The 57,671-nt window shown below is 42.0% G+C and carries 53 protein-coding genes and 4 tRNA genes (1 of these 57 running past the window's edge); 33 read left to right on the top strand and 24 right to left on the bottom strand.

Translation table 11 applies throughout. The features are described from left to right. The first annotated feature begins 280 nt into the window (after nucleotides 1-280). The 3 genes from menA to CDG76_RS08925 are packed head-to-tail and all read left to right on the top strand — an operon-like array spanning nucleotide 281 to nucleotide 3,538. Complete coding sequence (gene menA, locus CDG76_RS08935; RefSeq protein WP_094348664.1) at nucleotides 281-1,177, top strand: 2-carboxy-1,4-naphthoquinone phytyltransferase; 897 nt, start codon at nucleotides 281-283, stop codon at nucleotides 1,175-1,177. 13 nt (nucleotides 1,178-1,190) lie between these two features. Then, nucleotides 1,191-2,168: an o-succinylbenzoate synthase gene (locus CDG76_RS08930; protein ID WP_094348663.1), complete on the top strand. Its 978-nt coding sequence runs from the start codon at nucleotides 1,191-1,193 to the stop codon at nucleotides 2,166-2,168. Continuing rightward, nucleotides 2,153-3,538 carry a 2-succinylbenzoate--CoA ligase gene (locus CDG76_RS08925; protein ID WP_094348662.1) on the top strand — a complete coding sequence of 462 codons (1,386 nt, stop codon included), beginning with the start codon at nucleotides 2,153-2,155 and terminating at the stop codon, nucleotides 3,536-3,538. Before CDG76_RS08930 ends, CDG76_RS08925 begins: the two co-directional genes overlap by 16 nt. On the opposite strand, the gene CDG76_RS08920 is transcribed toward CDG76_RS08925, so the two are convergent. From CDG76_RS08920 to CDG76_RS08910, 3 genes are all read right to left on the bottom strand, one after another. Continuing rightward, the gene (locus CDG76_RS08920) at nucleotides 3,531-3,977 is read right to left on the bottom strand and encodes an acyl-CoA thioesterase (RefSeq protein WP_094348661.1); all 447 of its coding nucleotides are present in this window, start codon (nucleotides 3,975-3,977) and stop codon (nucleotides 3,531-3,533) included. The genes CDG76_RS08925 and CDG76_RS08920 overlap by 8 nt on opposite strands. Nucleotides 3,978-4,156: 179 nt before the next feature. Beyond that, nucleotides 4,157-4,615, bottom strand: a complete 459-nt coding sequence (locus CDG76_RS08915; protein ID WP_094348660.1) for a type II toxin-antitoxin system VapC family toxin — start codon at nucleotides 4,613-4,615, stop codon at nucleotides 4,157-4,159. Further along, a complete protein-coding gene (locus tag CDG76_RS08910; protein ID WP_094348659.1) occupies nucleotides 4,612-4,878 on the bottom strand; it encodes a FitA-like ribbon-helix-helix domain-containing protein in 267 nt (88 codons plus the stop codon). The genes CDG76_RS08915 and CDG76_RS08910 overlap by 4 nt, the downstream gene beginning before the upstream one ends. Before the next feature lie 180 nt (nucleotides 4,879-5,058). Here CDG76_RS08910 and CDG76_RS37180 point away from each other — a divergent pair, with 180 nt between their 5' ends. The 3 genes from CDG76_RS37180 to CDG76_RS08895 are packed head-to-tail and all read left to right on the top strand — an operon-like array spanning nucleotide 5,059 to nucleotide 7,331. After that, entirely contained in the window at nucleotides 5,059-6,195 is a 1,137-nt protein-coding gene (locus CDG76_RS37180) for a hypothetical protein (protein WP_190240797.1), read from the top strand. A gap of 4 nt (nucleotides 6,196-6,199) precedes the next feature. Beyond that, a complete protein-coding gene (locus CDG76_RS08900; protein WP_094348658.1) occupies nucleotides 6,200-6,565 on the top strand; it encodes a hypothetical protein in 366 nt (121 codons plus the stop codon). Nucleotides 6,566-6,572: 7 nt separating this feature from the next. Continuing rightward, nucleotides 6,573-7,331, top strand: a complete 759-nt coding sequence (locus CDG76_RS08895; protein ID WP_094348657.1) for a hypothetical protein — start codon at nucleotides 6,573-6,575, stop codon at nucleotides 7,329-7,331. A gap of 78 nt (nucleotides 7,332-7,409) precedes the next feature. Here the strand turns inward: CDG76_RS08895 and CDG76_RS08890 are convergent. Continuing rightward, nucleotides 7,410-7,494 (bottom strand) — tRNA-Ser (locus CDG76_RS08890). 131 nt (nucleotides 7,495-7,625) lie between these two features. Beyond that, nucleotides 7,626-8,546 (bottom strand): TIGR04168 family protein, encoded by a 921-nt coding sequence (locus tag CDG76_RS08885; protein ID WP_094348656.1) that lies wholly within the window; start codon nucleotides 8,544-8,546, stop codon nucleotides 7,626-7,628. Nucleotides 8,547-8,695: 149 nt separating this feature from the next. On the opposite strand from CDG76_RS08885, the gene nadA reads away from it, so the two are divergent. From nadA to CDG76_RS08870, 3 genes are all read left to right on the top strand, one after another. Further along, entirely contained in the window at nucleotides 8,696-9,670 is a 975-nt protein-coding gene (gene nadA / locus CDG76_RS08880) for a quinolinate synthase NadA (protein WP_094348655.1), read from the top strand. Nucleotides 9,671-9,794: 124 nt separating this feature from the next. Beyond that, a tRNA-Tyr gene (locus tag CDG76_RS08875) sits at nucleotides 9,795-9,880 on the top strand. Nucleotides 9,881-9,967: 87 nt separating this feature from the next. Then, nucleotides 9,968-10,039: transfer RNA gene (locus tag CDG76_RS08870), tRNA-Thr, on the top strand. A gap of 363 nt (nucleotides 10,040-10,402) precedes the next feature. Here CDG76_RS08870 and CDG76_RS08865 read toward each other — a convergent pair. Further along, nucleotides 10,403-11,047 carry a DCL family protein gene (locus CDG76_RS08865; RefSeq protein WP_094348654.1) on the bottom strand — a complete coding sequence of 215 codons (645 nt, stop codon included), beginning with the start codon at nucleotides 11,045-11,047 and terminating at the stop codon, nucleotides 10,403-10,405. Nucleotides 11,048-11,279: 232 nt separating this feature from the next. Here CDG76_RS08865 and CDG76_RS08860 point away from each other — a divergent pair, with 232 nt between their 5' ends. Then, nucleotides 11,280-11,504: a hypothetical protein gene (locus tag CDG76_RS08860; RefSeq protein WP_094348653.1), complete on the top strand. Its 225-nt coding sequence runs from the start codon at nucleotides 11,280-11,282 to the stop codon at nucleotides 11,502-11,504. 305 nt (nucleotides 11,505-11,809) lie between these two features. Beyond that, the gene (locus CDG76_RS08855) at nucleotides 11,810-12,739 is read left to right on the top strand and encodes a hypothetical protein (RefSeq protein ID WP_094348652.1); all 930 of its coding nucleotides are present in this window, start codon (nucleotides 11,810-11,812) and stop codon (nucleotides 12,737-12,739) included. Here CDG76_RS08855 and CDG76_RS08850 read toward each other — a convergent pair. The 4 genes from CDG76_RS08850 to CDG76_RS08830 all read right to left on the bottom strand — a co-directional run bounded on the left by CDG76_RS08850 (nucleotide 12,729) and on the right by CDG76_RS08830 (nucleotide 15,637). Further along, on the bottom strand, nucleotides 12,729-13,841 hold the full coding sequence (locus CDG76_RS08850; protein WP_094348651.1) for a site-specific integrase: 1,113 nt from the start codon (nucleotides 13,839-13,841) through the stop codon (nucleotides 12,729-12,731). The two genes, CDG76_RS08855 and CDG76_RS08850, sit on opposite strands and share 11 nt — an antisense overlap. Before the next feature lie 361 nt (nucleotides 13,842-14,202). Further along, nucleotides 14,203-14,781: a hypothetical protein gene (locus CDG76_RS08840; protein ID WP_094348650.1), complete on the bottom strand. Its 579-nt coding sequence runs from the start codon at nucleotides 14,779-14,781 to the stop codon at nucleotides 14,203-14,205. A 33-nt stretch (nucleotides 14,782-14,814) separates the two neighbouring features. After that, a complete protein-coding gene (locus tag CDG76_RS08835) occupies nucleotides 14,815-15,522 on the bottom strand; it encodes a group I intron-associated PD-(D/E)XK endonuclease (protein ID WP_094348649.1) in 708 nt (235 codons plus the stop codon). 42 nt (nucleotides 15,523-15,564) lie between these two features. After that, nucleotides 15,565-15,637 (bottom strand) — tRNA-Arg (locus CDG76_RS08830). Nucleotides 15,638-15,995: 358 nt separating this feature from the next. Here CDG76_RS08830 and CDG76_RS08825 point away from each other — a divergent pair. The 4 genes from CDG76_RS08825 (at nucleotide 15,996) to cutA (ending at nucleotide 19,013) form a co-directional block, all read left to right on the top strand. Next, the gene (locus tag CDG76_RS08825) at nucleotides 15,996-16,655 is read left to right on the top strand and encodes an Npun_F0813 family protein (protein ID WP_094348648.1); all 660 of its coding nucleotides are present in this window, start codon (nucleotides 15,996-15,998) and stop codon (nucleotides 16,653-16,655) included. Between the two features lie 142 nt (nucleotides 16,656-16,797). Further along, on the top strand, nucleotides 16,798-17,649 hold the full coding sequence (locus tag CDG76_RS08820) for a hypothetical protein (RefSeq protein WP_094348647.1): 852 nt from the start codon (nucleotides 16,798-16,800) through the stop codon (nucleotides 17,647-17,649). A gap of 21 nt (nucleotides 17,650-17,670) precedes the next feature. Next, nucleotides 17,671-18,675 carry a transposase gene (locus tag CDG76_RS37175; protein WP_094348646.1) on the top strand — a complete coding sequence of 335 codons (1,005 nt, stop codon included), beginning with the start codon at nucleotides 17,671-17,673 and terminating at the stop codon, nucleotides 18,673-18,675. A gap of 5 nt (nucleotides 18,676-18,680) precedes the next feature. Continuing rightward, on the top strand, nucleotides 18,681-19,013 hold the full coding sequence (gene cutA, locus CDG76_RS08810; RefSeq protein WP_094348645.1) for a divalent-cation tolerance protein CutA: 333 nt from the start codon (nucleotides 18,681-18,683) through the stop codon (nucleotides 19,011-19,013). 133 nt (nucleotides 19,014-19,146) lie between these two features. Here the strand turns inward: cutA and CDG76_RS08805 are convergent, their stop codons facing one another. Continuing rightward, the gene (locus CDG76_RS08805; RefSeq protein WP_094348644.1) at nucleotides 19,147-20,088 is read right to left on the bottom strand and encodes an ADP-ribosylglycohydrolase family protein; all 942 of its coding nucleotides are present in this window, start codon (nucleotides 20,086-20,088) and stop codon (nucleotides 19,147-19,149) included. An 87-nt stretch (nucleotides 20,089-20,175) separates the two neighbouring features. Then, the gene (locus tag CDG76_RS08800; protein ID WP_094348643.1) at nucleotides 20,176-21,117 is read right to left on the bottom strand and encodes an ADP-ribosylglycohydrolase family protein; all 942 of its coding nucleotides are present in this window, start codon (nucleotides 21,115-21,117) and stop codon (nucleotides 20,176-20,178) included. Between the two features lie 394 nt (nucleotides 21,118-21,511). On the opposite strand from CDG76_RS08800, the gene CDG76_RS08795 reads away from it, so the two are divergent. From CDG76_RS08795 to CDG76_RS08775, 7 genes are all read left to right on the top strand, one after another. Then, nucleotides 21,512-22,051 carry a porin family protein gene (locus tag CDG76_RS08795; protein WP_094348642.1) on the top strand — a complete coding sequence of 180 codons (540 nt, stop codon included), beginning with the start codon at nucleotides 21,512-21,514 and terminating at the stop codon, nucleotides 22,049-22,051. A 238-nt stretch (nucleotides 22,052-22,289) separates the two neighbouring features. Further along, entirely contained in the window at nucleotides 22,290-24,206 is a 1,917-nt protein-coding gene (sir, locus tag CDG76_RS08790; RefSeq protein ID WP_094348641.1) for a sulfite reductase, ferredoxin dependent, read from the top strand. Nucleotides 24,207-24,294: 88 nt separating this feature from the next. Beyond that, nucleotides 24,295-25,002, top strand: coding sequence for a 16S rRNA (uracil(1498)-N(3))-methyltransferase (locus CDG76_RS08785; RefSeq protein WP_094348767.1), 708 nt, complete (start codon nucleotides 24,295-24,297; stop codon nucleotides 25,000-25,002). 68 nt (nucleotides 25,003-25,070) lie between these two features. Then, the gene (locus tag CDG76_RS08780; RefSeq protein ID WP_094348640.1) at nucleotides 25,071-26,135 is read left to right on the top strand and encodes a tetratricopeptide repeat protein; all 1,065 of its coding nucleotides are present in this window, start codon (nucleotides 25,071-25,073) and stop codon (nucleotides 26,133-26,135) included. 127 nt (nucleotides 26,136-26,262) lie between these two features. Further along, the gene (locus CDG76_RS39375) at nucleotides 26,263-26,673 is read left to right on the top strand and encodes a VIT domain-containing protein (RefSeq protein ID WP_317616123.1); all 411 of its coding nucleotides are present in this window, start codon (nucleotides 26,263-26,265) and stop codon (nucleotides 26,671-26,673) included. Between the two features lie 35 nt (nucleotides 26,674-26,708). Further along, nucleotides 26,709-26,903 carry a hypothetical protein gene (locus tag CDG76_RS39370; RefSeq protein WP_317616122.1) on the top strand — a complete coding sequence of 65 codons (195 nt, stop codon included), beginning with the start codon at nucleotides 26,709-26,711 and terminating at the stop codon, nucleotides 26,901-26,903. 23 nt (nucleotides 26,904-26,926) lie between these two features. Next, on the top strand, nucleotides 26,927-28,597 hold the full coding sequence (locus CDG76_RS08775) for an after-VIT domain-containing protein (RefSeq protein ID WP_317616121.1): 1,671 nt from the start codon (nucleotides 26,927-26,929) through the stop codon (nucleotides 28,595-28,597). A 1-nt stretch (nucleotide 28,598) separates the two neighbouring features. Here the strand turns inward: CDG76_RS08775 and CDG76_RS08770 are convergent, their stop codons facing one another. After that, nucleotides 28,599-29,177: a hypothetical protein gene (locus CDG76_RS08770; protein ID WP_094348639.1), complete on the bottom strand. Its 579-nt coding sequence runs from the start codon at nucleotides 29,175-29,177 to the stop codon at nucleotides 28,599-28,601. Between the two features lie 511 nt (nucleotides 29,178-29,688). Here CDG76_RS08770 and CDG76_RS08765 point away from each other — a divergent pair. Beyond that, a complete protein-coding gene (locus CDG76_RS08765; protein ID WP_094348638.1) occupies nucleotides 29,689-30,324 on the top strand; it encodes an esterase/lipase family protein in 636 nt (211 codons plus the stop codon). Between the two features lie 66 nt (nucleotides 30,325-30,390). Here CDG76_RS08765 and CDG76_RS08760 read toward each other — a convergent pair whose 3' ends face one another. After that, nucleotides 30,391-30,822: a VOC family protein gene (locus tag CDG76_RS08760; protein ID WP_094348637.1), complete on the bottom strand. Its 432-nt coding sequence runs from the start codon at nucleotides 30,820-30,822 to the stop codon at nucleotides 30,391-30,393. 619 nt (nucleotides 30,823-31,441) lie between these two features. Between CDG76_RS08760 and CDG76_RS08755 the strand changes: the two genes are divergently transcribed. From CDG76_RS08755 to CDG76_RS08745, 3 genes are all read left to right on the top strand, one after another. Further along, nucleotides 31,442-32,263 (top strand): DUF92 domain-containing protein, encoded by an 822-nt coding sequence (locus tag CDG76_RS08755; RefSeq protein WP_094348636.1) that lies wholly within the window; start codon nucleotides 31,442-31,444, stop codon nucleotides 32,261-32,263. A 384-nt stretch (nucleotides 32,264-32,647) separates the two neighbouring features. Further along, complete coding sequence (locus CDG76_RS08750; RefSeq protein ID WP_094348635.1) at nucleotides 32,648-33,430, top strand: peptidylprolyl isomerase; 783 nt, start codon at nucleotides 32,648-32,650, stop codon at nucleotides 33,428-33,430. Next, complete coding sequence (locus CDG76_RS08745; protein WP_094348634.1) at nucleotides 33,379-36,081, top strand: type I secretion system permease/ATPase; 2,703 nt, start codon at nucleotides 33,379-33,381, stop codon at nucleotides 36,079-36,081. Before CDG76_RS08750 ends, CDG76_RS08745 begins: the two co-directional genes overlap by 52 nt. 27 nt (nucleotides 36,082-36,108) lie before the next feature. On the opposite strand, the gene CDG76_RS08740 is transcribed toward CDG76_RS08745, so the two are convergent. Beyond that, entirely contained in the window at nucleotides 36,109-36,297 is a 189-nt protein-coding gene (locus CDG76_RS08740) for a hypothetical protein (RefSeq protein WP_143854047.1), read from the bottom strand. A gap of 245 nt (nucleotides 36,298-36,542) precedes the next feature. On the opposite strand from CDG76_RS08740, the gene CDG76_RS08735 reads away from it, so the two are divergent. Continuing rightward, nucleotides 36,543-38,363, top strand: a complete 1,821-nt coding sequence (locus CDG76_RS08735) for a S8 family peptidase (RefSeq protein WP_094348632.1) — start codon at nucleotides 36,543-36,545, stop codon at nucleotides 38,361-38,363. A gap of 332 nt (nucleotides 38,364-38,695) precedes the next feature. Here CDG76_RS08735 and CDG76_RS08730 read toward each other — a convergent pair whose 3' ends face one another. The 5 genes from CDG76_RS08730 to CDG76_RS08710 all read right to left on the bottom strand — a co-directional run bounded on the left by CDG76_RS08730 (nucleotide 38,696) and on the right by CDG76_RS08710 (nucleotide 45,597). Next, entirely contained in the window at nucleotides 38,696-40,192 is a 1,497-nt protein-coding gene (locus tag CDG76_RS08730) for an HlyD family efflux transporter periplasmic adaptor subunit (RefSeq protein ID WP_094348631.1), read from the bottom strand. Nucleotides 40,193-40,286: 94 nt separating this feature from the next. Next, entirely contained in the window at nucleotides 40,287-41,162 is an 876-nt protein-coding gene (locus CDG76_RS08725) for an SDR family oxidoreductase (RefSeq protein ID WP_094348630.1), read from the bottom strand. A gap of 962 nt (nucleotides 41,163-42,124) precedes the next feature. Then, the gene (locus CDG76_RS08720; protein ID WP_094348629.1) at nucleotides 42,125-43,213 is read right to left on the bottom strand and encodes a fatty acid desaturase family protein; all 1,089 of its coding nucleotides are present in this window, start codon (nucleotides 43,211-43,213) and stop codon (nucleotides 42,125-42,127) included. Nucleotides 43,214-43,825: 612 nt separating this feature from the next. Continuing rightward, nucleotides 43,826-44,728 carry a S1 RNA-binding domain-containing protein gene (locus CDG76_RS08715; protein ID WP_094348628.1) on the bottom strand — a complete coding sequence of 301 codons (903 nt, stop codon included), beginning with the start codon at nucleotides 44,726-44,728 and terminating at the stop codon, nucleotides 43,826-43,828. 128 nt (nucleotides 44,729-44,856) lie between these two features. Then, nucleotides 44,857-45,597, bottom strand: coding sequence for a dienelactone hydrolase family protein (locus CDG76_RS08710; RefSeq protein ID WP_094348627.1), 741 nt, complete (start codon nucleotides 45,595-45,597; stop codon nucleotides 44,857-44,859). Between the two features lie 286 nt (nucleotides 45,598-45,883). Here CDG76_RS08710 and CDG76_RS08705 point away from each other — a divergent pair, with 286 nt between their 5' ends. Both CDG76_RS08705 and CDG76_RS08700 read left to right on the top strand, forming a co-directional pair. Next, a complete protein-coding gene (locus CDG76_RS08705; protein WP_094348626.1) occupies nucleotides 45,884-46,867 on the top strand; it encodes a GntR family transcriptional regulator in 984 nt (327 codons plus the stop codon). Between the two features lie 133 nt (nucleotides 46,868-47,000). Continuing rightward, complete coding sequence (locus CDG76_RS08700) at nucleotides 47,001-47,594, top strand: Uma2 family endonuclease (RefSeq protein ID WP_094348625.1); 594 nt, start codon at nucleotides 47,001-47,003, stop codon at nucleotides 47,592-47,594. Here CDG76_RS08700 and CDG76_RS08695 read toward each other — a convergent pair. The 4 genes from CDG76_RS08695 to tig form a co-directional block, all read right to left on the bottom strand. After that, nucleotides 47,591-48,511: an alpha/beta fold hydrolase gene (locus CDG76_RS08695; protein WP_094348624.1), complete on the bottom strand. Its 921-nt coding sequence runs from the start codon at nucleotides 48,509-48,511 to the stop codon at nucleotides 47,591-47,593. The genes CDG76_RS08700 and CDG76_RS08695 overlap by 4 nt on opposite strands. An 83-nt stretch (nucleotides 48,512-48,594) precedes the next feature. Continuing rightward, complete coding sequence (clpX, locus tag CDG76_RS08690; protein WP_094348623.1) at nucleotides 48,595-49,935, bottom strand: ATP-dependent protease ATP-binding subunit ClpX; 1,341 nt, start codon at nucleotides 49,933-49,935, stop codon at nucleotides 48,595-48,597. Between the two features lie 9 nt (nucleotides 49,936-49,944). Then, nucleotides 49,945-50,643: an ATP-dependent Clp endopeptidase proteolytic subunit ClpP gene (gene clpP, locus CDG76_RS08685; protein WP_069071412.1), complete on the bottom strand. Its 699-nt coding sequence runs from the start codon at nucleotides 50,641-50,643 to the stop codon at nucleotides 49,945-49,947. Between the two features lie 339 nt (nucleotides 50,644-50,982). After that, entirely contained in the window at nucleotides 50,983-52,422 is a 1,440-nt protein-coding gene (tig, locus tag CDG76_RS08680) for a trigger factor (RefSeq protein ID WP_094348622.1), read from the bottom strand. Between the two features lie 898 nt (nucleotides 52,423-53,320). Between tig and CDG76_RS08675 the strand changes: the two genes are divergently transcribed. The 4 genes from CDG76_RS08675 to CDG76_RS08660 all read left to right on the top strand — a co-directional run. Beyond that, a complete protein-coding gene (locus CDG76_RS08675; protein ID WP_094348621.1) occupies nucleotides 53,321-54,358 on the top strand; it encodes an aspartate-semialdehyde dehydrogenase in 1,038 nt (345 codons plus the stop codon). 225 nt (nucleotides 54,359-54,583) lie between these two features. After that, nucleotides 54,584-55,468, top strand: coding sequence for a 4-hydroxy-tetrahydrodipicolinate synthase (gene dapA, locus CDG76_RS08670; protein WP_094348620.1), 885 nt, complete (start codon nucleotides 54,584-54,586; stop codon nucleotides 55,466-55,468). Between the two features lie 281 nt (nucleotides 55,469-55,749). Further along, entirely contained in the window at nucleotides 55,750-57,522 is a 1,773-nt protein-coding gene (locus CDG76_RS08665) for a ribonuclease J (protein WP_094348619.1), read from the top strand. 144 nt (nucleotides 57,523-57,666) lie between these two features. Continuing rightward, nucleotides 57,667-57,671, top strand: partial view of a Uma2 family endonuclease gene (locus CDG76_RS08660; RefSeq protein WP_094348618.1) — the 5' end (the start) only. The gene runs 556 nt beyond the window's last position; the window shows 5 of its 561 coding nt (coding positions 1-5); its start codon is at nucleotides 57,667-57,669; its stop codon lies beyond the right edge, outside the window.

Raw genomic sequence — 57,671 nt, 5'->3', positions numbered from 1 at the left:
ACTTCCTAAAGTGTAATTAATCGTGGTCGTATTTTTACAGGTAACATATTAAGTTGCTATTTCACCAGCGTAGGGTTTGCCTTATTTGTGGTGTTCTCAGACTATGATAAGACAGTTTCAGCCTGAGACTGCAACGTGAGGGTGAGTGTTAACAACACAAGGTTAACAAGCCATCGTAAAAGTGACAGTTGTTTATATATCACCCATATCTAATCGTCTCTTTAAATCATAAAATCTAAAGTGTGAGTAAATATTCTGGTAATTTAATTAATCACAGCTGATGACTACCAAGCAAATTTTATATCCCAACACTAAGTTATGGATGGCAGCGATTAAACCGCCAATGTATAGCGTTGCCATTATGCCCATTTGGGTAGGAACAGCAGTGGCATTTGCCGAAACTAAAATTTTCAATAGTGTAGTATTTTCTACTTTTGTAGCTGCGGCAATCTTAATTCTTGCCTGGGAAAATATCAGTAATGATGTGTTTGATTCCGAAACAGGTATTGACCAAAATAAGCATCATTCTCTGGTGAACTTAACAGGCAATAAGCCATTGATATTTTGGATAGGAAATTTGTGTTTAGGTTTGGGGTTGCTGGGCATACTAGCGATCGCCTTTTGGCAACATGACCTAACTGTGATCGGCATCATTCTACTATGCTGCGGTTTAGGCTATACGTACCAAGGGCCTCCCTTTCGTTTAGGATATCAGGGTTTAGGCGAGATTATTTGCTTTTTTGCCTTTGGCCCTTTAGCAGTGGAGGCAGCCTACTACAGCCAAACCCAAACTTGGTCAATGACAAGTTTAGCAGCCTCAGTGATTGTCGGGATTGCCACAACCTTAATTTTGTTTTGCTCACACTTTCACCAAGTTAAGGATGACATAGCCGCAGGTAAGCGATCGCCTATCGTCCGTCTCGGAACCCAAAAAGGGGCCCAAATCCTAGTTTGGTTTACTGGTAGCATTTATCCTCTCACCTTGCTATTTGTACTATTGGGGATTTCTCCAGCTTGGACGTTATTAAGTTGGGTAAGTTTACCATTTGCCTTCAAATTATGCCGCCACGTTCAAGAAAATCACAACCAACCGGACAAAGTTAGTAACTGTAAATTCATCGCCGTAGCCGTGCATTTCTGGGCTTGCTTGCTGTTCGGGCTGGGATTTATGCTTTAGCAATTACTAATTGATGCGTTATCAATTTAAATTTCGTCCATATCAGCGAAGATTTTTGCGATCGCTTACCACCAATCATGGTAAGTGGGATATTCGTGAAGGTATTATTCTCCGTCTCACCGACGAATCAGGTAGAGTTGGCTGGGGAGAAATCGCCCCCATCAGTTGGTTTGGTTCCGAAACCTTAAAACAAGCGTTAGATTTTTGTCGCCAACTTCCACGAGAAATCACAGACGAGATAATTTTCTCGATTCCAGATGAGTTACCTGCTTGTCAATTTGGCTTTGAGTCAGCATGGGAGATGGGGAGTGGGGGAGATAATTTTATAACTCCTAACTCTTCAGTCTTCTACAGTGGCTTATTACCAGCAGGGGAAGCGGCTTTAAATCAATGGGAAACCTTATGGCAGAAGGGATATCGCACATTTAAGTGGAAAATTGGTGTGTATGCGATCGCTGATGAACTAAAAATTTTTGAGTCACTGATACACACCTTACCAGCCTTTAGCAAACTGCGATTAGATGCCAACGGTGGACTCAGCTATGAAGAAGCTAACTTATGGCTGTGGACTTGTGACAATCTCAAGGCAAATGCAGAACTACCCATAGAAATTGAATTTATTGAACAACCGCTACCCGTTGAGCAATTTCAGCAGATGTTGGAATTGAGTATGAGTTATGAAACTGCGATCGCTTTAGATGAATCTGTCGCCACGCTTGGGCAACTTGCTGCTTGTTATCAACAAGGTTGGCGAGGGATTTTTGTGATCAAGCCTGGGATAATCGGATCACCATCTCGTCTGAGAAAGTTTTGCCACCAGCATCAAATTGATACTGTATTTTCATCAGTATTTGAGACTGCGATCGCTAGACTTGCAGCACTCCAACTAGCAGCCGAATTATCCCGAAACAACAGGGCAATTGGTTTTGGTATTGACCATTTTTTTGAACAAGAAGAAACCTGGCTTCAAAGTTTATGGAACGACCTTTAGACTATCTTAATAACCTAGCTCAAAATGATTGGCTTATCGGTTACAGCAGCCATCAATTTAATCAAATGGCTCAACAATTATATTTAGAACTAACACAATTATCAGCGTGTGGAACACCACCAAAAATTATCTTAGCCGAACGCGAACCATTACGATTTTTAGCAAGTTTTATTGCCGCTTGCGCAGGTAATTGTCCAGTTTTTCTTTGTAACCCCGACTGGGGAACACAAGAATGGCAACAAGTCTTTGATTTAGTACAGCCAGATATTATTTTGGGAATGGGGAATGGGGCATGGGGCATGGGACATGGAAATAATAATATCCAATGCCCAATTCCCAATAGCATCATGATTCCTACGGGTGGTTCATCAGGAGAAATTAAATTTGCCATTCACACTTGGGAAACTCTCATCTCATCGGTACAAGGATTTACAGAATACTTTCAAATCAAACAAGTCAATTCATTTTGCGTGTTACCGCTATATCACGTTAGCGGTTTAATGCAATTTATGCGCTCTTTTAGCACCGGAGGTAAGCTGGCTATTCTACCATTCAAAGCACTACAAGAAGGTCAAATATTAAATATTAAACAATCAGAATTTTTCATATCTTTAGTACCAACACAGTTACAACGCCTCCTGCAAAATCCAGAATTAACTGAATGGCTATCCCAATTTAATACTGTACTTCTGGGAGGTGCGCCAGCATGGAACGAACTACTAGAAAAAGCCAGATTTCATCGCATTCGGTTAGCACCTACCTATGGCATGACAGAAACCGCCTCTCAAATTGCCACCCTCAAACCGGATGATTTTCTCGGCGGTAAAATTAGCAGTGGTCAAATTCTTCCCCATGCAGAAGTCACTATTCGCAATCAGCAAGGCGAGATTTTAAATTCCAATCAAATCGGAAATATTACCATTTATGCTAAATCTTTAGCCCTTGGTTACTATCCTAAAACTAGAGAAAATCAAACTGATTTCCAAGTAGATGATTTAGGCTTTTTAGACAATCAAGGTCATTTAAATATTGTCGGACGTAACAGCGACAAAATTATTACAGGTGGCGAAAATATTTACCCGATAGAGATTGAATCAGCTATAGAAGCCACTCAAATGGTTAGTGATATCTGTGTCATTGGCATTCCAGATAAACACTGGGGACAAGCTTTAACAGCGATTTACATTCCCAAAAAATCAGATATCTCTGCCTTAAAAATCCAAACTCTACTTAAAGACAAACTCAGCAAATTTAAAATCCCTAAATATTGGATTCCCCAGCAAAACTTACCCCGCAACTCCCAAGGTAAAATTAACCGCCAACAGTTACAGCAAATAGCCACAGAATTCCTTCAAAATTCCATCACATAATCTCTCTCGACCTTCTTCTCTCTGCGCCCTCTGCGTCTCTGCGGTTCGTTTCCAACCACTGAACTATCTCATCAGGTAATTCCTGTTTACTTCTACTACTTGCATCAATACAAACATGGCGAGTAATAGCCTTAGCAACTATCACCTCACCCACAGTAATTTCATAAGTAATTTCAAACTTATCAACACCTATTTTTTGGGGAATTAAGCTAATTAGCAACTTGTCCCCTACAAACATAGGGCGTAAAAAATCCACACTAGTATGAACAATAGGAAACCCCACAGACGGATTAGTAAAAAAATCTTTGAGATTAACACTTGATGCTTCTAGAGATTCTTCATAAGCTTCATGGCAAATACCCAAAATACTAGCAAAATAAACTACCCCAGCAGCATCAGTATCTTTAAAGCGAACCGTGCGGTTATAAGTAAAAGGCATTTTTGACAATTGAATATTAAAAAACAGCAGGTTTATCCCCTGCTTTACAAACTAATTTTATTGCAACTAAGTAAGTCGGTGAGAAAAATTCAATTTCCCCAATTCTGAGTTTGTATCGATTTGTTTTGCCTCATTCAATGCTTTGGGGTTAAATATATGGTGAGGAAAGGCGATCGCTTCTACATTAACTCCAACGGCGGAACCTCGAAGTCATTAAACGAGCAAACATCGTAAGACGAAGCGGCTAAAGCCTTCACCAGCTTACCATCGAGAGTCAGCAAAGTAACACCTACCTGTTGTGAAAGTGCGACATAAGAGCCATCGTAGGCGGAGATTCCATAATTTAATGCGATCGTAACTGCATCCGCCATTAAGTCAGATGTTGAAACAACACGTAATGGAAAAGCTTTGAGGGTGGCTAAATCTGTCTGAACCTCAGCAGCAGTGTACATTCTTGCACGGACGTACTTCAATAAGGCGTTAGCACACTCAATATAAAAGAGGTCTGGAACAAATATTTCCGTCTGTGGATTGGCAAAATGGTCGAAAAGCTGATTAACTTTGGCAGTTAGTGGATCAGCAATAAAATACTTGATACACACACTGGTATCTAACACGCATCTTAGAGGGATGGTCATCTGTCGCGGTCTTCTCGAATCAGTTGAGTACTATCAGGTAATCCGAAGTCTGCTGGATTCACACGACGACGCTGGCGACTTTCTTCTAGGACTTTAAGTACATTCTGGCGTTTCTGGTCTTCTATTTGCTGCGTTTCAGTTTTTAAAGCTTGTTCTAACAGAGTTATAACTTGGGCGTTAATTGAACGGTGTTCAGATGCCGCTAACTCTTGCAGCTTTGCATACAAATCATCGGGTAAATTTCTTACATAAAGGGTAGCCATCGCTTTACCTCAAAGTAGGATTTATCTTTATGCTAGCACGATGCAAGCAATGGGAGAGAGGAGCGATTGCTTTTGAAGCAAATATCAAAACTAAATACTTAAAGTAGACGCTATCTTAGTATGCTCTGAGTGCTAATATCACTTCCACTTAGTAAAATTTACCTCCTCACAAAAAATTCTATGAGCATTAACGCTTTTGTGGATTATGGCTTCCCTTCTGGCAAAGATTTTTGCGTACAATTTTTGTCTAGTTCGGAGTTTAAGGCTGCAACCCTCAGAGAAATTGCTCCGTCAGCTACAAGTAAAGAAAAGAAAGAAAAAATAGCTTTACACATAGCTGATTCTCTTGAAAAGGGTGAACTTACTACAGACAAAGTTCTACTAGCGTATGTCAAGCAGCCAAGGATGTGGTTGAGCATCAAGCAAGGACAGAGTGCCCATACACCTAGTTTAAAGTCGCCCGGTTTGCTATTAAGAGAATTTGGTGAAGAGGGCTGGTATGGCCCTATTCAAGAGACTACGGGATTAAAGAAATGGTATATTCGCACCTATAAGATTCCTGATTACATCCGCAGGAGGACTGGTGAAACTAGTCAATTTGAGGAATGCAATATTCGGTGGTCTGTCATTGCTGAGGTTGGTCATAATTATGTTGCTTTATCATGGGAAGGCTTCTCATTTACTCCACGCAGTGATGAACACACAGAGAAATCAACGCAGTTGCCTTTCTGGTTGTATATTCCGGCATTCTTCGATCAATTAGCTGATTATCTGCAAGGTCAATGGGTTCACCCCAATCTTCCTCGTTTAGTTTTGCATGAGATGTGGAACAAATATCTCAACAAATCTATCAATGATTTTCCCTATAAATGGCAGCATTTGCGGATAAGAGCAGAATCTGCCGGGGTAGCTTTGAATGCTCATAGTTCTGGAGTGCGCGAAATTGATGCGAGTGGGTTACAGGCACTCTCTCGACAATTAGCTGAATCTGCACTAGAGACACTTGGCTTTACAGATGATATAGAAAAAATCAGTAATGTTGAAAATGCCCTTTTGCGTACTCTGCTCAAAGAATGGGGTACTAAATCTTATGAATTCAGTCTAGACAGAGAAGTCAATTTGAGGGAAGCTGACACTGAAGGTTCAAAAACCAAAGCCCAATTAGAAAAGCTTTTCAAAGCACATTGTTACTTTGGACTCAAACCCGGTTCTAAAACCCAAGATTCTCTTCAGCACCTAAAATGCCATTCAGGATATTATGGAGGGAGTACTGGTGTACTAAAGTTTCTTCTAAAGGAACTTGGACTTCGAGGCTAAGGCAATGGTCAGCTTGATTTGTAAAGGACGTTTAGATTTCCTATCTGGTGAGCAAAGGGCTGAACTGAGTAGGCACTTTCAGAAACCATCAAAAACGGCTATGCCACACCAGCTTGCCGTCAGATTGGGATTGGAATACTTTCAAGCGCTTGCAGTCATAGCTGTTCTCGAAGCTGAGGGACTCTGTGAAAATCAGCTTCTCATTTATCATAACTGTGAGCCAGATGTGCCAGCAGGGGCAATTCCCTATGGTCAAGGCTTTCCCAACTTGCCTTGGGTTTGTCCATTTTGCGATAAGAGTGTTGAAGACTACAATGAATTATCATTTGATATTATGGCGAAGTCTATGCATTCAATCGAATTTCTCTAATTAAGGTATGCTCAGTCAAGAAGAGTTAGTTCAATCAGCTCTCAATACTCTGGCACTTCTTAATAGAGACGACCCAGCATCAGATAAGTTAGCACCTTTTTTGTACACCGTAAAAGACCCAAGACTTTCAAAATATCTAGAACAACTCAAAGACTTTACACAACTGAAAAATCCTACACTTCCACAAAGTAAACAGGCTGGTGAGTTGCTTGAGCAAATTGTCTGTCTTGTCTTTCGTGGACTTCAAGGAGCTACAAGCTTCAAGAGCTTTCAGTCAGCCGGGCCTCAATACGACTTTCTAGTTAGTGGAGATCAACCAGCTTGGTTATATGTTTGTAATCAGCTCTATCTTAAAGAGAATCAAAGAGGCATAGTTGTTGAAGCAAAGGCAACCAAAGATCGCTTGCCTGACAAACAGTTTGCGCGACTATGCAGCATCTTAGACTTAAATCTCTCAAGCACAGTCGGACTAGGAATATTTTTTACACTGAACGGAGCAGCAGGCTTTCCTCAATCAGGTGATACTAGACAGAGGGCAATCAGTGACTGTAGATTACGTCAAGTAATTTTTCATGCTAAGACCCAAAAAAGAATAGTTGTCTTAGACAAAAATGACATTTTTGAGTTAGGTAAAAACGGTTCTCTAATTCAGATACTTGTTAGAAAAATCCGAGATTTAGACGAACTGAGCGGTCTTCCAACTCCATCAGTTGAGCAAACAGAGGAAATAGATTTGCCCGATCATTTAAACCAACTATGGGTGTGATACAAAATTTTGTATCAGCTTCCTGCTGAACTACTAAGCAATAGCTATTAACCAATATCTAATCTCCAAACTATTCAACGGAGAGGGGGAGATTCGAACTCCCGGAGGTTTTAGCCTCATCCGATTTCAAGTCGGACGCAATCGACCACTCTGCCACCTCTCCAATAAATCTGTCAAACTTGTGCTGATCCTAGTTTCAGACGCTATTCAGGCGCTTTTGTTGGTTAGCACTAAACTTGACAGATCATACTATACCCTATTATCTACGCAGATTGCACTACTGGATGGGAATGTCTACGACACAATACGCGAGCGCTCATACAAGATTTCCTCCTCCGCCACCTGAAACTCATTCCCCACCCAAACAAGGGAAACTTGCGAAACCACACCCGCCTCTAGGGTGACAATGGAGAAATTACGCAACTTCTCGCTGTCATTTTCCACAATCCTGGGGACACTAGCCGCATTTAAGTAAATTGTCCCCTCTGGACTTCTAAAGATGGGTTTGCGCTGCACCTTCTTGGTATGGCGTAAATCTCGGTGCATGTGACCAAATGTCACCAGAGGAATGGTTTTACCAGCAGTCAAGGCATGAGAAATCGCCTCGCCAAAGTCTGGATCGCCAAAGTCGCCGCCAATTGGGTGCCAGTCTTTGCCGCAGGGGTCTTCGGGGCGATCGCCTAACCCACTAGGCCCATTGTGACCCAAAAATATAATCGTCTCGTAAGCGGCGCTTTTAACTGCTTTGAAGATGCGATCGGCGGATTCTTCCAAACTCGTCACACCGTAACGTTCTTGACAGATTTCCGCGAATTTCCACTCTGGGCCACCCCAGGTAAAGGGACGACCCCCCACTACAGTTAAATTCCAGGCGGGAAAATCCAACTTACCGTAACCGACATGGGACGGGCCTAATAAATCGAGTTGTTCCTGTACCCAGTCTTCCTTAGAGCGGTCATAAGGAGCCTTTTTACGTCCCCATTCGGTGGCGGTGTACCAGGCATCGTGGTTGCCCATCACGGCTGCTTTGGGAATATCGAGAGAAGCGATCGCTCTGACCACTTCCACCGATTCATTGCCAAAATCCCCGACAAACAGCACTAAGTCAACACCCAAATGCTTGAGTGCAACGCCATCTTCCACTTCCCATTGGTCGTGAATATCTCCAACTACAGCAATTTTGAGGTTTATCGATTGAGTTTTCTGACTGGTCATGCCACTTTCCTTGCCGTCTATCTCCAGGATATGAAACTCAGCCCGATTTGGACACAACCCCAAAATATCAACCGTCCACTATTTTTGGTAAAAACTACTATAATTGAATCCACAGGACATACATTTGCAACATAAAGCACCCCTAAACTGTGTTTACCACTGCACTAGCTCAACAAAAAAACACCCAACTGGGTGAATTACCACTAGATTTGTTTGCCGCGATTCAGAGTCTCAAAAAAGAACTCAACGCCGTTATCCTGGCGCATTATTATCAAGAGCCAGATATTCAGGATATTGCCGACTTTATTGGGGATTCATTACAACTGGCGAAAGCCGCCGAAAAAACCAATGCGGATGTGATTGTCTTTGCTGGTGTTCACTTCATGGCAGAAACAGCAAAGATACTTAATCCCGATAAATTAGTACTTTTACCAGATTTGGATGCTGGTTGTTCTTTAGCAGACAGTTGTCCAGCAGACGAATTTGCAGCTTTTAAAGCAGCGCATCCGAATCATTTGGTGGTGTCTTACATCAACTGTTCTGCTGATATCAAGGCGATGAGCGATATTATTTGTACTAGCTCCAACGCTGTGAAAATTGTGCAGCAGATACCGAAGGAACAGCCGATTATTTTTGCCCCAGATCGGAATTTGGGGCGGTATGTCATGGAACAAACGGGACGAGATTTGGTGCTATGGCAAGGTAGCTGTGTTGTCCATGAAACCTTCTCGGAAAAGAAAATTGTCCAGTTAAAAATTGCCCATCCCGAAGCAGAGGCGATCGCACATCCAGAATGTGAAAGTAGTGTATTGCGCCACGCCAGCTTTATTGGCTCTACAGCAGCTTTACTCAAGTATTGTCAAAGCAGCCCCACCAAAGAATTTATCGTTGCTACTGAGCCGGGAATTATTCACCAAATGCAAAAATTAGCTCCTGACAAGCACTTCATCCCTGCACCACCGATGAATAACTGTGCTTGTAACGAATGTCCCTTTATGCGGTTAAACACCCTAGAAAAGCTCTACTGGGCAATGAAAAATCGCACTCCCGAAATTACTATGTCAGAGGATATCCGCCTTGCGGCACTGCGACCAATGCAACGAATGCTGGAGATGAGCGTGTAACTAGTATTTTTTATCCATAAGGTAGAGACGCAGTTTTGTTGCGATCTCTACCCACAAGTTATTTTTTCTAACCACTTGCTATTTATAAAAGGTGGTGCTAAGATTTTAAATCGTGAGACAAATCGGGTCGGTGTCCGAGTGGTTAATGGAGACGGACTGTAAATCCGTTGGCTTGCGCCTACGCTGGTTCAAATCCAGCCCGGCCCACCACTTACGAAGTTATAGGTTATAATCGCTGGGTAAGCATCAAAACTCCCAGCATTGTAACTTCTAGCTGAAAAATCAAAGTTGTATTTCGCCCGTGTGGCTCAGTGGTAGAGCACACCCTTGGTAAGGGTGAGGTCACGAGTTCAATCCTCGTCACGGGCTTTTTATGATAACCGATGTAGCCTTAGAACACCCTAGACTGTCCTAAATATGTCCTAAGCTTAGGACACTTTGCAGTGTTTTGGCTAGAGTACATCCAGATACCAAGTAATAATCCAAGATAACAACCCAGGTTGTAATAATCTAACAGGCGATCGCTAATGGCTTCTACTGGTTCACCACAGCACAGACGGTCTTGAGTAGGTTTAGGGATGCCTTAGAATCTGCTGTAATCTCTACAAACTCCATATCAAAGGCAACCACTCAAGACGGCGATCGCGGCTCAGGATTCTAACTAAATAAATACCAGACTATATCGAGTGTTCTTTAGTGCTGTCCCATATTCTGCCACGGTCAGCCTAGAGTTTATTTACGTTTACGTCTTAGATTATGATTCTTACACAGTAATCTTAATACCCCCTGCTGTTTATGATACATCTGCCAAGCACATCGGTATCCCTCATCACATTCACGGAATCGTTTACTATATAGAGTTCCTTCGGCCTCTTCAAACTCGACGGGAATATCAGATTTACTCCCCTCAAAATCCCCTACAAGATCGAGAAAAGGGGGCTGAAAATGATCTACTTGTATAGACTCTTGAGTACCACAGATATCACAATATTGATTAGATTTTCTCTGTACATATTTATAATCAGTAATCTGCTTTTGGATTGCTTCTCTATAAGCAGATTCTCTCCGGTTTTCTATTAGTCTATCTCGGCTATACTTGCATTTGTGATAACTGAAATCTTCTATAGATGAGTCCTCCCTGACTACCCAAAAGCAATAATGGGGGCCTTGGCGCGACCTTTTAACTTCTATCTGCTTAATCCCAGTACCGATTTTCGCATCAGCATCAGAATGTAATAACAGTAAATCATGTATTACAGCTAGCTCTTGACCCTCTAGAACTCTTTCACCCCCTTCTAGTACTTTCCTAATATATTCGTCTAGTTCTTTTTGGGTTTTGAAGTAAATCCCACCTAGCTCAAAAGGTTTCCCCATCATGATCAATCTGGTAAAGTTTAATACCCGCCATCATAGCTGATTCGGAGTATCGGGTGCTACATAAAATATCCATTCACACATAAACCAAAAGACCACTAGAAAAAGAACTTAGTGGTCTTTGAGTCGTTTAGTTTGAATAGTAACTAGTCAGGGTCAACGGCTTGCCACCCTTAATCTTTGAGGGATTTAGTCAACTTTGAGTTGACTTTATTTAGTAAAGCAGGGATTACTTATGGCTAAACTAAAACAGGCGGGTATCAGGTTTGATCTGGAAACGTATAAATGGTTAGAGGTTGAGGCTGAGAAGACAGGTACGCCGATTAGCGCCCTGGTTAGGGCGGGTGTAGTTCTTCTGATGGCTGAGAAAGCGCTAATGGGTCAAATGAGGTCACAGATAGAAGCCCAAGGTGTTACTTATCCGTCCATGAAGCGACCAAAGCAGCTAGTAAATAAATAGTGGGTAAGTGAGTAGCACCCATGTCACACTGGAACTTCCCAGATTATTTATGAGATTTTAGTATCACACACACTTCGGTATACCTATTTTCATAGCAAGAACTTTGATAGTATACTTGACTTAGAAGTATACCGGATAGCCATGATACCAGTTAACTTTGTGGTTAGGGAGTTTCCCCAAGGGGTTTTTCTATTCTGGACTAATGAGGCAGCCAATAGGCAGTTCATTCAGATAACACACACAAACAGTATACCCGTATAACCAGTAGGTGTTATAGAGGTTTACTACACAATAAAGGTATACCAATGTCACAGAAAGTTTTATCAGTTAAGGTTGATCCTGAAGATTGGGAGTGGTTCAAAGAAGTGTCCAGGGCGTACAGGACTCAGGCTGAGGCATTTAAGGCACTAAAACAGGTATACCAGACTACGGTAGAAAAACCAGTCAAAGTCTTTACAGGTAATGAGGTATACCAAAGTATGTGTGTGTTTACGTTAGGGGACAAGCTACCGCCTCAGTGGGAACTAAAATCAGCCATAGAGGAAACCATCAAAAATAGGAAGTGGTATGTATTCCCTGACGATCGGGTAGTTGCTATTATCCAGAAGTCCGCTAATGGATCTAAGCGGTGGCTAGAGGTGGCGGCTGAGTATCCCGATGAAATCTGGCATGACGCTAATACGGATAATAGGTTTAAATATCAGCCCGTTACTACCCTTAATGGAGCTTTAGCCGAGTATCAGGATAGGTTAGCTAAAATGCAGCAGCCAGCGATCGCCCTGGCACTGGCTAATGGCTGGCAAACAACCAAATGGCACTGGGATTTATCTGATTTGGTTAGAGAGGCTGAGGATTATTTACAAGTGGTAAACCAATCAGAACCTATTCAGACACAAGAGGTATACCAAAGTATGTGTGATACTTCGGAGTCCCTATTAGGTTCTCAGATTACGCAGGAACCCTTGAGACTTTCCAAAGACGCTTTAGTGGAGAGATTAGCTCCCAAACACCTCGCGCTATCCAATGCTAAGGCTGATAAAACTAGAGCCAATGTCCTCAAAGATTTACCCTTAGTGCTAAACGGAATAGGTAAATCCAAGATAGCCCAGTGGACTGCTGAGAGAGATCCTGAAGGGTTCTCTTGGGAACCTACTGATGAATCAAGGGAACATTGGACTACTGAAGGGGTCGCGGTAGCTCTAATGCCCACAGTTGACCCTGTGATCAGCCTATAGGTATATTAGGTAACTCAGGGCGGTTTATCATGTGCCCATAGGTTTGCATAACCATTCGGGTGTCTTTGTGTCCTAGTAGGTACGCCACACCCGTTATAGGAATATGCTGCTCTATCGCATGACTTGCGGTTGTGTGGCGTGTAGTGTAAGGATTCCGATAGACTACATTTACTTTAGTTAACACCTTAAGCCAATAACGCTCTCGAAAGTTACCATCATCTATGATTTTTCCTTTGACTGTGGTAAATACTAAGGATTCCGGGTCATGCTTAATAAGTCTAAGTGACCATAATAACTCATGTAGCTCTCTAGTCATTTTTAGTTGGCGATCGCCACCTACCTTAGTCTCCTTTCTTACCCTCTGATACCCGTTACCCGCCCAATCCCTAGATAAGCTCTCTTGGATTATTATAAGACCTTGGTCAAAGTCTAGATGACCCCAGCGTAGCCCTATCGCTTCAGATGTCCTAACTCCGGTAGCCAGTAAGAACTTAACAAAGGGGGTATAATGGGGGGCTAACTCCTCAAATCCTCTAATAATCGCTGTAATCTCTTTAACAGTAAATGGCTTGACTGACTTAGGGCTAACCTTACGTGTCTTTAAGCCATCATAGGGGTTATTATCTGCCAAGCCTTTTGTTATAGCCCATTTAAAACAGGCTTTTAGGTATCCTAGACGCTGGTTAAAAGTAGATGCGGCTAAGTTGGACTGGGTTAGCCATGTAGTGTCCATCAAGTCTGGGTTAGCCTTAGCTATCTGCTGCCTAATAGCTTTGTAGTGATGTTCTCTGGTAGCAACTGGAAGGTTAAGAGAAGTCACCCAACAACCCCAGATTTCCAATAGTGTCTTAGGTTTCAGACTTGGGTTATTAGGCTGTGAAAGCTGAGGCTTAGGGGTCAGCCGATAGCGGTCTAATGTCGGGTCAAAGTTCTTAGCTAGAATATCATTCTGTATCTGTGTGGCGATCGCTCTAGCTGTTACGATATCCCTTTTATCGTTGTAGCCCCCCTTTGGTATCGGGTTGAAGCTGTAACGTTTACCAGCGTAACTAAACTTTAGTTGTATGCTCCCGTTGTTATTTATTGGCTCTATTTGCCGCACTGTCCTAAACCTGTCCTAAATAGTTGGGTTAAGACTTGCTAGGGTGCTTTGTGGCTGGGTTTCTAGCCGTTAGGCTACACCCTTGGTAAGGGTGAGGTCACGAGTTCAATCCTCGTCACGGGCTTTTTAGATTGATGAAATAATCAACGTAAAAGCAAGGGCTTCAGGCTTTTGAAAGAATTCAGATGTTGAAAAGCTAATTATCCTAATTGTATTTGTGACTATTGTGACTATCAGATCAGAATTTGGGATATCCAGCTTGTTTTTTTGGCTATGATTTGGCTATGATTTTGTAGGCTCAGTAGAAGCCACAGAGACATTTATCCTACTATTCAGCAACGCCCTTTTTTCACTCTCTTCTCTAAAGTCCTTGGATTTGATTACGAATTTCATTATCAATCTGTGATTCCTGAATTACCGAAAAGTCATCCGAATCGTCATGTAATCCGTGAGAAGCGATAAATCTACTCCCATTTTCTACCTCAAACAGTAATCCAATTTCATTTGCAATATCTGCGTATAGTGCGCTGCTGTAGCTTCTTTTTAAAATAGTTATATTTGATATACGTTGCCCTACAAACCTAGCCCAAAAATTATTACTGTATACTGCATCTCTTGCATCTACTGGATAAAGTTCCTTATCTTCTTCAGTTAGTTCTTCAATTGTTTCACCAGCCTCGTTTTTCTCAATCCAGATAGTAACTGAGTTTTTTGATGGTTGACTTCCATATCCAATAACTAGCCCTGAGTAAAAGCACATGATAAGAAGTCCAGGTGCTAGTGAAAAAACATCTTTTGCTTCAATACCGTATTCGCTAATTTCTCTATCAGGATGCTCCCAACAATACCTAGTCAAATTAAGTATCTTAAGTCCTTTAAGAGAGTCTAAAACATCACTCCGATTAGATGGAATATCTTCTATGTATAAAAAAGTTTTCATTGATTTAGTTTTTTTGAGCAGACTAAATAAGTTTCAATCTTCGTCATGGATTGTTAACTGTCCTTCTACTTTTCCATAAGCTTTCTTCACCCAATATCCTCTAGGTGGCTTTTCTACCCCATAAGCTTTACACCACTTTTCCACAGCCTTGTCAGACACGCCCAAATCTCTCCCAATTTGTGCTGTTGGCTTTTCCCAAACTAGTTTTCCTAGTTCTTCTTTTGATGGCCTTTCTACTTTTCTGGTATGAATTCTAGAGTCGGGGTTAACCTTTCTGGTTGTTAAATCAACGCCAAACTCCTTGTAGGTTCGCTTAGACGCTACTTCAGTAAAATCTGTAAAATCCTCCCACCAGTAAAACGGTGTAGGTGAATTAGGTATCTGGGTAGTTATGTAGTAACCATTAAAGTGAACTGATGGATAAACAACTTTATCTATGTCAGGCAGATAAACAGCATAAAAGTCAAAGTCATTTACTTTGTACTTCTTCTGATGAGTCCCATTTTTATCTACCCAAATAGTTTTATTGACTACTCTATTATCTCCCGCGTATTTACCTTGTATTTTGTAAAATTTATCGTCTTTGTAAGCAACAAAATCAAAAGGTAAATGCTCACAAACAAGTGGTGTGAGAATCAAGTATCCTTTAAATGTTAGATCGGCGATCGCTTTCGTAGCAGCAATATCGCCCTTGTTCTTGGTATGATGCAGCAATAACGAACCCTCAAACGTGGAAATCATCATATCACTTCACACCGCTTGAGGGTTCATATTGAGTTAAAACGAGCGCGGCAGGGTTCGAACCTGCGACCGATTGCTTAGAAGGCAATTGCTCTATCCACTGAGCTACGCGCCCAAAACAAAATAATGGCTCCCGAAGGAGTCACCTACACTATTATATCGTCTTCACCTACCAAGAAGCAATCAAAAATTGCAGATTTACTACTAGCAAGGCTAAGATGCTAGTCGCTAGTTAGTGCAATCTACACCGAAAACAAAACAGATGGAGTATTGGTTTAAATATATTGTGTTGTCAAGGGGTTATTTGCCCGTTAGCGCTAACGTCCTCTGGGCCGCTACCTTCGGGAAGGAACTGGCGATCGCGAGGCTCATTTTCACAGTATGCTAGGTAATTTCAGCCTTGGCGATACTGCCAAATGCCATTATATATTCCATATTAAGAGTGCCCCTGTGAGGAGTTATTTGCTAGTGCCATGTTTATTCTCAAACGGCAGGATGTTGAAATATCAAGCATTCAGCACCCAAAAAAGGATCAGCAAGTGCCGATTCTCAGTTATCAAGGGCAAACTTTTCGCTTGATTAGTGTTTTCAAAGCTAGTCAAGAAGAAGAAGCTAGAGCCTTATGGAGAGAATTAACGGATAACCGAGGTAAAGCCTGTGTTTTGCTGGAGGAACCGGAACGCTTTAGTGTTTGGGGCAAAATCCGTTTAGAGCAGCTGGATAGTGACACAGGTGGTCATGGCAAAACGGCGATTTTAATCCAAGCCAGTATTTTGCTGTTACAAGGTGTTTCTATCGATATTGAAGAGTTTTTAGGTGCTAGGCAAGTTGCATTATTTGAAAAAGATATTGCCGAAGTATTACAGCAGAAGCAATTTCCCCAAGCGTCTTCTCTAGAAGCGGTTAAATATTTGGTGTCTACTAATCCTTTGCCGGTAGCCAAAATACCTGATTGGCAAGAAAATCATGTAGTTATTCTGTTACAAGAACTGCATCGATTAGGAAAAGCCTATTTTGGCAATGGTAATTTTACCAAACAAGTGATTTATAAGCTAGAAGATATGCCAGAAGCCGAGCGAGCGCTGTTTATCAATTGGCTAAAACAATCACCACTGGGTAAACTATGGCAGTAGCATGGAAATTTTTTCAGAAAATTCCGGCCACTGGCAACTTGCTTTTGGTGTCCGATTGTGTATTACTTGGCAGACACACTGCTAGATATACATTCCTTTAACTCAAAATACTGCCAGAGTGCATCTACATAAGTCTTGTCCTATGAATAACTCTTACGAGAATTCGTTCCTTTCTAAATCTATTTTCAACACTCAGAACATTGTCTTAGCTAATATTGGCTGGGCTGTACTGGCACTGCTATACTTTTTGTTGTTTAGTGCCAAAGTTCCCGGAGCCGATGGCATAGAAAGCCGAGCTGAGTGGTATGTGATTGGCACAAATATTTTTGAAGCTTTAGCTTATTTGGCTGCCGGTATCTTATGCTTGAGGAACTGGCTGAGTCCACAAATCGTCAGTGGCCGGAATGTTTGGCTCTTAATTGGGCTAGGTATGCTTTCTTATTTCGTTGGAGGGATAATTTTCGGCTATACCGAAATAGTTTTAAAAGATGAACCGGATGTGTCTGTAGGCGATATATTTTTTGTACTGACTTATCTATTACTTGGCGCAGGCATGATTTTAGCTGTGGCTTCCAGGCGAATCAATCTGGAAAAATGGCAGTGGCTAATTGTGTTAGCAATTGCAGTATTCGGTAGTTTGTTGGCATGGTGGATTTCTATGCAACAGGAAACATCCACGGAACTGCTAGTCGCTATTTTGAACTGGTTTTACGTAGTTAGCGATGTGGTTCTGTTAATTATTGCTACCACTCTGCTGCTAGCCTTTTGGGGAGGAAGAGTTTCCCAGTCTTGGCGAATGATTGCAGCGGCGGCCTTTTCGCTTTACATTGCAGATATGTGGTTTAAATACGCCCAAGGCCCCAATTATCAAAGTGGAGAGATATTAGAAGTGTTTTGGGTGTTTAGTGGAGTGTTATTTGGTATGGGCGCTGCCTTAGAATATGACGCATCACTAAGACGAACGCGGCGTACCAGCACAAGAAAACGAGCTTAGTAAGGATTTTTGGTATCTACCGTGAGAAAATTAACAGACTCTGACAAGCAAGAAATTCTGAAGTTATATCGAGAGACTGCCGAAACAACCTCAACTTTGGCAGACCGCTACGGTGTGAGTAACTCGACAATTAGTCGCCTGCTCAAAAGTACTTTGCCAGAGGATGAGTATGAATACTTAGTCTCTTTAAAGCGGGCTGCGAGAACTCCTGAGGGAAGGGCACAGGTTAGCTACGAGCAGTTACCACTGCTGACTCAACCTGAGCCGGAGATAGAAGTTCCACCCATTGAAAGCCCACCTTTGGAAGTGCCAAAGGTTGAGCCACTACCACGTAAGATAATTCGTGTAGAGCAGGAACTTTACTCAGAGGAAACGGCGGAGTCAATCGCCGCTAGTAGACGGGTGCGGCGACGCCCCTCGGCGGCGGAAAAACCGAAACTCCGAGTCACATCTGAGAAATTAGAAACTCCAGAGCCAAAGCCGCCGGAAATAGTCAGCATCTCCATCCCGCCTCTAAAGGTTGAACATCCAGGAGCAGCCGTCATCGCGCACATGCTGGGCGAAGATTTGCTAGACGAATCAGAGGATTTGGATGATTTAGATGATGATGATTTAGAGGATGACGATTTTGAGGAAGAAGACTTTGATGATGATGACCTGGATGAGGAAAGACCTTTAGTCACAAAACGCAGACCAGGTGAAGCATCAGTTCAAGTTTTGCCTCTGTCTGTAGCCAATTTGCCGAAAACTTGCTATTTGGTAATTGACCGTTCCTCAGAATTAATTACCCGGCCTCTGAAAGACTTTGGTGACTTGGGGCAAATTCCCAGCCTGGAAACTCAGCAAAGAACTCTGCCGGTGTTTGATAACCATCGTGTCGCCAAGCGCTTTTCTACAAAGCGCGATCGCGTGATTAAAGTTCCTGATAGTAAAATGCTCCATAAGGCTCGTACTCATTTGCAAGCTAAAGGCATCACACGGCTGCTGATTGATGGTCAGGTCTATTCCTTGTCTGCGACGGTTTAGAGGTCATGGAGACACCTGCTGAATATGGTGTGGTATTGGTGACAGCTGGCAACATCCAGGAGGCAGAAGCAATTGCAAATGCTCTTGTGGAAGCTAAACTCGCTGCTTGTGTGAGTCTATTACCAATCCACTCAATTTACACTTGGCAAGGAGAAGTGCATAAAGAGCAAGAATGGCAATTACTGATTAAAACTGATTTGGCGCAATTTCCGGCAATGGAGGCCAAAATTAAGGAACTGCACTCCTATGAAGTGCCAGAAATTATTGCTTTACCAATTGTTGCCAGTTCTCAAGCCTACTTACAGTGGATTTCTCAGCAAGTTAAAAGTAAAGAGTGAGGAGTTAGGATTTTCATAACTCCTCACTCTTTGTATAATTTAAAATTACAAACTAGTGGTCTGTGCCATTGAATTTGAGAGATAAGCGAACGCGGTTCCTTTCTTTACCCTTCAAACTTTGCTTGATGGACTACTAGCTGTAAACAGCCCTTGCAAAACGCTCTGCCAAGTTAATAATGTCCTGCTTACGAGCAATCTGGTTGAGCCATTGTTGAGGAATATTTTCCACTCCGTAATAAATTCCGGCCAACCCACCAGTGACAGCGGCGGTAGTATCTGTATCTCCGCCTAAGTTGACAGCTTTCAGTACCGCTTCAGAATAAGACGAGCTATTTAATAAACACCATAAAGATGACTCCAAGGTATCAATCACATAGCCACCAGAATTAATCTCTTCTACTCGTATCTTGGCAATCTCACCACTAAAAACTCTGCCAAAATGCGGCTTCTCTAATAAAAATTCCTGCACAGAATAAATTGTTTGGATGTCTTGCAATCCTTGTAAATAAGCTGTTTGCGGGTCAGCCCCTTCTAAAAGCGCCACTGCAATACTAATATAAATGCCACAGGCTATTTGAGAACGGAGATGAGCGTGGGTAATGGAAGAAACTTGATGTACTCGTGCAATCAATTCATCCAGAGATAAACTTTTGTGACAATAAGCCATCGGCAAGATTCTCATCAAAGAACCATTGCCATTACTATTCTCACTACTACCACCTGCTTTCACGGGCAGAGTTCCTTGTTTCCAGTTCACAATTGCTAAAAATGTGGTGTTACCGATATCAAATACTTCGCCTTGAGCAGTCCAATAACTTTCGTGATACCAGCGCCAGAAGGAATTAGCAATCGCATCCAGTGAAAATCCCTCACAAAGACATTCTGCCAAACAAAAGGTCAGCGAGCTGTCATCTGACCACGTACCAGCAGGAACATCCCAAGTTCCATAACCCAGCATCGATGTGACTGGAGATTTTACTCGTTCAGCGCGGCTAGTGAACTCCACTGGCACACCCAACGCATCACCAATACATAAACCCATCAAACCAGACAACGTTTTTGCAGCGGTTAGCATTGTTCAACCAGCATGAAACTTTTCTACAACTAATTTTACTTGCGAAAAGCTGCCGATCAAACGCTTGGTATAATTTCTAATTCCAAACTAGCTGTAAACAGCCCTTGCAAAGCGCTCTGCCAAGTAGATAATGTCTTGTCTACGAGCAATTTGGTTCATCCATTGTTTGGGAATATTTTCTACGCCGTAGTAAATTCCCGCTAACCCACCGGTGACAGCAGCAGTAGTATCGCTATCTCCGCCTAAGTTGACAGCTTTCAGTACCGCCTCAGAATAAGACGAGCTATTTAATAAACACCATAAGGATGATTCTAAGGTATCAATTACGTAGCCACCAGAATTAATCTCTTCTACTGGTACTTTGGCAATCTCACCACTGAAAATTCTGCCAAAATGCGGCTTCTCTAACAAAAATTCCCGCACAGAATAAATTGTTTGAATATCTTGCAATCCTTGTAAATAAGCTGTTTGCGGGTCAGCCCCTTCTAAAAGCGCCACTGCAATACTAATATAAATGCCGCAGGCCATTTGCGATCGCGCATGAGCATGGGTAATCGCCGAAACATCATGCACCCGCGCCAACAATTCGCCTAAAGTGAAGCTTCTGTGACAATAAGCCATTGGCAAGATTCTCATTAAAGAACCATTGCCATTACTATTTTCAACCTTACCACCTGCCTGATGGGGAACAACTCCCTGCTTGAGGCGCATAATTGCTGTGTGGGTAGTTTGACCAATATCAAAGACATCGCCACGAGGAGTCCAGTAAGCCTCCTTGTACCAGCGCCAGAAGGAATTAGCTATAGCATCCAAGGAATACCCTCTACAAAGGCATTCTGCCAAGCAAAAGCTTAAGGAACTGTCATCTGACCAAGTTCCTGGTGGTTGATTCCATGTGCCATAACCCAACATCGTTGTCACTGGAGATTTTACTCGTTCAGCACGGCTAGTAAACTCTACTGGCACACCCAACGCATCACCGACACATAAACCCATCAAACCAGACAACGTTTTTGCAGCGGTTAGCATTATTCAATCTCCACGAGAATTGCTCAAAATTAACTTTATAGATTTCCTCTATAGCTTGTTGCAACAGATGTTACAGCCTACTTTTTCATCATCTTTGAAAAGCTCGGCAAAAATTATTAATCGGGTATTTTATTTACCATATCCCGACTTAGTTTTAGTTCCAAATATTGTGACAGTTGTAAAAGCGTCTATCGGGGGAACAAACAGCCAGAATTGAAAGACATTGAGATGTAATTATAACAGCTTATTTATCAATTCAAGGGATAGTTATCCTGTAAGCGTTATACATTAGCAACAACAGTTTTTTAATAAAAGTTGGGAATCATTTGGAACATTATCACTTTATTTTCGACCTGGAATATACAAGTAAAAAATACAAAATTTGGTAAAAATTATGAAACGCTTACTCAAGTCTTTCGTGACAATTTCTGCATTGTCTTCCTTAATAGTTGCTCCTTTTGTTCTATCAGCTGGCCAAGCTTCTGCTGAAACTAAAAAGGGTACTGATGCTAGTTATGTTGGTGCTGGTGTTGCAGCTGGCGTTACCAGTGGCGGACAAGGTATCAACGATGATGCCACATTTGGTGGTAATGTCACAGGCCGCGTGAAATTAGGAACTACGCCGTTTTCTGCACGTGGTAATGTCCTCTGGAGTGATAAAACAAGTGCCATAATTCCAGAACTTTCTGTGGATGTGCCTATCGCTAATAGAACTAACGCCTATTTAACTGGTGGTTATTCTTTTGTAGAGAAAGATGGCTCACCAACTCCTATAGGTAACAGAGATTCTGTAGTGGTAGGTGCTGGTGTTGAATCGGAAGTTGCTAACAATTTCCTCGTCTACACTAATGCCAAAGTCGGACTTGGTGCTTACCAAAATAGTGATGCTTCTGCTGTTAGCATCAATGGTGGTATCGGTTATCGCTTCAAATAAAAGATTATTGAGTCCTCAGTCAGTTTATACTTTACTTAGTACTCAGGACTCAGCACTAAAAACTCACTACTCCCAAAAGCTGGTTTTGCTAAGTATTACATCACTAACAAAGCCGGCTTTTGCCGTGTTAAAATTAAATCATTCCTCATTATTCCGGCCGGATTACCGGGGATCAAGTAGCCGAAGGGTGCTGATTCGGCGTCTACTAATGCTTTATTGAGAATACTATACAAGTCTAATGGTTAAATCTGCTCCTTCCCCAATCGCTAGCCGTAAGCCTTCCAAAGTAGAAGGGATCAAGGAAAATAGTAATTTTTTGCGTGAACCTGTAGCAACTGAGATTCTTCAAGACACTACCCATTTTACTGAAAATGCGGTACAGCTTTTGAAGTATCACGGTTCTTACCAGCAGGATAACCGCGACAACCGCACCAAGGGACAGGAAAAAGATTACCAGTTTATGCTGCGGACAAAAAATCCGGGTGGTTTAGTACCGCCGCAGCTGTATCTGGCTTTAGATAAAATCGCTGATGAGTATGGCAACCACACGTTACGAGCAACTACCCGTCAAGGTTTCCAACTGCACGGTATTTTAAAGAAAAATCTTAAATCAGCAATTGCCACGATTGTCAACAACCTGGGTTCGACTTTGGGAGCTTGTGGTGACATTAATCGAAATGTGATGGCACCACCAGCCCCCTTTAAAAATCGCCCAGAGTATCAGTATGCTTGGGAGTATGCCCAGAATATTGCTGACTTGCTGACAGCGCAAACAGGTGCTTATTACGAAATTTGGTTAGATGGGGAAAAAGCAATTAGTGCTGAAGAGAACCCAGAGGTGAAGGCGGCGCGACAGCGCAATGGGAATGGCACAATTATCCATGACAACGAAGAACCGATTTATGGCACGTACTATATGCCGCGCAAGTTCAAAATTTGCGTGACTGTGCCAGGGGATAATTCGGTAGATTTGTATTCCCAAGACCTGACTTTGGTAGTAATTACCAATAAGAAGAAGCAATTAGAAGGATTTAATATTTTTGCTGGTGGTGGTTTAGGTAGAACCCACGGTAAAGAAGAAACTTTCGCTAGGTTAGCAGATCCCATTGGTTATGTGGCGAAGGATGACGTTTACGACATAGTGAAAGCGATTGTTGCTACCCAGAGAGATTATGGCGATCGCACCGATCGTCGTCATGCCAGATTAAAATATTTAATCAACGATTGGGGCGTAGATAAATTCCGTACCCAAGTTGAAGAATATTTTGGTAAACCAGTTGAAGCCTTCAAACCACTACCAGAGTTTAAATATTACGACTTCCTCGGCTGGAATGAACAAGGTGATGGCAAGCTCTTCTTAGGAATTTCCATTGACAATGGTCGAGTAAAGGATGAAGGTTCGTTTCAACTGAAAACCGCCTTGCGGGAAATTGTTGAACAGTTCAACTTACACATCCGTCTGACAGCCAACCACAACCTGATTTTTTACGATATCGAACCAGATAGCAAGGAAGCTATTCAAGACATTCTCAGCCGTCACGGTGTCGGAGACGACCCTAGTAAAATAGAACCTTTAGTGCGGTATGCAATGGCTTGTCCGGCTTTACCCACTTGCGGCTTGGCAATCACGGAATCAGAACGCGCAATACCGAGTATTTTGGAACGGATTCGCGCTCTGTTGGATAAACTAGGTTTACAAAAAGAACATTTTGTGGTAAGGATGACAGGATGCCCCAATGGCTGCGCTCGTCCTTACTTGGCAGAATTGGCTTTTGTCGGTAGCGCTCCAGAATCTTACCAATTATGGTTAGGGGGTTCGCCAAATCAGACTCGACTGGCACAACCTTACACAGAGAAACTGCACCATAATGACTTGGAAAGCTTCTTAGAGCCGATATTTGTTTACTTTAAAAAATCTCGGAAATCTAAGGAAAGCTTTGGTGATTTTTGCGATCGTGTTGGTTTTGATGCCATCCGCGAATTTGCTGCTAGCTACGAACCCCAAACAGCCAATGGTACAAGTAAATCACGCCATCGGGTGAACTTGAAAGAAGAGGTTTATAGCAAGTTGAAGGAAGTAGCAGAAAGCCAAGGTAAGCCGATGACTCAGTTAGTGACTGAAGCTCTAGAAGCTTACTTCCAGAACCTTTCGTAAGTCAAATAAATAACTGAACCATGAATGGACACAGATGGACTTATCTGTGTCCATCTTTGATTTGATATTGTCTCAATTCCAAAATCCCATGTCTCAACTGCAAAGAATTGCGATCGCACCCTCCCAACTCCAACAAGGACAAATTTTACTCACTAAAGAACAACAGCATTATTTGGGGCGTGTGTTGCGTTTGCATGAAGGCGATCGCTTTATTGCAATGGATGGTAAGGGAAAATGGTGGTTAGCGCAGCTTGCAGGAGAACAAGCACAGGTTTTAGAACCACTTTTAGTAGAAACAGAATTACCTGTATCGATTACGCTGATGGTGGCGTTGCCCAAAGGTAATGGATTTGATGAAGTGGTGCGGTGTTGTACAGAGTTGGGAGTAGCTTGTATTGCACCAGTATTGAGCGATCGCACTTTACTTCATCCTAGTCCTCAAAAGCTCGAACGCTGGCGGCGCATTGCTGCGGAAGCCGCCGAGCAATCAGAGCGCTCTTTTGTGCCGACAATTTTAGAACCTGTTGCTTTTAATACTGCCGTTACCACCAATCAGACAAGTCACCGTTACATTTGTGAGGCTCGTGGTGAGTATCCCCATTTAAACAAAGTGCTGAGTAGCATCTCTAGCGAGATTGTTATTGCGACTGGGCCAGAAGGGGGATGGACAATACAAGAAATTGAGAATGCGAAGTCAGTTGGATTTCAACCTGTTTCCCTTGGTCGCCGCATCCTGAGAGCAGTTACAGCCCCAGTAGTAGCATTATCCTTGATTACCGCAACTTGTGAAGTATAAATGATTTATAGCTCACGCAAAATTACTTTTGCGCGAGACATCACTCCAACGTGTATTTAAAGTAAGTGATGATTGAGCAAGTTGCGATCGCCTTTGAGCATAAAGACTATAAAACAGCAGCTAAATTACTCAAACAGCTGCAAAAAGAATCACCCGAAAATCCTTGGGTGCAATATTATCTCGCTCGGCTAAATGAAGTATCTGAAAAGCGCCAAGATGCAGAAAAAATTTATCGGCAACTGCTGCGAGATACAAGGAACGTCAAAATAGTAACGCTCGCACGGCAAGGTTTGCGACGGCTGCAAGAAGTGGAGCTAGAAGAAAGACAAAGAGCTATTTCCCAAGCAAAATCTGAACCAAATAACACCGAACTTGGCGTACTAGTTTTAGAGCCACTCAGTACCGAGATGAAAACAGAAGCGTCTCGAAAATTTGCTCAGATTATGCAGATAGACCCCTATACTGCACGATTAATACTGCCAAGTCGTGGCTGGAGATTGTACCGCACTGGCCAAGTAGGAGAACTAAAATTTTATGGAAAACAGCTACAGCAGGCTGGTATTCCTTGCTTTTGGGCAACGATAGCGCAAATTCAGCAAATTCAAGTTTATCAAGTCAAACATTTCCAAGCATCTACCCCACAAGCTACTGTTGTTTGTCGTAACGAGGTAAATCAACTTGGTTCTCTCACCTTTGACTGGTCAGAAGTCACAGCAAGAGTAGTAGGACTTTTGCCCATTTTTGAACAAGTTGTAGATGTTGATGCCCGCCGTAAACTGGAATGGAAAACTCAAACACAAGACTATGCTCAGTTTTGTGATTTACACATACCTGGTAGACGTTCCATTCTCCGACTTTATGATAACGGCTATGAATTTCAGCAAGGGTTAAAAATTATTCCCCAAGCTAGCCACAATACAATCAGAATTAATTGGAATAGTTTATCAAGTTGGATTGAGCAACAACTTCCTCAAGTCAAAATTTGGTCAGATTTCACATCTTTTGCAGATACAACATTAGATCAAACAGAAATGTTGAGTCATATCAAGTCTCACATTGAACTGTTTCGTAGGGAACAGACTAATTGGGATTCAGCTTTTCATTTGTATAGTGGACTGGTGTTTGTTAAATAATTCGTAATGACGCTCCTGCGGACGCTCGAGTACTCGCTACCGCTTCGCTAACGCTAACGTAATTCGTAATTAAGTTACTTATTACCTACTTTAAAAAGTAAGTTCACAAATAAAATAGGAGTTTTCTATGAATACAGTAAGTGTTAAAAACCTACAGTTAGGGGGTTTGTATGTTCAATCTCCTCAAGCAGATCAACTAGTTTTTCCGCTCAAGCATACAGAAGTTATCGCAAAAATTGCGGGTAATTTATCACGAGTTGAGGTTATCCAAAGCTTTGAAAACCCCTTCACACAGCCTTTAGAAGCTGTGTATATCTTTCCGTTACCCGATGAGGCTGCGGTGGATGACATGGAAATTAAAATAGGCGATCGCATCATCAAAGGTAATATTAAAAAACGTGAAGAAGCTGTAGCTATCTACGAAAAGGCAAAACAAGAAGGACGCACCGCCGGACTTCTAGAACAGGAACGAGACAACATTTTCACCCAATCTCTGGCGAACAAATTGATGTCACAATTCGTTACACCGAAAGTTTAAAATTTGATGCGGGAAACTATGAATTTGTTTTCCCGATGGTAGTGGGGCCAAGATATATTCCGGGAACGCCGATGGATGGTAGCGGTGATACAGACCAAGTTCCTGATGCTTCTCGCATTACACCGCCTGTAGTCTTAGAAGGAACGCGCTCGCGTCACAATATTAATGTCACAGTCAAATTGATGCAGGTTTGCCAATTTCGGAAGTGCGTTCTCCTTCCCATCAATTAAAAATTGAACACTCAGGTCAAATTGTGCGGATTCAATTAGCCGGAGAAGATACAATTCCCAACAAAGATTTAATTCTCCGCTATCAAGTTTCTGGTAAAGAAACTCAATCCACAGTATTAAGCCAACCCGACGATCGCGGCGGACATTTTGCAATATACCTGATTCCAGCTTTGGAATATTCCACTGATGAGATTGTCCCCAAAGATGTCATATTTTTGGTGGATACTTCCGGTTCACAATCTGGCGATCCGTTGCAAAAGTGTCAGGAATTGATGCGGCGATTTATCAATGGGTTGAATCCCAATGATACTTTCACAATTATCGATTTTTCCAATAGAGTCAGACAGTTATCGCCAACACCTCTGCCGAATACACCAGAAAATCGTACCAAAGCGATCGCTTACATTAACAATTTACAAGCTGATGGCAGTACAGAAATGCTCAGTGGCATTCGTACAGCCATAAATTTCCCTACACCAACCGGAAGATTACGCAGCGTTGTACTCTTAACTGATGGCTATATCGGCAACGAAAATGAGATTTTAGCAGAAGTACAACAGCACCTCCAACCAGCAAATCGCCTTTATAGTTTCGGTGCTGGTAGTTCAGTTAACCGTTTTTTACTAAATCGCATCGCCGAAATTGGCCGGGGAATATCTAGAATTATTCGTCATGATGAACCCACGGAAGAAGTTGCCGAAAAGTTTTACAGGCAAATTAACAATCCTGTACTCACAAATATTCAAATTTCTTGGCATGGTGACACAGAGTCGCCTGTCATTTACCCAGCCATAGCGCCTGATTTATTCAGCGAACAACCATTAGTTTTGTTTGGTCGCAAAGAAGATAGAGTCAGCGGTAATCTGCAAATCTCCGGTATTGCTGCGGGTGGTAAGCACTACGAAAAAACGTTTAACCTCATATTTGAGGAAACAGTAAATCTTGCTGTGGCGCAGTTGTGGGGACGCGCTTGTATCAAAGATTTGATGAATCAAATGGTGAGTTTTGAAACTAAAGCTGGTGTAGAAGCAGTTACAGAAACTGCCTTAACTTATCAACTGCTTTCTCAATACACAGCTTTTGTGGCTGTCAGCGATGACGTGCGGGTTGAACCAGGAAGCGAATATATGTCTATGCAGATGCCAGTGGAAATGCCGGAAGCAGTTAGTTACCAAGGAGTGTTTGGCAATGCTCCTGCTGGTGGTTTTGCGGGTCAAATGGAATTCTTAACCTTATCAACACCAGCTTCAGCAGAAGCTCCAGATTTTCTTCGGCAAAAGCGATCGCCACAATCTCCAGCAGCCAAAGAAGTCGAGATATCTTTGAGCTTTGATTTAGAGGAGATGGAACAAGATGAAATATTAGACGCAGCGATCAACCATCAGTTAGAGGTTATCAGCATCACTGGCTTGGATAATACAGAAATTGCTGATCTAACCCGACACCTTCAGCAACTAAACTTTCCTTCAGGCTTCAGTGGTGAAATCGTCTTTGAGTTCACCGTCAAGAAAGGTCGGGTAGAACGGGTAGTTTTGGATCAGGAAAACTCTACCCTAAAAGATCCAGTTGTAGTGGAGAAAATTAAGCGATCGCTCCTACTTTGGAGAGTTCCTCCATCTACCACTGGCAAAGTTATCTTAACCTTGCATCTTCACGCTGAATCTATAGAGACCGTAAATTTACGGTCTCTATGAATTATTTAGGTGTTTTAATCTGACGTGCCATATCTAGATAAGCACTCATATTCGCGCCTGGACGACGACGACCATTAGAGCTAGTAGTGGAAGGAGCAAGATATTTTGGTGCAAAGGTTGTTTCAGTTGGCTCTTCTTTGAGTACTTTGGCTGCCGCCGCTTTTGCTTTTTTGCCTGGTTCAATTTTAAGACCTTCAGCAGTCTGCACTAGTTGAACGTCGGCTGGTTTGGGATTTTTAGCTGATTTTTCCTTAGCTGGTTTTTCCTTAGCTTTAGACTTAGCTGCGGCGGTTTTTGTTCCATTCAATGAATCTGGCTTGGATGAAGTTGGTGCTTCTGATGTAATCGTCTCTGCTACTTTCTTAGCATTCGATGCAACTGTCGATGTAACTGTCTCTGCTACTTTCTTCGCATTCGATGCTACCTCTTTAGCAGCATCTTTGGCAGCATCTTTGGCTTCGTCCAATTCTAAGAAGTAGCCGTTGCTTTTTTTCTTCCCTGGTAACAGTCCGGTAATGAAACCCAAAATACCGCCAAGAAAACCCTGAATACCTGAAATTAACTTTTTGATAAAATCCATTACAATTACTCCTGCCTTTTACCTTTTATATTTGTAACTCGAACGTAATTGTTAAAAATTACGACAAAATGTTACATTATCTACTTGGTGTCACCTTGCTCTGGTGACAACCCTTATAGGCTTGTGCTTAATTAACATTGTAGTAAAACCACAGGGCAAAATGTTCTATTGCAAGCATTTGCAACCTGCATACACCGAGAACTAATTATTAAATTTTACTGTAGCTAAGAGCAAGATTCTGAAAGCAAGCTTTACAATAATTAACATTTCTTTGTTTAGTAAATACCCAATTGAAGTTAAACAAGCAGTTTACTCTCACCCAGTCAGAGGAGTGTCATAGCCTATTGGCAGACGAACGGATTAATTTGTAAAACTTTATACAAATTCTCTTTGGAAGCATTTCAGTTTTGTTTGCAACAATATTGAATCCGAAAAGCAATAGCTTCAGTTTGTAGAGCAGTATGTGTCTACAAAAGTGAAATACACCCTTTAATTCAGTTAGATTTTGTAAATGAACATTGAAAATCAACAACGCAATCCCGTTTTGTTAATACACGGCATTGACGATACGAGGGCAGTTTTCCAGAAAATGGCGGTTCACTTAGTATTACAGGGTTGGTCTGTACATTCTCTGAATCTGGTTCCTAATAATGGTGATGTGGGTCTTAATGAATTGGCAAAACAAGTAGCCGATTATGTTACAGCCACCTTTGCACCAGAACAATGCCTAGATTTAGTAGGCTTCAGTATGGGAGGAATTGTCAGCCGTTACTATGTTCAGCGATTAGGAGGAATTAACCGCGTGCAGCGATTTATTACCATCTCTTCGCCCCATTATGGAACTGTGGTTGCTTATGGTTCCCAGCGTCCTGGTTGCCTACAAATGCGCCCCGACAGCATTTTTCTCAAAGATTTAAATTCTGATGCTGTAATGTTGGGGCAGCTAGATTTTACGTCTATCTGGACACCTTATGATTTAATGATTGTCCCAGCAAATAGTTCACAAATGCCCGTAGGGAGCCAAGTAATAGTACCAGTTTCTCTACACCCTTGGATGCTGACAGACTCCAGGAGTTTAGCGGCAGTCACAGCAGCTTTAGCAAAGCCTATTAAGCTACCCTTGCTGAATAAAAAATACAGCCAGTAGCAGCTATAATTATTGCCGCGCTTGATTTATTCATCTTTTAATTACGAATTACGAATTACGAATTTTTTAAGTCCTATCGCCAATTTGCGTATGTTCGTAACTCCCAAAAATCGCCTCTGGGTGACGATAATACTTGAACTCCATGAGATTATAAAAGGGATCTTCTAAAAAGAAAGTGCGATGCTCAAGAGGAGAACCGACAAAGCGATTTTTGGTTTCTTCACGAAAAAGTAGCTGTTGTTGTTGTGCCCTTTGTAGTAAGTCTTGCCAGTCACGTTCTTGGGTAAAAATTAGCCCAAAATGTCTGGGATAGATAGTTTGTTGCGGTGTCAAAAGTTCTTTTGTGACATGAGCCACTAATTGATGACCGTAGAGATTGAGTATCAGGGCATGGTGGTTTTCACGACCAGGAATGCAGCCCAAACCATCTACATAATATGCTTTTGTTTGGGCAATGTCAGTTACAGGAAAAGCTAGATGGAATAAAGTTTGGCTCATAGCTTATGTCAAAAGGGCTAGTAATTTATGCTATTAAGTTTTGATTGTGGTTAATTTGAACACAGTTTTTATTGATATTAACTTATATTCTTTACCCTTATTACTAATATTGGGGACTGAGTATTACTCAGCCACTGTACTCTGCGGCTACGGAGAAGAGTCAACCTAACTCAAAAGAAGTTTTGCATTTTGTTTAATCATTGCAGCGTATATCTAAGAGGTTGTTTTAAAAGTGTTTGGCTGTGATTTTGATCGCATTTTTACCCCCCCTTAATCCCCCCGTTGCATTGGAGCTACGGTGTACACACAAGTTGAATTACCCCCCTTAATCCCCCCGATATATTGGGGGAAAAAAAGAAATCTAGTTCCCTCCCCAATACATACGGGGAGGGTTAGGGTGGGGTAAACAAATATTTGATACACTACTACAGACTTTTCAAACATCCTCTAAGACATCATTGATGGTTTGACACTCAGTTTTCAGAGTGATGCCTACGCAATTTAGTTAATAATACAAACATATTACTTTACTTAGAGAGGTTTCAAAAATAAAGCACTAAGCATCACAAATTCGTTATTCTGTTGATATTCAGACAAAATTACTCATGATTAATTGCTGATGTCATCCTCAATAGATTCTGTAAATCCCTGGTTAGTAGCAGTAGTATTAAACACAATTTTATTGGGTTTAGCTTGGATTGTTCCCAAAAAGCTACTTACCCCTGCTGGATTATTCCACGCCTGGTTTTTGGCCATCTTAATTTGGGTAACTCTAGGCTGGCAAGGATATGCAGTAGTAATGTTCTATTTTTTGGTTGGTTCTGGCGTTACCCGCATCGGGATGGCGCAGAAGGAGGCAGAAGGAATTGCCGAAAAGCGTTCTGGGGCAAGAGGCCCAGAAAATGTTTGGGGTTCGGCTTTAACTGGGGCACTGTGTGCCTTGGGAGTAGGAATAATAAATTCGGGATTCCTCGTACCTAATCCCCAGTCGCTAATCCCCAATACTTCGGCTTCGCTCAGTACAAGTCTCCAGTCCCTACTATTACTAGCCTATGTAGCGAGTTTCAGTACAAAGCTGGCTGACACCACTGCCAGCGAAGTCGGTAAAGCTTATGGTAAAAGCACCTTTTTGATTACTACACTCCAACCAGTACCTCGCGGCACAGAAGGAGCGGTAAGCTTGGAGGGAACTTTAGCTGGGATTGTGGCTTCTGTAGCGATCGCATTTGTGGGTTGGGGAGTTGGTTTAATCGATCTATTGGGAGTCGCTTGGTGTGTGCTGGCAGCATTTATTGCCACCAACCTAGAAAGTGTGATTGGCGCAACACTGCAATCTAAGTATACTTGGCTGACCAATGAAGTCGTAAATATTTTGAATACATTAATCGGTGCGATCGCATCTGTGCTACTTGCTTGGACATGGATAACTTTCATTAACTAGGCTGACGAGAATAAACAATTACAATTACTCGTTTAAGTGGGGCATTTAGACCGTTACCAGTTCCAGATTCCCCACTTAGCACTGGCTCAACGCCCCGCTATCCATGTACAGCACTCAGCACTCTTGAAAGGCATTGGTAAAAAATAACTATTTGCCTTACTACTGCGCCACCACTAATATTTTCAATCCTGATTTTGTCCCCACTAGACTGTAAAAGTGATCGTGGCAAATTATTTTATTTACTAGCTATATAATTTTTTGACCATTTAGATGTAATTTGTTCATTGAATCTTTATCATATTTATCCATCAATGACCAGATGATTTCTATATGATTTAATTTAAAAGTCCTATAAGTGTTTAACCATTTTCACATAATTAGTTCATGGAATCTTTATCATTTTTGACAATTAATGACCAAATAATTTCTATAGAGCAAGCAGTAAAGTACCTGCAAGCCTCTGGAAAATTGGGACAGTTCATTGGAGATATTCTCCGGCAGTACGTAATTGAGGAAGAAATCCGAACACGAGATGATATTGAAATTGGTACCGCAATAACTGAACAGTCAATTATTGACTTTAGGCTGAAAAATCAACTCACTGACCCCCAAAGTTTTCAAGAATGGTTAAAGACAAATAACACAGATTACGCTACTTTTCACACATCGGTTGCTTTTGGTTACAAGTTAGAAAAGCTGAAAGCTGTAGTGACACAAACAAAACTCTCAGAATATTTTATTGAGCGCAAGATTTTCTTGGATCGGGTAGTACTTTCCCGAATTGTTGTTGATAACCGAGAATTGGCAGACGAACTCCAAACCCAAATTGAAGAAGGAGGTAGTTTTGAGCAACTAGCTAAAGAGTATTCCCTTTCAGATGACCGAATTGTGAATGGCATGATGGGAATCGTCAGCCGAGGTAGTATGCCGGATATATTACGGGCAGCTATTGATGTGGCCAGTCCTGGACAATTGATAGGCCCAATAGAAATCGTTGGCAAAGACTCTCCCCAAGGAGAAGGGCCTTATGGTTTGTTTCGAGTAGAACAATTTCTACCAGCGTCTTTAGAAGATACTCAACTACAGCAAGCACTACAAAATGAGTTGTTTGAAAAATGGCTAGCAGAGAAAATTCAAAAACTGACAGTCAAGTTACAAGTGAGTTAAAAATTCTGGATAATGAATCTTTACGATTAAAAGTGCTAGCTTCTTTGCCTTGGAATCAGCCACCGCTATGCTGGCTGACTCCCGAACAACAATCCCGATTGGAAAATGAGTGCCAAACCCGCCAGTATCGTCTTGGAGAAAAAATCTGGTCAAACGATGTCGGTGGCTATCAATTTTTAATTGTGGCTGGGAAAGTCCGCTTGCGAGAAGAGGGCGTTGGCAAACCAATAGCCGCCTTAGATGCAGGGGATTGGTTTGGCGATTTCCAAAAGCTATCTGCGGATTTTAAAGCTGTAGCTGCTAGTAAAGAAGTGGTAGTAGTTTGTTGGCACACTGCGCTGTGGGCAGAATTTTCTCACCCACAAATTCAGGAATTTTGGCAAGTGTTACCAGTAGAGATGGAGGGAGAAAGGGAGACATTTTCCTTCTCTAGCACTCCTTCAGTAACATCAGCCTCAGACGGGACTTCCAGCCCCCACAGCCTCCAACCCCAAAAAGGACTCCCAGCCGCCAATCTAATCATTGCAAATTATCCGTTTGTTGCCAGTTGGAACACCGCGGCTGCGTGTTTAACAATGGTGGCGCAACAACTAGAAAATTCTGTGCAACTGGAATGGGTGCAGCGTCAACTCAGAGGACAACGCCCAAAACAGGTTGTGGAAGCAGCAGAAAAGTTAGGGTTAGTGTTGCGGCGGTTACAAGTGAGTTGGAGTGAGTTGCGACAGTTGTCATTTCCAGCTTTATTGCTGTGGAATTCTGACTCACCCCAGAGTCCATCCTGGGTGGTGGCTTATGGAGTTAAAGGCGATCGCTTAATTATCGCTAATCCTCTAAATCCCGAACGGACTTGTGAAAGCTTGCCGCAGTCAATAGTTGAGGTGTCTTGGGATGGACAATTGTGGCAAGTAGAACTCATATCCCAACAAGAAAAATTTAACCTCAGTTGGTTTACCCCGGCAGTTTGGAAGTATAAAGGATTGCTCACAGAAGTATTGTTAGCATCTTTTACCTTGCAGCTTTTGGGGTTAACAACACCGCTAATTACCCAAGTCGTCATTGATAAAGTGATGGTGCAGGGGAGTTTGCCAACTCTCGATGTAATGGCGCTGGCACTTTTATGCGTAGCCATATTTGAGTCCATACTGGGTATTCTGCGCCTATTCATCTTTACCCATACAGCTCGCCGTCTGGATTTGAGTTTATCAGCACAGCTATTTCGCCATCTGATGCGTCTGCCTTTGGCTTATTTTGAGTCGCGGCGCGTCGGAGACACAGTAGCAAGAGTCCAGGAACTCGAACAAATTCGTCAGTTTCTCACAGGTACAGCATTAACTGTGATTCTGGATAGCATCTTTGCTGTGGTGTACCTGGCATTGATGTTTTACTATAACGTCCCACTCACCTTTGTGGCTTTAGCAGTACTGCCACTATTTGCCACATTAACGATAGTTGCAACACCAATTCTGCGTAACTGGCTCAACGAAACCTTTAACCGGAGTGCCGATAGTCAATCGTTTCTAGTAGAGACAATCACCGGAATTCACTCCGTTAAAGCCCACGCAGCCGAACCAGTAGCCCGCGATCGCTGGGAAGGCTTATTTGCCCGCTTCATTCGCACAGGCTTTAAAGCTTCTACCACCTCCAATATCAGCAGCAACATTGGTGATTTTCTCACCAATTTGTCCACCATGCTGATTCTCTGGTTTGGTGCCAAGTTAGTAATTGAACAAAAGCTCACAATTGGACAGCTTGTTGCATTTCAAATGCTGTCTGGTAGAGTCACAGGCCCGCTTTTGCGCTTAGTACAGTTGTGGCAAAACCTTCAACAAGTGCTACTTTCTGTAGATCGCATTGGTGATATTCTCAACGTCTCCCCAGAAGCTGAACTGGGAACTGGCTTAGTTTTGCCACCCCTGAAAGGACAAGTCACCTTCGAGCAAGTATTTTTCCGCTACCGTCCCAACTTTGAAGCAATTCTGCGGGGAATCTCTTTCAGTGCTGAACCAGGGCAGTTTGTTGGTATTGTCGGACGTAGTGGTTCTGGGAAAAGTACCCTATCTAAGCTATTACAACGCCTCTATCAAATTGAATCAGGACGCATCCTGATTGATGGTTTTGATATAAAAAGTGCCGATTTAGCCTCACTGCGGCAACAAGTTAGTGTAGTTCTCCAAGAAGACTTTTTATTTAACGGTTCTATTTTGGAAAATATCACTCTCGGTAGTCCTGACATTACCGCAGAGCAAGTTGTAGAGGCGGCAAGATTAGCCGTGGCACACGACTTCATTAGTCAATTACCATACGGTTACGAAACCAATGTTGGCGAACGCGGTACAGCTTTATCTGGTGGACAGAGACAACGTATTGCTCTGGCAAGGTTATTTCTTTCCCAAGCGCCGATTTTAGTTTTGGATGAAGCTACTAGTGCCTTGGATAGTGAAACTGAACAACAAGTACTGCAAAACCTGCAAAAAATTTCCGCTAACCGTACTGTGTTTCTGATTGCTCACCGCTTTGCTCCCCTCAAACGTGCCGACTTGATTTTGGTATTGGAGCAAGGTGTGATTGCTGAACGTGGTACTCACTCACAATTGTTGCAACAAAAGGGTTTGTATTGGTCACTATATCAACGGCAGCAAGCCAACATTTAATAGATTTAACTAACTTAAAGCTTGTGGCTACATAAAAGATAAACCTTTGCAAAGCGGCTTAAGCATAGCCTTTGGCGAATGGAGCATAACTCCGTTCGCCATTTTAATTTTGCTGATTTCAATAATTACCCTTGCTCCAGTCTGAGTAATGTAAATATTTTTATAGCTAGCGATCGCAGCAGTTCTAAGAGTAACAAAAGGAATCGATAACGCCATGTTGCAATTTTTGTACTGGTCTCCATTCATACACCTTAAATATTTAATATTTACTCGATCAAGTTACTTTTAATAAAAACCGTAATTATCATATTTTTTTTTGGTAATAAAATTAGCATTTTCTTATTAAATTCCATAGTAATTATTGAGAATGAAGTTCTATTCACAGATTGAAATCTTTTGATTGTAAAGGTTTCAAAGCTTCAAGCTGTCAAAAAACGGTTGCTATCTTTGAGAAAAAATTTATGCACATTGATGATGTTAATAACAATATATTGTCAAAGAAACAGCTAAATGCCACTTCAATCTCCTCATTAGATAGCTTTAATACAAAAGATAACTACAGCCTCAACTTCAGCAGACGTAGTAGCTATAACTCAGATGATGCTGATGTGCAGTTGCTAAATAACGATGAATCTGAAAATAGCAATAACGCTACTACTAATACTTTTAGCACTCAAAATTATAACTCCACTAATGGCTATGGCTTGATTAATGGAGCAGCAGCAGTGGCTAGAGCTATTGGTAAAAATACCTTTGCTGATGTTCCCGATCTTGGTGGCAATAATTGGGGAGCAGACATGGTTAAAGCACCGGAAGTTTGGACACAGGGATATACAGGTAAAGGCGTTGTTGTCGCTGTTGTGGATACTGGAGTTGACTATAACCACGAAGATTTAACAAATAATATTTGGATGAATACCAAGGAAATTGCGGGTAACGGTATAGATGATGATGGCAATGGCTATGTTGATGATAATTACGGCTGGAACTTTGCCGATCAAAACAACAACACCCTAGATGACAACGGTCATGGTACTCATGTTTCCGGCACGATCGCAGGAGAAAATAATAACTACGGTGTCACTGGTATTGCCTACGATGCCAAGATTATGGCTGTCAAAGCTTTAGATAGCTCTGGCTCTGGTTCCTATAGTTCCATATCTAAAGGTATTCGCTACGCTGTAGATAATGGAGCTAATGTAATTAACCTCAGTTTAGGAGGCGCATCTTCTAATCGCACTCTAGAGTCAGCCATTAACTATGCCAGCAGTAAAGGAGTAATTGTCGTCATGGCAGCAGGTAATGATGGTGACTCATCACCAGACTATCCCGCCCGCTATGCATCCAAGTCGGGAATTGCCGTTGGGGCAGTAGATAAGAATAATAATTTGGCCGACTTCTCTAACCGCTCTGGAACGAATCCAATCGCTTACGTCACAGCTCCAGGAGTCAAGGTTTATTCATCAGTTCCGAATAATCAGTATGCAACTTATAGCGGCACATCTATGGCTGCTCCCCACGTTGCTGGTATCGTTGCCCTGATGCTTAGTGCTAACTCTAACCTGACTGATGCCCAAGTACGTCAGATTGTCACAGAAACCGCAGGAAATAGTACACAAACTACAAACTCTAGTTTAAATAGTTCCAATTTTAGTTCTCTAATCGGTCAGGGAATTACAGAAACCGCAGGGAATAACACACAAATTACAAGCTCTAGTTTTAACATTTCTAATGTCAGTTCTCTAGCGAGTCGGGTGATTGCAGAAACCGCAGGAAATAACACACAAACTGCAAACTCTAGTTTTAATAGTTCCAATTTTAGTTCTCTAATCGGTCAGGGAATTACAGAATCCACAAGATATCTAACACCAGAAAATATCAATAGTTTTAATAGTTCCAATTTTGGTTCTCTAATCGGTCAGGGAATTACAGAATCTACAAGATATTTAACACCAGAAAATATCAATAGTTTTAATAATTCCAATTTTGGCTCTCTAATCGGTCAGGGAATTACAGAAAGCGCAAGATATCTAACACCAGAGACGATCGCTAGTTGGAATAATTCTGATTTTAACCCTGTGATTGGTCAGGCTACAGAAACCACAAAATATCTGATATCAGCCGAAGGTAATAACATATCAACAAATCCAGAATTATGGTTGCAATTTCAAAATTATGAGAAGATTCTGGGCAGTATCAATGTGAATAGCAATCAGGATGAAAATAATCTAGATTATGTCAAACTACTAGAGGGAATGCAAAAACAAATAGATTCAGTATAGAAAATTTTTGGGTATAGCTTGAAAATTATAGCGATTTGCAGTTAAGTTCAATACTGCTCGTCTGTCGTAAATAAATGTAGGGGTTTAACAATGCTCATTGGTGTCAACTTAAGCCGAAAACTATATCGGACAGGCATTTTGCAAATCCCTCACGCCCTCATCCCCTAACCCCTTCTCCCAAGGGAGAAGGGGAATTGAATGTCTAGCTCCCTTCTCCCCAAGGGAGAGGGGCGGGGGTGAGGGCAAAACGTTGTCACCAAGCGGATTTAGCATTAAGTTGACACGTATGAACAATGCTAAACCCTTACTTGTCGCTAATCTAACAGACTGTCCTACCTAACGGAAAATGCCTCATTGAATCGCCGTGTCACAGGCTCAGTGATGAATGTCAAAATTGACTTTTTACGAGTGACAATTTCACCTGTAGCAGCCATCCCTGGTGTAAATTCTACTTCTTGACCTCGAACATTCACTGCGTGTCTATTTAGCTTAATTCTCGTCGGAAAAACTAAACCCAATTCTTTATCAGCAATTGCATTTGGACTGACTTGCATAACTTCGCCATCCACAATGCCAAATTCTTGGAAGGGAAAAGTCGCCATTTTCACTTTTGCCTTCATTCCTTGACGAATAAACCCAATATCGCGGTTGAGAACTTTTACCTCTAGAAGCATTTCTTCCCCTTCCGGCAAAATTGACAGCAATTCTTCACCCGATTGTACTGGCCCCTTGGTGGCTTTGACTTTATAAATTGTACCGGCTACGGGAGCCTCAATTGTTTCTAAAGCTTGTTGCTTCCTCGCCTGCTCTAATTGACCTTGAACAGTTGTTAGTTCTTCTTTACGCTTATTAAACTGCGTCAAAATTTCGCTTTGGCGTTCTGATGCTACACGCTGGGCCTGACTGCGTGCAGCGTTGTAAGCTTGTTCTGCTTGGCGAATTTCTTGGACTTGAGCAGCAATATCTTTTTCTAATGATGTGACTTTATCTTGAGCCTCTGTAATTCTATTCTGGGCGTTGATGACTTCATCTTGCGCTCTGGTGATTTCTGTCTTTGCACGAGTTAATCTTTCTTGGGCATCCAGGTAATCGACACGAGGCACAGCCCCAGAAGTAATTAGAGTACGTAGGCTTTTTTCCCTTTCTTGAGCCAGGGCTAAATTACTTTCAATTTTAATTCGGATGCTATCTGCATTGACAAGGTTGGTTTGAGAATTTGCAAAGCTGCTTTTAGCATTAACTAAGTTATCTTGCAACCTGCTCAAGCGGACTTTGGCTTGATCTATGAGTGCTATTTGGCGATTTGCTTCTGCTTCCGCCGCTGCTTGACGAGCTTGGAAGTCTTGCAGGCGGGAGCTTAAAAGTTCATCTTGCACTTTCGTCCCAGTAGTTTTGCCTCCAACACGTTCTGCATCCAAACGTTGTAAATCGTCTTGAATCAATCTAGTAGATTTGGCTAGGCGGGAAACATCGGTTATTTGCAAGTCTGGATCTTTTTGAATCAGAATTTGACCTTTAGTAACGCGATCGCCTTCTTGTACTTTAACAGCGACAATTGACCCTCCACCCAAGGATGTCACCGGTCTTACCTGTGCGGAGGCAATTAATTCCCCTGGTGCTGTTGCTACTTCATCGATTTGCGAGAAGTACGCCCAAGCGATCGCCCCAAATACGATGGCGGTCATCGTTCCCGCTAATAATCTAGTGTACAGGGGCGGCAATTCCTGTACTGCCTTCCCTAATTCATAAGTAAGTTGTTCCTCCGGTTGGGCGAATCGCTCTTTTGTCTGACGTGCTTGAGCAGCATTTGCAGCTAGAGAAGATTTCATTTGTGTCCTTTATCCTTTGTCCTTTGTGATTAGTCATTTGTCCTTTGTTATTCACTAATGACAAATGACTAATGACTAATGACTAATGTTTAATTCAAACTGCTAAATAGCGCCGCAAAAAACTGTCTAATGTCTCTAATTGGAAGTTAAAAATCGCCTCTAAATTGGCAATTTCATCTTTTGTGCAGAAAAATTCATTTGCTAGCAATGTGCGATAAGTTCCCAAAGCTTTTTGGATTTTGGGATTAAATAAACCCAATGCACCCTGTAACCCATCAATGACAAATAGGGGCGAGTTAATTATTACTGGTTCTTTGGCGAAAATCCGACCAAAAATCCGGGGAATATCTTCTCGTAATAAAATCTCTGGCCCTCCGACGGGTAAAATCTGGTTGCGAGCGCCTTCAACTGTCACAGAATCCACAACTATCTTTGCCAAATCATCAGTGCTGACAATTGAGGTACGGTTTTTGCGATCGCCAACAAGCAGATACAATCCCGTTTCCCGAAATCTTTCTACCAGTGGCAGCAAGTTAGATGCTAATCCAGATGGGCGTAAAATAGTGTAATTTAAGCCACTAGCTGCCAAATATCGCTCTACTGCTCGTTTGGCTTTGAAAACGGGAGCATCTTCATAACCGCGATCGGCTCCCAGTACAGAAATGAAGACAAAATGCTCTACGCCATTGGCTTTTGCCTGGTCGATGAGTTCAATATTGGCGCGGTAATCTAAAGATAGGGCATCGCTATCAGAACCGTGGGCGCTGATAATATACCGCACACCCTGACTAGCTTTCTGGATATATTTTTCCTCTAGCAAGTCACCGATGAAGATTTCTGCACCCCTGTGTTCTAACTCGCTATAGCGCGAGGTAAGGCGGACAAATGCCCGCACAGACTGTTCTCGTTGTCGTAGGAGTCGCACAACTCTGCGACCAATTCCTCCCGTTGCTCCAGTTACCAGAAACATATAAATACCTAAATTGAATAGTTACAGCGTTTATAATTGTCAAAATTCTCGATATATGCTCAAAATCGATTGAGCAATACTTAAAAAGAGATATGAGCATATTTTTATACTTTTTTACCATGCTCAAGATAGTCTCACGCCAATAAGTCACACCTTATTTATTTTAATACTCTGAAAATGATCCCACATATTTTTCTAGATGTCGGAGATAAAGTAAAAGGAGGGTGCAACACGAAAAAGGGGGATATCGGGGATGCAGAGGAGGCAAAACAATGAATAAAGAAGCAATTAAAGAAAGATCGTAAGAGTTTTGGCGTCGTGCAATCCAAGAAGCATTAGATAAAGATAGAGAAAAGTAATCTTAAAGAAATAGTTGTCATAACTGTGAGAATTACTGGTATGAGTCAGCAATCAAGCATATTGCTTTCTTAATATGCTTGATTACTTGCGGAAAACACCAAAATGAGAAAGCAAACTGGGGTTTGAATAAGTCAAACGTTATTTTACTTGCGGAAAACACCAAAATGAGAAAGCAAACCGGGGTTTGAGTAAGTCAAACGTCATTTTACTTGCGGAAAACACTGAAATGAGAAAGCAAACTGGGGTTTGAATAAGTCAAACGTCATTTTGCTTGCTGAAAACACTGAAATGATAAAGCAAACACAGCTTTTGAGTAAGCAAACTGGGGTTTGACTAAGTCAAATGCCATTTTGCTTATTAAATTAGACTTTATATATTTTTTCGATAAATTAACTAGTACAACACGGCGGAAAGAAACCACCCATTCCAAATCAATGAAATGCTTATGCTATATTCATTTTTAATTCCGCCTTGCGGTGCTAGTTATTGTCCATCGTGACTTTTTCGGCTTATTCCCTGGCTTGGACTGTGGTCGATATTTATTGCAAAATCCTTGGTATTTAGCAGCGTATTCATTTGCAATTCATTTGCAATAAACCTTTTTAACTGTCGCTTGTAGGACAAGGAACAGACTTTTCTCCTGACCAATCTGTAAGAGTATTTTCATCTTTATAATGCCGGGGAGTTTTCAGCAGCAAATACCAAGCTTCTCCAGCATCCAATAAATTAAACTTTTCAGAATATTGAGTTTCTAACAAATACCTAACCATCACATAATAGTCCGAGTTCATTCCAGGAAAAATATGATGTTCAGTGTGGTGAGAAAAATTTAAATGCAACAAGTCAAATATTTTGTAAACCCGGAGAGACATACTATTAATTAGTGGATCATTAACGTTGGTCATCGGGCAAAGCAAATGATTTGTATAAATATAAAAAATTACTCCAGCATAACCAATTGCAATCGGTAAAAAGTAACCAAGTATGAGCTTTATAGGGTCAAATTGGAGATAGATGAGGATACTCAGATGAATCATTATCATCATCAATAATTCCCCTGCGATCGCTCGACGATCTTTCGGACTGACTGTAAATGCAGCAGGAACATAATCGACGGATTCATGATTGAAAAATAGCACAGATGTCACATTGCGAAAAGTATGTACTCCCCAAGCTGAAGTCAATCCCACTATGAACCATATAGGATTGACTTCAGTAGAAGGCACAAATAAATCCTGAATCCATTTCCCCCAGGTTGAAGATTGTTCATATAAGTAATTACGATCTGGGTCGCCTAAATCATTAGTGTGATTATGATGTACTCGATTATGAACTGCTTTCCATAATGTTGGTGGCATCCACAACATTGTTAGTCCTATAAAGCTAATTATATAGATTAACCGGGGATTTTTAATTACGCTACCATGCATCAAATCGTGGGTGCTAAATAGTAAGGCAACGACGCTATTGCCCATAACTATGCTTAAAGGTACATAAAGCCATAAAAGGTATGGCGACCAAAAATCTAACCGAGATGCTATCATCCAACCTAGTATTAAAATTGCCAGATTAATGAACAAGATAATTAACTTACTAGGATCGAGAATAAATGCTTCAGGTGGCATCAGAGAACGTAATTCTTTCGCATATATTTTCTGGTGAAAAAGTGTCCGATCTGTACTAACATTCATAAATAATTTTTCAGTTAGATAATTTCACTGGGTAAAGTTTTGCGGGAAATCGTAGCGTTTTTCAACTGGAATAATTAAATTCACAAGTAGGTAAGTATATAAATCGTAACACAAAAGATTTCTGCGGTAGACCTCTTGCATAATTTTGGCATTGCCTACACGTCTTCCTCAGAATAATTTCTGTGGTTCAAAGTGAAAGTTATCTGAAGCTGACTAAAATTATATTACTAGCTAGAGGCTATTAGAATGTCAAGTTTATCTTGGTAGGTAATAAATTTTTTAGTAATAGCTTTAGTCTTTATTTTCTAATCACTAAAGTGCTTACTAAAAACCCTCGATACTAGCTTGACAAAGTACTAAAAAACGTGAGATATTTAAAACTTTTCCCAATTTCAATCCCCCACATCTTTATAGATGCAGGGGGAGTAATAAAATAACCTACAATTTGGATTTTTGATCAATTTTTGGGCAGTATTCACCGATTAATCCTACATACCCCAGGTGCGATGTCTACGACGGTCACTGAGCGTAGCCGTTCGCGCAGCGTCTCGTAGAGAAGTGCGAGCTACGCCTACGCACTATTTATACTTTGTGCAAGCAGCCACCTCAAAACTATTCAGACGCTTTGTTATTAGCTCTATTAGCACGCGCCTCAGCTGAAGCCATGACCTCATCAAAATTTTCTAGCACTTCGCCAGGGAAGTTTTCCAAAACTCTGGTAGAAAGAGCAACCCGCCCTTTACCCTCATCCAAGTCAATAATTACAGCTTTAATTGGCTGGCCAACTTGAAATACTTTTTCTAGAGAATCAATGAATTTCTGGCTTACCTGCTTGATATGAAGTAAGGCGCTCATCCCACTTAAATCGACAAATACACCAAAAGGTTTGATGCCAGTAACTTTACCTTCCACCAGTTGACCTAGTTCTAATAAGCTGAAGTTGCTAGAACGAGTTGCTAAACGCTGAGAAAGGATGAGTTTGTTAGTGTTGCGATTAATTTCCAAAAAGCCCACAGTCAGATTTTGACCTTTGAGTGCTTCTAAATTATCACGCTCTGCCAAGTGCGATCGCGGGATAAATCCCCGCAAAGAAAGAATATCGACGGTGACACCACCTTTATTCACACCCATAACTCGTACTTGTACAGTCTGAGCATTTTCCTGCATCTCGGTCAGTCGTTCCCAGATGTGCTGAATTTCCAACTGCTTTCGAGAAAGGGTCACTTGACCTTCTGCATCCTGATCTCGGATAATCAAAAACTGCATTTCCTCTTGCAATGGCAGCACTTCCGATAAATCGGTAACTGCTCTCAAAGAAGCCTCATCGCGCGGCAGAAAAGCTGACGACTTGCCACCAATATCAACATAGGCTCCATCATGGTCAAGTTGGAAAACTTTGCCATTTACAAGCTGTCCCTTTTGAAATTGGTAGTCGTGTTTTTCTAGTGCTTTGGCAAAATCGTCCATTGTAAAGGGCGAATTGGCTGTTTGAGAAAGTTTCGATTCGGAATTCATGACTTTTGAAGATTAGTTGTTATTTGATATGGTGCAACTGAAGTTTAGATTGTCATTTGTCATTTGTCATTTGTCCTTTGTTATTCACCAATGACCAATGACCAATGACTAACTTGGCTGCGTATGCTTCAGTTTAGTTGACCAAAGAGTTGTTTTACTTGCTCCCAAGCATCGGCCGCAGCTTTAGGATTATAACTGGCACGGTGGTTACAGAAAAATCCGTGATCAGCTCCATCGTAGCGAAACACACGATGAAGAATTTTATATTTTTCTAACTCTGCTTCAATCTCATCTACTTGTTCGGCTGGAATGCTAGCATCTTCTGTACCAAAGAAGGCATAGAGAGTACCTGATATTTCTCTGGTGCGAGTGACAGTAGGAGCGCCACCTCCCGGTGTGCGGGTGGTAATTCCAGCACCGTAGAAGGAAGCGGTAGCTTTAATATCAGGCAAGGTGGCTGCAAGATATGCGACATGACCGCCAAAGCAGAAGCCAATACAGCCAAAACCATCTTTTTTCACTTGGGGCAGATTTTTGAGGTAGTCAATTGCTAGTTGAATATCGCTCAATAACTCTGAGGCTTGAGTTTGCATGGCGTAGCTTCTGCCAGTTTCAATATCTTCGGGTGTGTATCCAGTTTCAAAACCAGGAGCAATCCGTTGAAAAAGTGCAGGCGCAATCGCTACATACCCAAGTTGGGCAATCCGTTCTGTAACTTCCCGAATGTGAACGTTGACACCAAAAATCTCTTGTAATACTACAACTCCTGGGTAAGAACCAGATTCTTTTGGCTCTGCTAGATAAGCAGACACTTGAATATTATCTTGCAAAAGATTAACCGTTGTGGTAATTGTTGCTTGCTCTGTCATAATAATTTTTACCAGTGCTGTGTGATTAGCCGTGTGTTTATTTGATATAACTATGCCAGTATGCCTAGCTTTTTTTTAATTAAATTATCAATTACCAATAGTGAGAGCATTAGAAATTTGTATCAGAAAAACTTTATATGTAAATAGAATATTCAGTATGTAGCAAATGCATCTGGATACCAAAAGAGTGCTGAGTTAAAAGTGCTGAGTAGGCAAGCAACACTTAATACTCAAACCTCAGCACTCAAAACTCAACACTCAGCACTTAGTATTAGGAGGTTTGGTGATGATTCAATTCCGTATTCAGCCAGACAGCGAAATTCCCGCATCAACCCAGCTGTTTAATCAAATCCGATTTGCGATCGCTTCTCGACAATATCCCCCTGCTTACAAATTACCAAGCACACGGGCGCTGGCAATGCAAACGGGTTTACACCGCAATACCATAAGTAAAGTTTACCGTCAACTAGAGGAAGACGGCTTTGTTGAAAGTATGGCTGGTTCGGGTATTTATGTTCGTCCCCAAGGTCATGAGGGCGGTAGCAGACTGCAATCACCAATTCTCAAACAAAATCCTGATGCATATCAAGTTGTCCAGCAAGCACTTGACGAGTTGCTCACCCAAGGATGTTCGCTGAATCAAGCTAGAGAGCTATTTTTAGCGGAAATTGACTGGCGCTTGCGTTGTAGTGCGCGGGTACTGGTTGCAGTTCCATCCTATGATATGGGTGCTGGTGAGTTGATGGTCTATGAATTAGAGCGATCGCTAAAAATTCCAGTGCAGTTGGTAGCAATGGAAGAATTAACGGCTGTGCTAGATAAAACCACCTCTGCGACAGTCGTCACCAGTCGGTATTTTATCAGTAATGTGGAAGCGATCGCAGCTCCAAAAGCTGCACGAGTAATTCCTCTTGATATCTACGACTACAGCAAAGAACTCAGCATCTTGAAAACCCTACCAAAAGAAAACTGTGTTGGGATAGTTAGCCTCAGTTCTGGGATTGCACGAGCCGCAGAAGTCATTCTCCACGGTTTGCGGGGTGATGAACTATTGGTGATGACTTCGCAACCAAAAGATGCCTATAAACTTCAGGCAATGGTTAAGCGGGCTGAGGTAATCATAAGCGATCAAGCCAGTTTTGCGGCAGTGCAAGCAGCCGTGCAAGCATCTGATGAAGATATTATTCGTCCACCAAAGCTGATTAAGGTTGAAAATTATATCGGCGCTAACTCGATTAACTTGCTGAAACGAGAACTAGGTTTGAGTTAATCCAAAGGGTAAGAATCGCATAGACGGACACACCTAGCAAATAACTCAGGATTATGATTGTGGAAATACAACCCTACGTTGGTTTGTTGGAAGCAATCAAGTAGATGTATATCTGAAACTGTTGAGAGGCGATATGAGCATCCCACTTCTGAACTATCCCATACAAGAGAAACTAGTGACCGTCGCAGATGTTTCTTGGGAGGAATTCAAAGGTATTGAGGTACAGCTAAAGGGCAACCGCAATGTCCGACTCTCTTATTTGTCAGGAATATTAGAAATTATGTCGCCCATTGGTGAAAAACACGAGGAAGTGAAAAGAACTCTTGGCTACTTGCTAGAAGCTTATATGCGAGAGTTGGGAATCCGGTTTTACGGTCGTGGTGGTTTTACCTTGGAAGAACCTGGGTATGCTTCTGGCACACCCGATGAGTCTTACAGCATCAACACAAAAGGTGAAGTTCCTGACATTGTTATTGAAGTTATTGTTACTAGCGGCACAATTAACCGAAAAGAGTTATACAAACCCAAGAAAGTGCCTGAAGTTTGGTTCTGGAAATCTAACCAGATAAAAATATTTCGTTTAAATGCGAGTGGTGAATATGAAGAAGTAAACCGTAGTGGTTTCTTTCCGAATTTAGACCCAGCTTTGTTGCTGCAATATATCGGGCATCCTGACCAGTACGACGCTGTTGCTGAATTTATGCAGGCTATCCGAAAAATCAGTTAACTTAGCTGTGGCCCTGGCGTGTTAATTTGCAAAAACTCTTGTACCCGTTGCATATAAGTTGGGGCATCTTCCAACATTGGGAAATGCGCTGTGTTAGGAATCATCACAAATTCCACTTTGTCATTCAATGCAGCCGCTTGACGCCCCATATCGGCTGGAATAATTTTGTCATACTCCCCTGCTATAAGTAGAGTCGGTACTGTCAGCTTCGCAAACTCTTGCGGCATCACTTCAGATTGAGCCTTACTGACTGAAGTAAAAATTGTTCCTAAAGCCGCATCGTAATCTGCTTCGAGAAAATCTTCCAAAAAAGCTTGCCGCTCAGAATGTGGTATGGAACTATATAAAAATCTAGCCATAAACATCCGGTCAACAAATGGGATTTTGCTTAACCATTTGGGACGGAATTTCACTACATAGCCACCGAATTTATGAAAGGCACTAAAAGATTTTTCGTCGTACTCGAAAATGCCGCTACAAGTTAAAATTCCTCGTTCTACTCGTTCGGGATAGCGGTTAAAAAATAAAGTGGCAACAGAAGCGCCCATTGAATGAGCATTGATATAAACACGCTGAAGATGCAACCCATCTAACAAAGCTGCCAAATCATCAGCGTATTCCTCTAATTCATAGGTTAACTCTGTGATTGCCTGTGATTCTTCTTGAGGAGACTCAGATTCGGCAACAGCTTCACTTGCTTCGGCTATGGTTGGCTTCCCACCAGAACGGCCAAATCCCCGCATATCGTAGAGTAAACAATCAAATTGCTCTGATAAAGCATCAGCAGTATTTTGCCAATATCTAGCCGAACCAGCCCAACCATGCATGAAAACCATCACTGGTTTTATCAAAGAACCGGATGGTTTTTTCACCCATTCGTAGTAATGCTCAACGCCACGAACATTAATATAAGGCATTAGTCATTTGTCCTTTGTCAGTTGTCATTGGTCCCTGGTATATGGTTATTATTCCTTATTTTTTGACCAATGACTAATGACTATTAAGCTGATTCTGGCTTCGGTAGTGAAGACGGATGTATTATCAGTTCGGCAGTCGATCGCTTCTCGACCATCTCCCTTGTAACTGTACAGCGTGTCACATCCTTACGGGATGGTAACTCATACATTACATCCAACATCAATTCTTCGACAATACCACGTAATGCTCTTGCACCAGTTTTACGGCGGTAAGCTTCTTGAGCGATCGCTCGTAAAGCATCTGCTTTAAAATCTAGCTGGACATTATCCATCTTCAGCAGCTTTTGGTACTGCTTCACTAAGGCGCTGCGTGGTTGAGTCAGAATCGCCATCAGCGCTTCTTCATCTAGCGGATCTACTACTGCTACCATTGGCATCCGCCCAATAAACTCTGGAATCAGGCCAAATTTTACTAAATCATCCGGTTCTAGATGGCGAAGAGTGTCTGCTGCTCGTTTCTCTTTCGATTGGCCTTCTCCTGGTTGCACAAAGCCGATTGCTTTTTTGCCAACTCTCTGATCTACAATCTTGTCTAAGCCCACGAAGGCACCACCACAGACGAACAAAATATTACTTGTATCAATCTGGATGCAGTCTTGATAAGGATGCTTACGCCCTCCTTGGGGTGGTACATTAGCGATCGTTCCCTCTAACATTTTCAGCAAGGCTTGCTGCACGCCTTCGCCAGAGACATCACGGGTAATTGACGTGTTCTCGCTCTTACGAGCAATTTTGTCAATTTCGTCAATGTAAATAATTCCCCTTTGCGCTTCTTCTATATCCAAATCTGCCACCTGCAACAGTCGCAGCAAGATATTTTCCACATCTTCTCCCACATACCCTGCTTCCGTCAGCGTCGTCGCATCGGCTACGGCAAAGGGTACATCCAGTATTTTCGCTAGGGTTTGCGCTAAGAGAGTTTTGCCGCAACCAGTCGGGCCGATTAACAAGATGTTGGACTTTTGCAGTTCTATGGCATCATCTGACCCAGGTTTGCCACTGGCCTTAGACTGAATGACTGCCAGCCGCTTGTAGTGATTGTAAACAGCGACTGACAGAACTTTCTTCGCTTCGTCTTGACCAATGACGTGTTCGTCTAGATACTTTTTAATCTCTCTTGGCTTGGGTATTTGATTAAACGAAATACTAGCAGAATGAGTACGCCGTTTTTCAGGTGGCTCTGCTCTTGGTGCTGGTTGTGCTGCCGCACCATTAGTATCGAGTAACTCCTCGTCTAGTATTTCATTACACAAGTCAACGCATTCATCGCAGATGTAGACTCCCGGCCCTGCGATTAATTTACGCACCTGCTCTTGAGACTTGCCACAAAATGAACATTTTAAATGGGAGTCGTACTTAGACATACCAGCCTCTTATTTCAGAATGGTGACGTTTTCCCCTGCTACGGGAAGATTTTGCCTGGAAATGACCTGATCAATCAAACCGTAGTTTTTTGCCTCTTCAGCCGACATAAAAAAGTCGCGCTCAGTATCTGCTTCAAGTCTTTCTAAGGGTTGACCAGTATGGTGAGCCATTAACTGATTCAACTTAGCCTTAACGTAAAGAATTTCTCTGGCTTGAATTTCAATGTCAATGGCTTGACCTTGAGCGCCACCAAGTGGTTGGTGAATCATAATCCGGGAGTCGGGCAGAGACATTCGCTTACCGGCAGCTCCTGCTGTCAACAAAAATGCCCCCATGCTCGCGGCTAATCCAAAACAGATGGTAACAACATCAGGGCGAATTTGCTGTATTGTATCATAGATTGCCATCCCTGCGTAGACGGAGCCGCCAGGAGAATTAACATACAGTTGGATGTCTTTTTCTGAGTCTTCGGCGTCTAGGAATAACAATTGAGCCACAATTGAGTTGGCTACGGCATCATCTATTGGCGTTCCTAAAAAGATAATCCGCTCTCGCAGCAGGCGGGAGTAGATGTCGAAAGCTCTTTCTCCCATGCCAGATTGCTCTATCACCATCGGTACGATGTTGCTAGGGCTGCTTAACTGGGAGTTAATGTTTATTCGACTTAAGTTGCTGATTGGGGAATTTCCCGACTGCGATTCAAGCATACAAGCTTTCTTTGACGATTATTTAGGACAAATGTTTCAGCAGCGGATACTGCCTTTTCAACGAATGGAATTTGTATAAGCTACGTGTTAACCATTATGCCTCATATAATTTCCTCTCGTGTAACACAGTATCAAGCTCAAGTGATAACAGGTGTCACTATTTGCCGAAAATTCATTAATTCTTTAATTATTTTGACTTCATCCCTGAGTTATAGGGCATTGGGCATGGGGCATGGGACATTGGTTATTTTTCCCTCTACTTCCTCATCTCCCTTACCTTACCCATTTCACCAGTACTTTAACTCAGAACTGGTGAACTCATGGTTGTGGGATTTTTTATTATCCTTCTGTGACTTCTGTAGAAGTTTCGCTGTTTTCTTCCTCAGTCTGAGGTGTATCACCATCAGCATCAGATTCTGCGTCTTCAGTTTCTTCTGCGGGACTCAAGGAACCTTCTGGTACAAGTTCAACTGATGAGTGTTCTAAGAGCCAATCGATGATTTTTTCGGTTAACAGTTCGTTTTCCACGATTGACCGCAGTTTATCTTCATCAACGTCTTGCTCCTCTGGGTACTGCTCCAAAAGTTCTGTGACTCTGGCTGCGATTTCTTCTGGTGTTACCTCGATAGATTCGCGTTTGCCAATTTCCCGCAAGGATAAGGAGCGTTTGATGCGTTCAATTGCTTCAGTACGCGATCGCTCCCGCAATTGCGGAATAATATCTTGAGTAAACAGCTTTCTCACATCCAATCCCTGCTGAGACAGCCGCATTGCTGTTTGCGTTAGCATCGCATCCACTTCTTGCTCAATCAAAGTTGCTGGTAAGTCAACTTCTACGTGCTTGAGCAATTCCGTTAACAAAGCTTCCTGCTTATTGGTTTTTGTTTTGTCGTCCGCCTCTTTCTGATATCGCTCTACCAAAGAAGCGCGTAACTCCTCCAAGGTTTCAAAATCGCTGATTTCCTGGGCTAAATCGTCATTTATTTCTGGTAGTTCCTTTTCTTTGATTTCTTTGAGCGTCACGGTGAAAGTTGCCGCTTTTCCAGCTAATTCTTCATTAGCATAAGGATCTGGGAACTGTGCTGCAATTTCTTTGGTTTCTTCAGGATTCATCCCCACTATTCCCGAAATAAAGCCTGGAATAAACTTATCTTCCTGCAATTCAACTTGAAAATCAGTTGCTTCGGCTCCGGGAATCGGTTCTAGTTCAGCTGTTTCGTCCTCGCCCTCAACTCTGGCGAATGAACCTTTAAAATCAACTACGGCAATATCGCCAATTTGAGCTGCACGTCCTTCCACAGGAATCAATGTCGCCAATTCTTGACGTTCTTTATCCAGAGTGTTCTCCACTCGCTCTGGATCGTACTTCACTTCTTCGGCTTTGGCTTGCAAATCAGTGTACTGCACTAGATTCACTTCTGGTTCTACATCGACAGCAGCCGAAATTGTCAGGGGTTTTCCAGGTTCATAATTATTAATCAAATCCTCGAAAGAAGAGCGCAACTGCGGCTGACCGATTGCTGGGATGGCTTCTTGTTTGACTGCTTGCTCAATGCCATCTTGAATTAGTTCTTCCAGCGCCGCTGCCTTGATTCGAGTTGTACCCAGCCGTTGTAGTAATATCGGCCGAGGCACCTTGCCTTTACGAAACCCAGGAATATTGGCAGTACTCGCTAAGTTTTTAATGACCTGTTCGTAAGTTTGCTTGGTAATTTCCGGCGTAATCTCTATTTCCAGGCCAATTTGGCTGGCGGGAAGTTTTTCCTGGGTAACTTTCATGCTTCGTCTCTAGTTTTCTGGTATTTTATACTCCGAGTAGACACAAAACGCAATAAAATAATTGTTTGCGTTTATGGCTTGATGTCTCTTAAGAGGTAATGGGAGTTTGCCAAAAGGTCTTGTGACATCCAATGATGGATGTTTGTCCCGGGGCAAAGATCCAGTTTACTGCCAATTATCAAGGACTTGACATTTTACCTTCATAACAATTTGATTAATGGGGCATTGGGATTAGGGGGGAGGTGGTAGGTGGTAGAGAATAAATCTGTACCCTGTAACCTGTAGCCTATTCCCTTCTTCACTTCCCTCTCACTCTAAAACTTGGGAATTAATTATTCAGTGGGCTAACGCCGTGATATCCTGGTTCTCAAAGAGTGGATTAGTACCCCAGGTTAAAGTTATAGTATTGAGTCTAGCTATTATCTAGCTATTATTAAGTTGTTTGTGGTACGAGAGTGCGTCTGTTACTTAACCGCATAGCTCAGTTTTACGTTGTGCTGGCTTTATGCATTTAGATCCTAGTATATTCATCATCTTAGTAAGAAAGTTTGCAACCAATACATTTGTTTCTTTACAGGCAGGATACTTGTTAAACGTAACTCCTAAGTGCAGATATCTCCGCTCTTCTGATAAATGGCGCTTTGTTGTATAATATATAGTTATAGTTAAAATCGATGAAAAAAATAAATCACCGTTATTTTAAAATGCAACATCACTTAACTTATTAAACAACCAAAAAAAATAAATGTATTAAATATCTAAAGATAGACTAAATTAAAGAAAAATCTAAACCTATTAAAAAAAATATTTCCAGACTGCGATCGCTATCTAAATATAACTAAATTGTCAATTGTTCCAATAAATTGCAGATTAAGTCTCTTATAAGGAGGAAGCAAGTTTGTCGAAATCCTATCGTTTAGCTATTTTGGGAGCGACTGGTGCAGTAGGCACAGAGTTGCTGGAATTATTAGAAAGTCGTAATTTTCCGGTTGCTGACTTGAAGTTATTGGCATCAGAGCGGAGTGTCGGGCGATCGCTACGGTTTAAAGGAAAAAATATACCAATAGAGGCAGTAAGCGATCGCGCTTTTGAAAATGTCGATATAGTACTAGCTAGTGCAGGTGGTTCCACATCCAAAACTTGGGCAGCAGTTGCTGTGGAAAAGGGCGCAGTGGTAATTGACAACTCCAGTGCCTTTCGGATGAACCCGGAAGTTCCTTTAGTAGTTCCAGAGGTGAATCCCCAAGCCGCAGCGCATCACCAAGGCATTATTGCTAACCCCAACTGCACAACGATTTTAATGGCTGTGGCAGTCTGGCCATTGCATAAAGTTAAACCAGTGCAACGCATCGTCGCTGCAACCTACCAATCTGCTAGTGGTGCGGGGGCTAGGGCAATGGCAGAAGTCAAAACTCAAACAAGCGCTATACTACAAGGACAGCCACCGATTGCCGAAATATTGCCTTACCCATTGGCATTTAATTTATTCCCCCATAACTCCCCATTAAACGATTTGGGTTATTGTGAGGAAGAAATGAAAATGGTCAACGAAACCCGAAAAATATTTGGTACGCAGCAAATCAGAATCACTGCAACCTGTATACGGGTTCCCGTACTCCGCGCCCACTCAGAAGCCATTAATTTAGAATTTGAGACTCCCTTTAGTGCGAAGGAAGCCAGAGAAATTTTAAATTCCTCCCCTGGAGTAAAACTGGTAGAAGATTGGGGAACGAATCATTTTCCGATGCCAATAGAAGCAACCGGTCGAGATGAAGTTTTAGTGGGAAGAATTCGCCAGGATATTTCTCATCCTTGTGGCTTGGAATTATGGTTATGTGGCGACCAAATTCGCAAAGGTGCAGCATTAAATGCAGTACAAATAGCTGAGTTATTAGTAGAGAAAAATCTACTCAAACCATTAGCTATTAGTCATTAGTCACTTGTACTGAGTTTCGACTGCGCTCAACTACCGCGTAGTCGTTGGCGCAGCCTCTCCAAGAGTTGTATTAGTCATTGGTCATTGGTCATTGGTAAAGTGACAAAAGACTAATGACAAAGTAAAAATGACACTTGAAAGCAATTTGCAGATAGGTTATTACAATAGAGAACAATAGAGAACCACCAAGATATAAAAACATGGGTAATCAGGAGTGAAAAAAGGGTGGGAGATTTTGGCAATGTTTTAACCGCTATGATTACGCCATTTAAAGCAGATGGTAGTGTCAACTATGATGTAGCGGCGGAACTGGCGGCGCATCTAGCTAACAACGGTACAGATACATTGGTGATGTGCGGCACAACAGGAGAATCCCCGACACTAAGTTGGGATGAAGAATACCAGTTGTTTGTCGAGGTATTACAGTCCGTGGCCGGAAAAGCCAAGGTAATCGCAGGTTGTGGATCGAATTCCACCAAAGAAGCGATCGCAGCCACCCAAAAAGCGTCTAAGATAGGAGTACATGGTTCCTTACAAGTTGTTCCTTATTACAACAAACCGCCACAAGCAGGACTGGAAGCGCACTTTAAGGCAATAGCACAAGCCTGTCCCGACTTACCGTTGTTGTTATATAATGTCCCAGGTCGTACCGGACAAAACCTTCAGCCAGAAACAGTTGCCCGGTTAGCTGAGGTTAGCAATATTGTCGGAATTAAAGAATCCACTGGTAATATAGATCAGGCAAGCGAAATTCGTCGCTTGACACCAAAAGAATTCCACATCTATTCTGGTGATGATTACATGACTTTGCCTTTGTTAGCGATCGGGGCAAAGGGTGTGGTAAGTGTAGCTTCTCATCTGGTAGGAAACCAACTACAGCAGATGATTCAAGCTTTTAATGCGGGAAAAATTGAGGTAGCAAGCGAAATTCATCTCCAACTTTTCCCGTTATTTAAAGCTCTATTTCTCACTTCAAATCCCATTCCAGTGAAAAAAGCACTGCAACTTCAAGGTTGGGAGGTTGGTTCAACTCGTCCGCCGCTATGTGAAGCTGATTTAGAAGTCAGTCAAAAATTAGAAGCGGTTCTGAAAGAACTTAGTTTAATTTAAGCACCAACTTATTTAAATGCTGGTAGTCTCCTCCTTGTCAAAGATACATATAAACAACGATCATAATTGTTCATAAGTTGCAATTTAAAAACCTGTGCTAGGACTGATAGATATACTATGAATCCTTGAGTCTTACAGTTGATTTTATTGAATAAAAAATTGAAATCTTCAATTAAAATTTGATTGCTTTGGGACTGGCTTAAGAGACAGATGATGTTGTCTTAAATACAAGTTCGTTAACTATCAACTTAATTAACCACAAGTAACAATCTAAGGAGAAAATGGCTAAAAACGAAGCTAATAATTCCGCCTTGAAAATTATTCCTTTGGGCGGTTTGCATGAAATTGGTAAAAATACCTGTCTTTTCGAGTATGACGATGAAATAATCCTATTAGATGCAGGATTGGCTTTTCCCACAGAGGCGATGCATGGGGTAAATATTGTTTTACCAGATACGACCTATCTGCGGGAAAATCGCCACAAAATAAAAGGGATGATCGTTACTCATGGTCATGAAGACCATATTGGCGGGATTGCTTTTCATCTCAAGCAATTTGATATCCCGGTGATTTATGGGCCCAGACTAGCAATGGCAATGCTAGAGGGTAAATTAGAAGAAGCAGGAGTCCGCGATCGCACAGAAATTAGAACTGTTCTACCACGTGATGTGGTGCGGATTGGCAAAAACTTTTTAGTTGAATATATCCGTAACACCCACTCCATCGCTGATAGTTTCACTGTTGCCATTCATACTCCCCTTGGTGTAGTAATTCACACAGGGGATTTTAAAATTGATCACACCCCAGTGGATGGTGAAAAGTTTGACTTGCAACGCCTAGCAGAACATGGGGAAAAAGGCGTTCTTTGCCTCCTAAGTGATTCCACTAACGCCGAGATACCAGGATTTACACCTTCAGAGCGTTCAGTTTATCCCAATCTGGAGAGAGTATTTAGTCAAGCCACTGGACGATTATTTGTCACTACCTTTGCTTCTAGCGTCCATCGCATCAACATGATTTTGGATATCGCCAAGAAGCAGAACCGTGTAGTGACAGTTGTAGGGCGTTCCATGCTGAACTTGATTGCTCATGCCCGCAATTTAGGTTACATCAAGTGTGAAGATAATTTGCTGCAACCATTGCACGCAGTTCGTAATCTCCCTGACGAAAAAGTTTTAGTCTTAACTACAGGTTCTCAGGGTGAATTGATGGCAGCAATGACCCGCATTGCCAACAAAGAACATCCTCACATTAAAATCCGCCAAGGAGATACGGTAGTATTCTCTGCTAACCCAATTCCCGGAAATACGATCGCTGTAGTCAACACCATTGATAAATTGATGATTCAAGGTGCGAAAGTTGTCTATGGACGGGATAAAGGGATTCACGTCTCCGGTCACGGCTGTCAGGAAGAACAAAAGCTGATGATTGCCTTAACTCGACCCAAGTTCTTTGTGCCATTTCACGGCGAACATCGGATGCTAGTGAAGCACGCAGAAACGGCTCAGAGTATGGGTATTCCCGCAGAAAACATGATCATTATTCAGAATGGTGATATTGTCGAACTGACTGAAGATGCCATTCGCGTCGCTGGGAAAGTGCCATCTGGTATCGAATTGGTAGATACTACTAGTTCGGGTATGGTAAGTGCCAAAGTGCTGCAAGAACGGCAACGCATGGCTTCAGAAGGCATTATCACGATCGCAGCTGCCATTGATTGGAATGGTAAACTGTTAGCAAAGCCAGAAACTCACCTCCGGGGTGTAGTAACAAGTGTAGAGCGATCGCTGTTACAAACTTGGGTAAAACAACGCATTGAAGAAATCCTCTCTGTGCGCTGGACAGAATTTGCTCCTGAGCAAGGTGAAGCAGCAGATATAGACTGGGGTGGATTGCAAGGTACTTTAGAACGAGAATTGCAACGTTCCATTCGTCGGGAATTGCAATGTCAGCCATCTGTGACTTTGTTGATGCAAATCCCTGATGAGCCACCTGTAAAAGTTGCCGATGGCAGAAGACGGCGGACTCGAACTGCTGCTCAGGTAGCATCATAGGCTAAGATCGCAATTTAACGTAGAAGCGCAGAGACGTGGATTTTTTATGAACGTCTTTGCGCTTTTATCTAAGATATAGTCTCTTATCATGGGTACAGAAGCCGAGCGGTTTGTATTTGCCTATAGTTATTGGAGGCGATCGCTATGAC

The sequence above is a fragment of the Nostoc sp. 'Peltigera membranacea cyanobiont' 210A genome (genome assembly GCF_002246015.1).
Lineage (GTDB): Bacteria > Cyanobacteriota > Cyanobacteriia > Cyanobacteriales > Nostocaceae > Nostoc.
This window is presented reverse-complemented; position numbering and strand designations above follow the sequence as displayed.

Bases quoted from the DNA above. Each gene is read 5' to 3' on its own strand.
- menA (WP_094348664.1), top strand. From the start codon at position 281: ATGACTACCAAGCAAATTTTATATCCCAACACTAAGTTATGGATGGCA.
- CDG76_RS08930 (WP_094348663.1), top strand. From the start codon at position 1,191: ATGCGTTATCAATTTAAATTTCGTCCATATCAGCGAAGATTTTTGCGA.
- CDG76_RS08925 (WP_094348662.1), top strand. From the start codon at position 2,153: ATGGAACGACCTTTAGACTATCTTAATAACCTAGCTCAAAATGATTGG.
- CDG76_RS08920 (WP_094348661.1), bottom strand. From the start codon at position 3,977: ATGCCTTTTACTTATAACCGCACGGTTCGCTTTAAAGATACTGATGCT.
- CDG76_RS08915 (WP_094348660.1), bottom strand. From the start codon at position 4,615: ATGACCATCCCTCTAAGATGCGTGTTAGATACCAGTGTGTGTATCAAG.
- CDG76_RS08910 (WP_094348659.1), bottom strand. From the start codon at position 4,878: ATGGCTACCCTTTATGTAAGAAATTTACCCGATGATTTGTATGCAAAG.
- CDG76_RS37180 (WP_190240797.1), top strand. From the start codon at position 5,059: ATGAGCATTAACGCTTTTGTGGATTATGGCTTCCCTTCTGGCAAAGAT.
- CDG76_RS08900 (WP_094348658.1), top strand. From the start codon at position 6,200: ATGGTCAGCTTGATTTGTAAAGGACGTTTAGATTTCCTATCTGGTGAG.
- CDG76_RS08895 (WP_094348657.1), top strand. From the start codon at position 6,573: ATGCTCAGTCAAGAAGAGTTAGTTCAATCAGCTCTCAATACTCTGGCA.
- CDG76_RS08885 (WP_094348656.1), bottom strand. From the start codon at position 8,546: ATGACCAGTCAGAAAACTCAATCGATAAACCTCAAAATTGCTGTAGTT.
- CDG76_RS08865 (WP_094348654.1), bottom strand. From the start codon at position 11,047: ATGATGGGGAAACCTTTTGAGCTAGGTGGGATTTACTTCAAAACCCAA.
- CDG76_RS08860 (WP_094348653.1), top strand. From the start codon at position 11,280: ATGGCTAAACTAAAACAGGCGGGTATCAGGTTTGATCTGGAAACGTAT.
- CDG76_RS08855 (WP_094348652.1), top strand. From the start codon at position 11,810: ATGTCACAGAAAGTTTTATCAGTTAAGGTTGATCCTGAAGATTGGGAG.
- CDG76_RS08840 (WP_094348650.1), bottom strand. From the start codon at position 14,781: ATGAAAACTTTTTTATACATAGAAGATATTCCATCTAATCGGAGTGAT.
- CDG76_RS08835 (WP_094348649.1), bottom strand. From the start codon at position 15,522: ATGATTTCCACGTTTGAGGGTTCGTTATTGCTGCATCATACCAAGAAC.
- CDG76_RS08825 (WP_094348648.1), top strand. From the start codon at position 15,996: ATGTTTATTCTCAAACGGCAGGATGTTGAAATATCAAGCATTCAGCAC.
- CDG76_RS08820 (WP_094348647.1), top strand. From the start codon at position 16,798: ATGAATAACTCTTACGAGAATTCGTTCCTTTCTAAATCTATTTTCAAC.
- cutA (WP_094348645.1), top strand. From the start codon at position 18,681: ATGGAGACACCTGCTGAATATGGTGTGGTATTGGTGACAGCTGGCAAC.
- CDG76_RS08805 (WP_094348644.1), bottom strand. From the start codon at position 20,088: ATGCTAACCGCTGCAAAAACGTTGTCTGGTTTGATGGGTTTATGTATT.
- CDG76_RS08800 (WP_094348643.1), bottom strand. From the start codon at position 21,117: ATGCTAACCGCTGCAAAAACGTTGTCTGGTTTGATGGGTTTATGTGTC.
- CDG76_RS08795 (WP_094348642.1), top strand. From the start codon at position 21,512: ATGAAACGCTTACTCAAGTCTTTCGTGACAATTTCTGCATTGTCTTCC.
- sir (WP_094348641.1), top strand. From the start codon at position 22,290: ATGGTTAAATCTGCTCCTTCCCCAATCGCTAGCCGTAAGCCTTCCAAA.
- CDG76_RS08785 (WP_094348767.1), top strand. From the start codon at position 24,295: ATGTCTCAACTGCAAAGAATTGCGATCGCACCCTCCCAACTCCAACAA.
- CDG76_RS08780 (WP_094348640.1), top strand. From the start codon at position 25,071: ATGATTGAGCAAGTTGCGATCGCCTTTGAGCATAAAGACTATAAAACA.
- CDG76_RS39375 (WP_317616123.1), top strand. From the start codon at position 26,263: ATGAATACAGTAAGTGTTAAAAACCTACAGTTAGGGGGTTTGTATGTT.
- CDG76_RS39370 (WP_317616122.1), top strand. From the start codon at position 26,709: ATGGTAGTGGGGCCAAGATATATTCCGGGAACGCCGATGGATGGTAGC.
- CDG76_RS08770 (WP_094348639.1), bottom strand. From the start codon at position 29,177: ATGGATTTTATCAAAAAGTTAATTTCAGGTATTCAGGGTTTTCTTGGC.
- CDG76_RS08765 (WP_094348638.1), top strand. From the start codon at position 29,689: ATGAACATTGAAAATCAACAACGCAATCCCGTTTTGTTAATACACGGC.
- CDG76_RS08760 (WP_094348637.1), bottom strand. From the start codon at position 30,822: ATGAGCCAAACTTTATTCCATCTAGCTTTTCCTGTAACTGACATTGCC.
- CDG76_RS08755 (WP_094348636.1), top strand. From the start codon at position 31,442: ATGTCATCCTCAATAGATTCTGTAAATCCCTGGTTAGTAGCAGTAGTA.
- CDG76_RS08750 (WP_094348635.1), top strand. From the start codon at position 32,648: ATGGAATCTTTATCATTTTTGACAATTAATGACCAAATAATTTCTATA.
- CDG76_RS08745 (WP_094348634.1), top strand. From the start codon at position 33,379: ATGGCTAGCAGAGAAAATTCAAAAACTGACAGTCAAGTTACAAGTGAG.
- CDG76_RS08740 (WP_143854047.1), bottom strand. From the start codon at position 36,297: ATGGCGTTATCGATTCCTTTTGTTACTCTTAGAACTGCTGCGATCGCT.
- CDG76_RS08735 (WP_094348632.1), top strand. From the start codon at position 36,543: ATGCACATTGATGATGTTAATAACAATATATTGTCAAAGAAACAGCTA.
- CDG76_RS08730 (WP_094348631.1), bottom strand. From the start codon at position 40,192: ATGAAATCTTCTCTAGCTGCAAATGCTGCTCAAGCACGTCAGACAAAA.
- CDG76_RS08725 (WP_094348630.1), bottom strand. From the start codon at position 41,162: ATGTTTCTGGTAACTGGAGCAACGGGAGGAATTGGTCGCAGAGTTGTG.
- CDG76_RS08720 (WP_094348629.1), bottom strand. From the start codon at position 43,213: ATGAATGTTAGTACAGATCGGACACTTTTTCACCAGAAAATATATGCG.
- CDG76_RS08715 (WP_094348628.1), bottom strand. From the start codon at position 44,728: ATGAATTCCGAATCGAAACTTTCTCAAACAGCCAATTCGCCCTTTACA.
- CDG76_RS08710 (WP_094348627.1), bottom strand. From the start codon at position 45,597: ATGACAGAGCAAGCAACAATTACCACAACGGTTAATCTTTTGCAAGAT.
- CDG76_RS08705 (WP_094348626.1), top strand. From the start codon at position 45,884: ATGATTCAATTCCGTATTCAGCCAGACAGCGAAATTCCCGCATCAACC.
- CDG76_RS08700 (WP_094348625.1), top strand. From the start codon at position 47,001: ATGAGCATCCCACTTCTGAACTATCCCATACAAGAGAAACTAGTGACC.
- CDG76_RS08695 (WP_094348624.1), bottom strand. From the start codon at position 48,511: ATGCCTTATATTAATGTTCGTGGCGTTGAGCATTACTACGAATGGGTG.
- clpX (WP_094348623.1), bottom strand. From the start codon at position 49,935: ATGTCTAAGTACGACTCCCATTTAAAATGTTCATTTTGTGGCAAGTCT.
- clpP (WP_069071412.1), bottom strand. From the start codon at position 50,643: ATGCTTGAATCGCAGTCGGGAAATTCCCCAATCAGCAACTTAAGTCGA.
- tig (WP_094348622.1), bottom strand. From the start codon at position 52,422: ATGAAAGTTACCCAGGAAAAACTTCCCGCCAGCCAAATTGGCCTGGAA.
- CDG76_RS08665 (WP_094348619.1), top strand. From the start codon at position 55,750: ATGGCTAAAAACGAAGCTAATAATTCCGCCTTGAAAATTATTCCTTTG.